49 protein-coding genes, 1 tRNA gene and 3 rRNA genes (2 of these 53 only partly in view) are annotated in these 57,671 nt (G+C 51.8%); 49 read left to right on the forward strand and 4 right to left on the reverse strand.

Translation table 11 applies throughout. From position 1 onward, the window contains the following. From argB to AURUGA1_RS03280, 13 genes are all read left to right on the forward strand, one after another. Positions 1 to 216: the 3' end of an acetylglutamate kinase gene (gene argB, locus AURUGA1_RS03215; RefSeq protein WP_114128850.1), read on the forward strand. The gene continues 681 nt to the left of window position 1, outside the view; 216 of the gene's 897 nt are visible here — the last part of the coding sequence; its start codon lies beyond the left edge, outside the window; its stop codon occupies positions 214 to 216. Continuing rightward, positions 213 to 1,136, forward strand: coding sequence for an ornithine carbamoyltransferase (argF, locus tag AURUGA1_RS03220; protein ID WP_114128851.1), 924 nt, complete (start codon positions 213 to 215; stop codon positions 1,134 to 1,136). Before argB ends, argF begins: the two co-directional genes overlap by 4 nt. Then, positions 1,115 to 1,657: a hypothetical protein gene (locus AURUGA1_RS03225; protein WP_162784045.1), complete on the forward strand. Its 543-nt coding sequence runs from the start codon at positions 1,115 to 1,117 to the stop codon at positions 1,655 to 1,657. Before argF ends, AURUGA1_RS03225 begins: the two co-directional genes overlap by 22 nt. 24 nt (positions 1,658 to 1,681) lie before the next feature. Continuing rightward, complete coding sequence (argH, locus tag AURUGA1_RS03230; protein ID WP_114128853.1) at positions 1,682 to 3,121, forward strand: argininosuccinate lyase; 1,440 nt, start codon at positions 1,682 to 1,684, stop codon at positions 3,119 to 3,121. Beyond that, entirely contained in the window at positions 3,122 to 4,411 is a 1,290-nt protein-coding gene (gene tyrS / locus AURUGA1_RS03235; protein WP_114128854.1) for a tyrosine--tRNA ligase, read from the forward strand. Positions 4,412 to 4,468: 57 nt separating this feature from the next. After that, entirely contained in the window at positions 4,469 to 6,334 is a 1,866-nt protein-coding gene (asnB, locus tag AURUGA1_RS03240; protein WP_114128855.1) for an asparagine synthase (glutamine-hydrolyzing), read from the forward strand. Between the two features lie 3 nt (positions 6,335 to 6,337). Continuing rightward, on the forward strand, positions 6,338 to 7,588 hold the full coding sequence (locus AURUGA1_RS03245) for a carboxylate--amine ligase (protein WP_114128856.1): 1,251 nt from the start codon (positions 6,338 to 6,340) through the stop codon (positions 7,586 to 7,588). Continuing rightward, positions 7,588 to 8,298, forward strand: a complete 711-nt coding sequence (locus AURUGA1_RS03250) for an aspartate/glutamate racemase family protein (RefSeq protein WP_114128857.1) — start codon at positions 7,588 to 7,590, stop codon at positions 8,296 to 8,298. Before AURUGA1_RS03245 ends, AURUGA1_RS03250 begins: the two co-directional genes overlap by 1 nt. Before the next feature lie 546 nt (positions 8,299 to 8,844). Then, positions 8,845 to 10,365 (forward strand): 16S ribosomal RNA (locus AURUGA1_RS03255). Between the two features lie 425 nt (positions 10,366 to 10,790). After that, positions 10,791 to 13,906, forward strand: a 23S ribosomal RNA gene (locus AURUGA1_RS03260). 134 nt (positions 13,907 to 14,040) lie between these two features. Next, a 5S ribosomal RNA gene (gene rrf, locus AURUGA1_RS03265) occupies positions 14,041 to 14,157 on the forward strand. Together the 16S, 23S and 5S rRNA genes form the textbook arrangement of a ribosomal RNA operon. A 113-nt stretch (positions 14,158 to 14,270) precedes the next feature. Next, a complete protein-coding gene (locus AURUGA1_RS08105) occupies positions 14,271 to 16,070 on the forward strand; it encodes a hypothetical protein (protein ID WP_205214673.1) in 1,800 nt (599 codons plus the stop codon). 2 nt (positions 16,071 to 16,072) lie between these two features. Further along, positions 16,073 to 17,149 carry an HAD-IIA family hydrolase gene (locus AURUGA1_RS03280; protein ID WP_114128859.1) on the forward strand — a complete coding sequence of 359 codons (1,077 nt, stop codon included), beginning with the start codon at positions 16,073 to 16,075 and terminating at the stop codon, positions 17,147 to 17,149. 53 nt (positions 17,150 to 17,202) lie between these two features. Here the strand turns inward: AURUGA1_RS03280 and AURUGA1_RS03285 are convergent, their stop codons facing one another. Genes AURUGA1_RS03285 through AURUGA1_RS03295 form a run of 3 tightly spaced genes read right to left on the reverse strand, consistent with a single transcriptional unit; the run spans position 17,203 to position 21,186 of the window. Then, positions 17,203 to 18,858 carry a cation acetate symporter gene (locus AURUGA1_RS03285; protein ID WP_114128860.1) on the reverse strand — a complete coding sequence of 552 codons (1,656 nt, stop codon included), beginning with the start codon at positions 18,856 to 18,858 and terminating at the stop codon, positions 17,203 to 17,205. Next, positions 18,855 to 19,208 (reverse strand): DUF485 domain-containing protein, encoded by a 354-nt coding sequence (locus tag AURUGA1_RS03290; protein WP_231951833.1) that lies wholly within the window; start codon positions 19,206 to 19,208, stop codon positions 18,855 to 18,857. Before AURUGA1_RS03290 ends, AURUGA1_RS03285 begins: the two co-directional genes overlap by 4 nt. A 49-nt stretch (positions 19,209 to 19,257) precedes the next feature. Next, positions 19,258 to 21,186: a propionyl-CoA synthetase gene (locus AURUGA1_RS03295; protein ID WP_114128861.1), complete on the reverse strand. Its 1,929-nt coding sequence runs from the start codon at positions 21,184 to 21,186 to the stop codon at positions 19,258 to 19,260. A 201-nt stretch (positions 21,187 to 21,387) separates the two neighbouring features. On the opposite strand from AURUGA1_RS03295, the gene AURUGA1_RS03300 reads away from it, so the two are divergent. From AURUGA1_RS03300 to AURUGA1_RS03455, 33 genes are all read left to right on the forward strand, one after another. Continuing rightward, a complete protein-coding gene (locus AURUGA1_RS03300) occupies positions 21,388 to 22,083 on the forward strand; it encodes a GntR family transcriptional regulator (protein WP_371412365.1) in 696 nt (231 codons plus the stop codon). A gap of 27 nt (positions 22,084 to 22,110) precedes the next feature. Continuing rightward, positions 22,111 to 23,634, forward strand: coding sequence for an MmgE/PrpD family protein (locus AURUGA1_RS03305; protein WP_114128862.1), 1,524 nt, complete (start codon positions 22,111 to 22,113; stop codon positions 23,632 to 23,634). Continuing rightward, entirely contained in the window at positions 23,634 to 24,545 is a 912-nt protein-coding gene (gene prpB / locus AURUGA1_RS03310) for a methylisocitrate lyase (RefSeq protein WP_114128863.1), read from the forward strand. The genes AURUGA1_RS03305 and prpB overlap by 1 nt, the downstream gene beginning before the upstream one ends. A gap of 39 nt (positions 24,546 to 24,584) precedes the next feature. Continuing rightward, complete coding sequence (locus tag AURUGA1_RS03315) at positions 24,585 to 25,709, forward strand: bifunctional 2-methylcitrate synthase/citrate synthase (protein WP_114128864.1); 1,125 nt, start codon at positions 24,585 to 24,587, stop codon at positions 25,707 to 25,709. Between the two features lie 85 nt (positions 25,710 to 25,794). Next, a complete protein-coding gene (locus tag AURUGA1_RS08110) occupies positions 25,795 to 25,956 on the forward strand; it encodes a hypothetical protein (protein ID WP_172418246.1) in 162 nt (53 codons plus the stop codon). Continuing rightward, the gene (locus AURUGA1_RS03320; protein WP_240187389.1) at positions 25,949 to 26,749 is read left to right on the forward strand and encodes a TlyA family RNA methyltransferase; all 801 of its coding nucleotides are present in this window, start codon (positions 25,949 to 25,951) and stop codon (positions 26,747 to 26,749) included. The genes AURUGA1_RS08110 and AURUGA1_RS03320 overlap by 8 nt, the downstream gene beginning before the upstream one ends. Positions 26,750 to 26,751: 2 nt before the next feature. Further along, positions 26,752 to 27,663, forward strand: coding sequence for an NAD kinase (locus AURUGA1_RS03325; protein WP_114128866.1), 912 nt, complete (start codon positions 26,752 to 26,754; stop codon positions 27,661 to 27,663). Then, positions 27,660 to 29,348 (forward strand): DNA repair protein RecN, encoded by a 1,689-nt coding sequence (gene recN, locus AURUGA1_RS03330; RefSeq protein WP_114128867.1) that lies wholly within the window; start codon positions 27,660 to 27,662, stop codon positions 29,346 to 29,348. Before AURUGA1_RS03325 ends, recN begins: the two co-directional genes overlap by 4 nt. 14 nt (positions 29,349 to 29,362) lie before the next feature. Next, a complete protein-coding gene (locus tag AURUGA1_RS03335; protein ID WP_205214674.1) occupies positions 29,363 to 31,039 on the forward strand; it encodes a CTP synthase in 1,677 nt (558 codons plus the stop codon). 8 nt (positions 31,040 to 31,047) lie between these two features. Continuing rightward, positions 31,048 to 31,713 (forward strand): NUDIX hydrolase, encoded by a 666-nt coding sequence (locus AURUGA1_RS03340; RefSeq protein ID WP_114128869.1) that lies wholly within the window; start codon positions 31,048 to 31,050, stop codon positions 31,711 to 31,713. A 2-nt stretch (positions 31,714 to 31,715) separates the two neighbouring features. Continuing rightward, on the forward strand, positions 31,716 to 32,645 hold the full coding sequence (gene xerD / locus AURUGA1_RS03345; protein ID WP_114128870.1) for a site-specific tyrosine recombinase XerD: 930 nt from the start codon (positions 31,716 to 31,718) through the stop codon (positions 32,643 to 32,645). A gap of 89 nt (positions 32,646 to 32,734) precedes the next feature. Next, the gene (locus tag AURUGA1_RS03350; RefSeq protein WP_240187390.1) at positions 32,735 to 33,595 is read left to right on the forward strand and encodes a ParA family protein; all 861 of its coding nucleotides are present in this window, start codon (positions 32,735 to 32,737) and stop codon (positions 33,593 to 33,595) included. After that, positions 33,582 to 34,421: a ScpA family protein gene (locus AURUGA1_RS03355; protein ID WP_114128871.1), complete on the forward strand. Its 840-nt coding sequence runs from the start codon at positions 33,582 to 33,584 to the stop codon at positions 34,419 to 34,421. Before AURUGA1_RS03350 ends, AURUGA1_RS03355 begins: the two co-directional genes overlap by 14 nt. Beyond that, the gene (gene scpB, locus AURUGA1_RS03360; RefSeq protein WP_114128872.1) at positions 34,411 to 35,040 is read left to right on the forward strand and encodes an SMC-Scp complex subunit ScpB; all 630 of its coding nucleotides are present in this window, start codon (positions 34,411 to 34,413) and stop codon (positions 35,038 to 35,040) included. Before AURUGA1_RS03355 ends, scpB begins: the two co-directional genes overlap by 11 nt. Further along, positions 35,024 to 35,911: a pseudouridine synthase gene (locus tag AURUGA1_RS03365; protein WP_114128873.1), complete on the forward strand. Its 888-nt coding sequence runs from the start codon at positions 35,024 to 35,026 to the stop codon at positions 35,909 to 35,911. Before scpB ends, AURUGA1_RS03365 begins: the two co-directional genes overlap by 17 nt. Next, positions 35,911 to 36,999, forward strand: coding sequence for a prephenate dehydrogenase (locus AURUGA1_RS03370; RefSeq protein WP_114128874.1), 1,089 nt, complete (start codon positions 35,911 to 35,913; stop codon positions 36,997 to 36,999). Before AURUGA1_RS03365 ends, AURUGA1_RS03370 begins: the two co-directional genes overlap by 1 nt. Further along, positions 36,999 to 37,667: a (d)CMP kinase gene (gene cmk, locus AURUGA1_RS03375; RefSeq protein WP_114128875.1), complete on the forward strand. Its 669-nt coding sequence runs from the start codon at positions 36,999 to 37,001 to the stop codon at positions 37,665 to 37,667. The genes AURUGA1_RS03370 and cmk overlap by 1 nt, the downstream gene beginning before the upstream one ends. A 21-nt stretch (positions 37,668 to 37,688) precedes the next feature. Then, entirely contained in the window at positions 37,689 to 39,218 is a 1,530-nt protein-coding gene (gene der / locus AURUGA1_RS03380) for a ribosome biogenesis GTPase Der (RefSeq protein WP_114128876.1), read from the forward strand. Positions 39,219 to 39,227: 9 nt separating this feature from the next. Further along, positions 39,228 to 39,728: an NUDIX domain-containing protein gene (locus AURUGA1_RS03385; protein WP_114128877.1), complete on the forward strand. Its 501-nt coding sequence runs from the start codon at positions 39,228 to 39,230 to the stop codon at positions 39,726 to 39,728. A gap of 9 nt (positions 39,729 to 39,737) precedes the next feature. After that, positions 39,738 to 40,343: a TMEM175 family protein gene (locus tag AURUGA1_RS03390; RefSeq protein ID WP_114128878.1), complete on the forward strand. Its 606-nt coding sequence runs from the start codon at positions 39,738 to 39,740 to the stop codon at positions 40,341 to 40,343. Between the two features lie 70 nt (positions 40,344 to 40,413). Next, a tRNA-Pro gene (locus AURUGA1_RS03395) sits at positions 40,414 to 40,490 on the forward strand. A gap of 331 nt (positions 40,491 to 40,821) precedes the next feature. Then, on the forward strand, positions 40,822 to 42,894 hold the full coding sequence (locus AURUGA1_RS03400) for a hypothetical protein (protein WP_162784046.1): 2,073 nt from the start codon (positions 40,822 to 40,824) through the stop codon (positions 42,892 to 42,894). Between the two features lie 104 nt (positions 42,895 to 42,998). Continuing rightward, on the forward strand, positions 42,999 to 43,844 hold the full coding sequence (locus tag AURUGA1_RS03405; RefSeq protein WP_114128880.1) for a UbiA family prenyltransferase: 846 nt from the start codon (positions 42,999 to 43,001) through the stop codon (positions 43,842 to 43,844). Positions 43,845 to 43,852: 8 nt separating this feature from the next. After that, positions 43,853 to 45,262 (forward strand): NAD(P)/FAD-dependent oxidoreductase, encoded by a 1,410-nt coding sequence (locus AURUGA1_RS03410; protein WP_240187391.1) that lies wholly within the window; start codon positions 43,853 to 43,855, stop codon positions 45,260 to 45,262. Positions 45,263 to 45,340: 78 nt separating this feature from the next. Continuing rightward, positions 45,341 to 46,669 (forward strand): MFS transporter, encoded by a 1,329-nt coding sequence (locus tag AURUGA1_RS03415; protein ID WP_114128882.1) that lies wholly within the window; start codon positions 45,341 to 45,343, stop codon positions 46,667 to 46,669. Positions 46,670 to 46,712: 43 nt separating this feature from the next. After that, the gene (locus tag AURUGA1_RS03420; RefSeq protein ID WP_114128883.1) at positions 46,713 to 47,726 is read left to right on the forward strand and encodes a linear amide C-N hydrolase; all 1,014 of its coding nucleotides are present in this window, start codon (positions 46,713 to 46,715) and stop codon (positions 47,724 to 47,726) included. A gap of 14 nt (positions 47,727 to 47,740) precedes the next feature. Next, positions 47,741 to 48,130 carry a DUF2200 domain-containing protein gene (locus tag AURUGA1_RS03425; protein ID WP_240187392.1) on the forward strand — a complete coding sequence of 130 codons (390 nt, stop codon included), beginning with the start codon at positions 47,741 to 47,743 and terminating at the stop codon, positions 48,128 to 48,130. Between the two features lie 139 nt (positions 48,131 to 48,269). Beyond that, complete coding sequence (locus AURUGA1_RS03430) at positions 48,270 to 50,000, forward strand: amidohydrolase (protein WP_114128884.1); 1,731 nt, start codon at positions 48,270 to 48,272, stop codon at positions 49,998 to 50,000. Positions 50,001 to 50,147: 147 nt separating this feature from the next. Beyond that, entirely contained in the window at positions 50,148 to 50,726 is a 579-nt protein-coding gene (locus AURUGA1_RS03435; RefSeq protein ID WP_114128885.1) for a carbonic anhydrase, read from the forward strand. A gap of 67 nt (positions 50,727 to 50,793) precedes the next feature. Then, positions 50,794 to 51,198: a RidA family protein gene (locus AURUGA1_RS03440; RefSeq protein WP_114128886.1), complete on the forward strand. Its 405-nt coding sequence runs from the start codon at positions 50,794 to 50,796 to the stop codon at positions 51,196 to 51,198. Between the two features lie 27 nt (positions 51,199 to 51,225). Further along, positions 51,226 to 51,702, forward strand: coding sequence for a heme-degrading domain-containing protein (locus tag AURUGA1_RS03445; RefSeq protein ID WP_114128887.1), 477 nt, complete (start codon positions 51,226 to 51,228; stop codon positions 51,700 to 51,702). Positions 51,703 to 51,705: 3 nt separating this feature from the next. Beyond that, positions 51,706 to 52,371 carry a LysE family translocator gene (locus AURUGA1_RS03450; protein WP_114128888.1) on the forward strand — a complete coding sequence of 222 codons (666 nt, stop codon included), beginning with the start codon at positions 51,706 to 51,708 and terminating at the stop codon, positions 52,369 to 52,371. A gap of 102 nt (positions 52,372 to 52,473) precedes the next feature. Beyond that, entirely contained in the window at positions 52,474 to 53,385 is a 912-nt protein-coding gene (locus AURUGA1_RS03455; protein WP_114128889.1) for a DMT family transporter, read from the forward strand. Positions 53,386 to 53,387: 2 nt separating this feature from the next. Here AURUGA1_RS03455 and AURUGA1_RS03460 read toward each other — a convergent pair whose 3' ends face one another. Next, complete coding sequence (locus AURUGA1_RS03460; RefSeq protein ID WP_114128890.1) at positions 53,388 to 54,395, reverse strand: LacI family DNA-binding transcriptional regulator; 1,008 nt, start codon at positions 54,393 to 54,395, stop codon at positions 53,388 to 53,390. 274 nt (positions 54,396 to 54,669) lie between these two features. Here AURUGA1_RS03460 and AURUGA1_RS03465 point away from each other — a divergent pair, with 274 nt between their 5' ends. The 3 genes in view from AURUGA1_RS03465 to AURUGA1_RS03475 are tightly spaced (at most 10 nt apart) and all read left to right on the forward strand, a layout consistent with a single transcriptional unit that may run on beyond the window. Next, on the forward strand, positions 54,670 to 56,100 hold the full coding sequence (locus tag AURUGA1_RS03465) for a glyceraldehyde-3-phosphate dehydrogenase (RefSeq protein ID WP_114128891.1): 1,431 nt from the start codon (positions 54,670 to 54,672) through the stop codon (positions 56,098 to 56,100). A 10-nt stretch (positions 56,101 to 56,110) separates the two neighbouring features. Beyond that, the gene (locus tag AURUGA1_RS03470; protein WP_114128892.1) at positions 56,111 to 57,055 is read left to right on the forward strand and encodes a DMT family transporter; all 945 of its coding nucleotides are present in this window, start codon (positions 56,111 to 56,113) and stop codon (positions 57,053 to 57,055) included. A gap of 8 nt (positions 57,056 to 57,063) precedes the next feature. After that, positions 57,064 to 57,671 carry the beginning of a cryptochrome/photolyase family protein gene (locus AURUGA1_RS03475; protein ID WP_240187393.1) on the forward strand. The gene runs 850 nt beyond the window's last position, so only the first 608 of its 1,458 coding nucleotides appear in the window; its start codon is at positions 57,064 to 57,066; the stop codon falls past the right edge of the window.

Genomic DNA, 57,671 nt, shown 5'->3' on the forward strand with positions numbered 1-57,671 from the left:
AACACTGATTCCTTGGTGTCAGAGATCACTGCAGATGAACTTCGAGCACTTCTGCCAACGCTTGAATCAGGCATGATTCCTAAGATGGCAGCTTGTTTAGAAGCCGTTGATGGGGGAGTCCCCAAAGCGGCAATAATTGACGGTCGAAACCCGCACTCGATCTTGCTTGAAATCTTTACCCAGACTGGTTCTGGAACGGAAGTAGTTGCCTCATGACCAAACATTTCCTTCGTGATGATGATGTGACACCGACACAGCAGGCAGAGATTCTTGATTTAGCTGCAGCCCTCAAGCGCAGTCCCTATAGTGAGCGCCCTCTTGAGGGACCGCAGACCGTGGCGGTGATATTTGATAAGACCTCGACGCGCACCAGGGTTTCTTTCGCTGTGGGTATTGCCGACTTGGGTGGTGTCCCTCTCATCATGGACTCAGGTTCGAGCCAGCTTGGTGCCAAAGAATCTATTTCTGATACTGCTCGTGTTCTCGAGCGCATGGTTTCTGCAATTGTGTGGCGCACCTTCTCTCAACAAGGTTTAGAGGAAATGTCTGCAGGAACTCTAGTTCCAGTTGTCAACGCGCTCAGCGATGAATTTCACCCCTGCCAGCTATTGGCAGATCTGCTCACTATTCGTGAGCACAAAGGGGCTTTACATGGTCTGACCGTTGCTTTCGTCGGTGATGGCAGTAGCAATATGGCCCACTCCTATTTGTTGGCATGTGCAACTGCAGGAATGCATGTTCGCATTGGCGCCCCAGCAGGTTACATGCCTGATGCTCAGGTTGTTGCAGATGCTGAAGCTATTGCTGCGAAAACCGGTGGGACTGTCCTGGTCACTGAAGATGCACAGGTTGCCGTTTCAGGAGCAGATGTTGTTGTGACCGATACGTGGGTGTCTATGGGGCAAGAGGATCAAAAAGCACAGCGCATAAATGATTTCGGCGCCTACCAAGTTGACACTGCTTTGATGGCGCAGGCTGATGCGTCCGCTATCTTCCTGCACTGCTTGCCTGCCTATCGAGGATACGAGGTTGCCCCAGAAGTAATTGATGGATCTCAGAGTGTTATTTGGGATGAGGCAGAAAACCGCCTGCATGCTCAAAAAGCGTTGCTGACGTGGTTGCTTCGACAGAGCTGATGTCCGAAACAACAACCACACCTCAAAGATTTAAACTTCCGGTTGTCCCGGGAGTGGCTGTTGCTTGGGTACTTATTGGCGCCTTGGTTCTTGTCTTTCCTGAATCGGTTGAGCCAGAAGGAATGTTCATAAGTGTCCTTGCGACAACGATAACTATTTTGATTGTTCACTTTCTGGCTGAACTGTTTTTGGGACAACATGTGCTCAGTGCGAAAGATCATTCCTTTAGGTATGTGCTTCGCTCAGAGCTCAAAGCGATGATGTGGATGGCGATGTGGGTTGTTCCTGCACTGATCCCTTCCCTGATTTACAGCTTCGAGGTCATCACGTATACCCAAGCGGTGGAGTGGACATCGCGTGCAATTCAGATTCTTGCTGGAGTGCTTGGTTATCTCGTTGCTTGGTCTCGTGGCCGCGTGTGGTGGTGGCGAGTGCTTATTGGTTTAGCTTTTGTCGTGGTTATTTCAATTGCGCTACTAATTGAAGCGCTTACCCACACTCTTGTCTCTGCAATGCACTAGTTTCGCTCCCATAGAATTGAGAACATGACTGCCTCACACAACGCCGCAAACCGAGCTGGTGAAGCCGGAGCGCTTTGGGGTGGTCGCTTCGCCTCTGGCCCCTCACCTGAACTTCAAAAGTTGAGCAAATCTACCCACTTTGACTGGGCCTTGGCTGATTACGACATCAGCGGTTCTGTGGCCCACGCGAAAGCGCTTAATGCTGCGGGTTACCTCACTTCTGATGAGCTTCGCATCATGATTGACTCCCTGGAACAACTTCGTGTAGAGGTTGCAGCTGGGGATTTTGTAGCGCTGGAAAGCGATGAGGATGTTCACTCGGCGCTTGAGCGTGGTCTCATTGACATCGCTGGAAATGAGGTCGGCGGCAAGCTTCGTGCGGGCCGAAGCCGCAACGACCAAATCGCAACCCTGGTTCGTTTGTATTTGCTCGACCACTCACGCATTATTGCCCACGAGCTGACACAGCTCATTGATGCCATTGCGGGGCAGGCCGCCGCGCATCCTGCGGCCATCATGCCGGGTCGAACTCACCTCCAGCATGCGCAGCCAGTTTTATTAGCTCACCAACTCCTGGCACACGCATGGCCTCTTGTGCGTGATCTTGAGCGTTTAGTCGACTGGAGTGCTCGTGCTTCGAAGTCGCCTTACGGGTCCGGTGCGCTTGCTGGGGGCTCGCTTGGGTTGGACCCTCAATTAGTCGCCGCCGAACTGGGGTTATCTGGTCCAACTGAGAACTCCATTGATGCTACGGCAAGCCGTGATGTTGTTGCTGAGTTTGCCTTCATCACCTCGTTGATTGGGATTAACCTTTCACGACTGTCCGAAGAGATCATCATCTGGAACACTCGAGAGTTTGATTTTGTGAAGCTGCACGATGCCTACTCAACCGGGTCGTCCATCATGCCTCAGAAGAAGAACCCGGACATTGCCGAATTGGCTCGAGGCAAATCAGGCCGACTAATCGGGAACCTCACCGGTTTGCTTGCCACGCTCAAAGGCTTGCCCTTGGCATACAACCGCGACTTGCAAGAAGACAAAGAACCAGTTTTTGATTCGGTCGAAACACTCGAAGTCTTGCTTCCTGCCTTCACAGGTATGGTTGCAACCCTCACTTTCAATACTGAGCGGATGGCAGAACTTGCACCGCAAGGTTTCTCGCTGGCGACAGATGTTGCAGAGTGGCTCGTGAAACAGGGTGTCGCCTTTCGTGACGCCCATGAAATCTCCGGCGAGCTGGTCCAATTTTGTGAAAGTCGAGGCCTCGAGCTTCACGAAGCCACTGATGCTGACTACCAGAGTGTGAGCCCACATCTGAATCCTGAAGTTCGTACAGTGCTGACCATCGAAGGTTCTGTGAACAGTCGGAACGGTGTCGGCGGTACTGCTCCAGCTCAAGTAGAAATTCAGCTGGGTGCGCTCACCGAGCGTGTGAAAGATCTCAACAAAGCGTTAGGCCTGTAATTGTCGCTCGAAACTCAAAAAAACGATTCCAGCTTCGATACCCTCTGGGATGAGCTTGTGTGGCGTGGACTGATTCACGTCTCTACCGATGCAGACGAACTGAAGAAACTTTTCCAAGGCCCTCCCATTACCTACTATTGCGGTTTTGATCCCACTGCGCCCTCACTGCACTTAGGTAACCTGGTGCAACTGTTGCTGCTTCGTCGCATTCAGCTGGCCGGGCATAAGCCTCTGGGCCTTGTTGGCGGTTCAACGGGATTAGTGGGAGATCCCCGCCCCACCGCAGAGCGCACACTCAACACCAAAGAAACAGTCAATGAATGGGTTGGTTATCTCACCTCGCAGATTTCTAAGTTCCTGAGTTTTGAGGGAGCTAATGCTGCTCGCATGGTGAACAACCTGGACTGGACGGCACCACTTTCTGCCATTGATTTCCTGCGTGATATCGGTAAGTACTACCGCGTGGGAACCATGCTCAAGAAGGATGCTGTATCTGCTCGCCTCAATTCTGAAGCGGGTATCAGCTACACCGAATTCAGTTACCAAATTTTGCAAGGAATGGACTTCCTTGAGCTTTACCGAAACTATGACTGTGTTCTGCAGACCGGTGGAAGTGACCAGTGGGGAAACCTCACCAGTGGTACTGACCTGATTCACCGTGCGGAAGGAAAAAGTGTCCACGCAATTGGCACGCCACTGATTACCAACAGTGATGGAACTAAGTTTGGCAAGAGCGAGGGCAACGCAGTCTGGCTCGACGCGTCGATGACATCGCCCTACGCGTTCTACCAGTTCTGGCTAAACACAGATGATGCGGATGTAATTGACCGCATCAAAGTCTTTACTTTTCTCACCCGAGCAGAAATTGAGGAGCTTGCCCAGCAAGTTGAGCAAGAGCCTTTCAAGCGCGCGGCTCAACGTCGACTTGCGTTAGAAGTAACCAGCCTCGTTCATGGCGAACAAGCTACTCAGGCAGCGATTGCTGCTGCTGCAGCTTTGTTTGGCCAAGGCGATTTAGCTGAACTTGATGCGCAAACCTTGGAAGCAGCCCTGCGGGAGCTTCCACACACCACCACACCAAAGAACACTCCCGTTGCGCAGTTATTAGTGGACACAGGTTTGTCGCAGAGCTTGGGTGCTGCTCGGCGCTCCATCGCTGAAGGTGGTGTTTACCTCAACAACAACAAAATCGAGGCAGAGGATGAACTTCTGCAAGGACACGTTCTTCCCAACGGAATGGCGGTATTGCGACGAGGAAAGAAGACCCTAGCTGGAGTCTTTGCCGAGTAATTTCATTCTCGGTTTGCCTAACGGTATCTGCCGGCGGTAGCTGGGTAGGGTTGAAGCATGTGTGGATTTAACGGCTTTGTGGTGACAAACACCACACGCGACAACGCGGCTGTAATCCGTGACATGTCTGATCAGATTGTGCACCGCGGCCCCGATGATGACGGCTACTTTGTCAACGACCGCATTGCACTTGGCTTCCGCCGACTGTCGATTATCGACCTTGAAGGCGGTCACCAGCCCATGACCAGGGCACAAGGAGACTACACCGTTGTCTTCAATGGAGAGATTTACAACTACCAAGAATTACGTTCTGAGCTTGAGGCTAAAGGCTACGTCTTTGCCACTAACTCCGATACCGAGACGTTACTGCACGGATACGTTGAATGGGGTAATGAACTTCCCACACACCTGCGTGGAATGTTTGCCTTTGTTATTTTTGACCACCTCACGGGTGAGCTTTTTGGGGCACGGGATATCTTCGGAATCAAACCCTTCTACTACTACAAAGAGGGGGCAACCTTCCTCTTTGGTAGTGAGATTAAGTCCTTCCTCAAACACCCAGAGTTCACCAAACGTTTCAACTCTGAGCTTCTTCCGGCCTATTTGAGCTTTGAATATATCCCTGATCACCGCACATTCTTTGACAACGTGTACAAACTGTTGCCGGGGCACTCATTCCGTTATGCAGACGGAGACCTCACCATACGCAGGTATCACGAGATCGATTTCAACATTGATCCCAGCATCACCCTCGAACAGGCAACGACGCGTATTCGTGAACAGTTCGTTGAATCAGTTCAGGCGCACATGATTGCTGACGTCGAGGTAGGAAGCTTTCTTTCCTCAGGTGTTGACTCCAGCTACGTGGCATATCAGGCCAACCTGTTGACGCCCTTGCGCACCTATTCGGTGGGGTATGACAACTCCCAGTGGAGTGAATTGCCCTATTCCACATCCTTCGCTGAGCAAACAGGAATCCAAAACAAAGCCTCCACGATGGGTCCTGAGGACTTCTTCGGTGCGGCTGCAGATATCCAGTGGTTTATGGATGAGCCTCTGTCGAACCCGAGTGCGGTGCCCCTGTATTTCGTCGCTAAAGAAGCCAGTAAGGATGTCAAGGTTGTTCTCTCTGGCGAAGGAGCGGATGAACTCTTTGGTGGCTACAACCACTACAACGAACCTGGCTCAATGCGCGCTTATCTCAAGTTGCCATTCTTTGTTCGCTCAGGCCTGTCAAAGTTCGCAGCAAAGTTCCCCAAGGTCAAAGGACGCCGTTTCCTCGTTCGCGGTGGGCAGCCACTTTATCAACGCTACTTCCGCATTGACTATGTCTTCAATGAAGTTGAGCGCTCGCAGTTACTACGCGATCCCAGCTTAAACTTTGATACCGCAACGCTGTCAAAGTCGCTTTTTGATCACGTCAGTGATCTCGACGAAGTGACCCAGATGCAATACGTGGATATGTACACCTGGTTGATTTACGACATTCTGCTCAAGGCAGACCGCATGTCGATGGCCAACTCGCTTGAATTGCGTGTTCCCTTCTTGGACAAAAAGATGCTGGATCTGGCCATGACGTTGCCGGAGAACACTCGAGTTGTTCCTCACCAGGGCAAAATTGCTTTGCGCAAAGCAGCAGCCTCTGTTTTGCCACCACAGGTTTCAAACCGTCCCAAGATAGGTTTCCCCTCGCCACTGTTCGAATGGATGCGGCAACCAGAATATGCGGCGAAGATTTCCGCTGTCTTTGACTCAGAGACGGCTCGTTATTTCTTCAACAATGATTATGTGCAGAAGATGCTTGCCGACCACGTCTCCGGCAAGGTTTCCAACATGCAAAAGATTTGGTCCATCTACTGCTTCGTGCTCTGGTTTGACCTGTACTTCACTGAAGGTGCACAAGCAGCTCAGAAGGCTGCCTAACTCATGGAAAAGCACGCCTTTCTGCCTGTTCTCCTCGGCAGCGATATCAATGCATACGGCATGGCTCGCTCTTTCCATGAGGAGTATGGCGTGACTTCTCTTGCCTTGGCCTCCTTCCCATTGGCGCCGACGCGCTACAGCAAGATTGTCACCGTGCAGGTACATGAATCACTAGTAGATCCAGAAGCCTTTTTAGCCATCGTGTTAGAGCAAGGAAGAGAACTCTCGGCACGATACGACAAGCTCGTTCTTGTTCCCTGCGGGGATAGTTATGCCGAATTGGTGTCCCGCTTCCAGAGAGAACTCAGCGAATTCTTTATTGTTGCTTCGCCACCACATGATCTCCTTGAGACACTGGTGAATAAAGCTCGCTTTTATGAGCTGTGCGCCGCACACGGCATTGCCCACCCAGCCACGCGCATCATTACTGCCCAGGACGCGCGAGATGTTGATGCCCTTGAGATTCCGTTTAGTTTCCCTGTAGCACTCAAGCCGTCAGATTCGGTGTCGTACCTTGATGTGAAGTTTGAGGGGCGAAAGAAGGCGTACATTCTCGATAGCGCAGATGAAGTACGTCATATTGTGGGAGAGATCTATGCGCACGGATACACAGACACATTAGTTCTCCAGGAATACATTCCCGGCGATGATTCTCAGATGCGCGTTCTCAACGCATATGTGGATGCAACCTCCACAGTGCGCATGATGTGTTTGGGAAATCCTCTGCTGGAAGATCACGCCCCAGACATGGTGGGCAACTACACCGTTATCCGCAGTAGTTCCAATCAGGAGGTTTACGCTCAGATTCAGAAGTTTTTGCAGGGTATCGGGTATGTCGGTTTTGCGAACTTTGACATGAAGTTAGACGCGCGTGATGGAAGCTACAAGCTTTTTGAGTTGAATCCTCGCCAAGGGCGCAGCAGCTTTTTTGTCACCCTGGCTGGCTATAACCTTGCTCGCTTCCTTGTCGAGGATCGAGTCTTTGGCCGTCAAACAAAGACTGTCTACGGGGATCATGAGAGTTTGTGGATGCAAATCCCTAAGCGTGTGTTTTTGAGGTACGTGCAATCTGCTAAAGAGAAAGAACGTGCGAAAGCGTTAATCCGCGCAGGCAAGTGGGGAACTACTCTGCGCTATGCCCAGGATATGAATCTCATGCGCTGGCTAATCCTGTTGCGGATGGACATGCGGTATTTTCAAAGTTACCGTCGTTACTTCTCGGCGCGCTCAGCTAATTCCGAAGGGGTTTTGTAATGGCCAACCTCATCGGTGTCCTTGGCGGCATGGGACCAGATGCCACAATTACATATTTATCAATGGTGGTCGAAAACACACAGGCCTCAACTGATCAAGAACACGTTGATCTTGATTGCGTAATGCATTGTTCGATTCCTGACCGCACCGCCTACATCCTGGACCGCTCCCAGCCCTCGCCTTTACCTGACCTTATTGAAGACATCCAGACTCTGGGGGAGCGTGGCGTCACAGCAATCGCTATTCCTTGCAACACAGCACACTACTTTTTTGAGGAATTACAGGCTGCCTCACCTGTTCCGGTGCTCAACATGCTGGAGTTGGCCGTTGATAGCCTGCGCGAACGCTATCCTGAGGCGCGAACTGTCTGTGTTCTGGGAACACGAGGAACCGCTCAAACTGGTGTTTATGCCCCCGCTGTCGACAAGGCGGGACTGAAACTGGTTGATGTAAGCGAGGAAGGCCAGAAGCTCGTGGATACCGTCATCTTTGACCGCGTCAAAGCAGGTATTCCCACTGAGCGCTCACTGTACACAGACATGCTTGCTGAGGGAATGGCCTCAGGTGCAGATGCCCTTATTTTGGCCTGCACAGAGCTTTCCGTTCCTGAACGGCAGATTCAGCATGACTTTGCCACTTTGGACGCTCTTGTTTCTCTTGCTCGTGCCACAGTCGTTGCGGCAGGAAAGCGTCTGAAACCTGCTCTGTAGCTCACTTGCGTTGCGACACGCCCGGGATGCCACAGAGATTTGCTGGGATCGTAATAAACCCGTAATGTTGTCACTTGTCACCCCAAAGGTGCGGAATGCCTCAGAGCTTCCACCCTCAAGCGGGACCATCTCAGTTACTTTGAGAAAACGCTACGGCGAACACTTGGTAACTATCTGGATGAAAATCCATCATGTATCGCGATGTTGCGAACGGCAGCCCAAGAGTCCATGACTCTCCGGTGATGAGTTTGACAAGATTGTTTTTGATGGTAAGTTAGGACAGTTGCCCTAAACCGATTCTGAAAAGTATTGGACTAGGAGCGCCCGATCCTTGAGAACTCAACAGCGTGCACAATGTCAAATGCCAAAACCCGGCATCAACTTTTTGTTGATGTACGGATTCCTTTGGAAAAAAATTAGACAACAAAACATGTCAGCAATGACTGTTCTGTTTTGTCAGTTTCAAACTCGTGACATTCGCCCTTATTCCGGGGAATGTCACATAAATAGATTTGCCACCAGCTATTAGCCGGTGGCTATCAATCTTTTACGGAGAGTTTGATCCTGGCTCAGGACGAACGCTGGCGGCGTGCTTAACACATGCAAGTCGAACGATGAACCCGGAGCTTGCTCCGGTGGATTAGTGGCGAACGGGTGAGTAACACGTGAGTAACCTGCCCTTGACTCTGGGATAACTGCGGGAAACTGTAGCTAATACCGGATACGACCCTCGGTGGCATCACCAGGGGGTGGAAAGAATTTCGGTCAAGGATGGACTCGCGGCCTATCAGCTAGTTGGTGAGGTAACGGCTCACCAAGGCGACGACGGGTAGCCGGCCTGAGAGGGTGACCGGCCACACTGGGACTGAGACACGGCCCAGACTCCTACGGGAGGCAGCAGTGGGGAATATTGCACAATGGGCGCAAGCCTGATGCAGCAACGCCGCGTGAGGGATGACGGCCTTCGGGTTGTAAACCTCTTTTAGTAGGGAAGAAGCGAAAGTGACGGTACCTGCAGAAAAAGCACCGGCTAACTACGTGCCAGCAGCCGCGGTAATACGTAGGGTGCAAGCGTTGTCCGGAATTATTGGGCGTAAAGAGCTCGTAGGCGGTTTGTCGCGTCTGCTGTGAAATCCCGAGGCTCAACCTCGGGCCTGCAGTGGGTACGGGCAAACTAGAGTGTGGTAGGGGAGATTGGAACTCCTGGTGTAGCGGTGGAATGCGCAGATATCAGGAAGAACACCGATGGCGAAGGCAGATCTCTGGGCCATTACTGACGCTGAGGAGCGAAAGCGTGGGGAGCGAACAGGATTAGATACCCTGGTAGTCCACGCCGTAAACGTTGGGAACTAGATGTAGGGTCCATTCCACGGATTCTGTGTCGCAGCTAACGCATTAAGTTCCCCGCCTGGGGAGTACGGCCGCAAGGCTAAAACTCAAAGGAATTGACGGGGGCCCGCACAAGCGGCGGAGCATGCGGATTAATTCGATGCAACGCGAAGAACCTTACCAAGGCTTGACATATACCGGAAAAGCGTAGAAATACGCTCCCCGTAAGGTCGGTATACAGGTGGTGCATGGTTGTCGTCAGCTCGTGTCGTGAGATGTTGGGTTAAGTCCCGCAACGAGCGCAACCCTCGTCCTATGTTGCCAGCACGTAATGGTGGGAACTCATGGGAGACTGCCGGGGTCAACTCGGAGGAAGGTGGGGATGACGTCAAATCATCATGCCCCTTATGTCTTGGGCTTCACGCATGCTACAATGGCCGATACAGAGGGCTGCAATACCGCAAGGTGGAGCGAATCCCAAAAAGTCGGTCTCAGTTCGGATTGAGGTCTGCAACTCGACCTCATGAAGTCGGAGTCGCTAGTAATCGCAGATCAGCAACGCTGCGGTGAATACGTTCCCGGGCCTTGTACACACCGCCCGTCAAGTCATGAAAGTCGGTAACACCCGAAGCCAGTGGCCTAACCGCAAGGAAGGAGCTGTCGAAGGTGGGATCGGTGATTAGGACTAAGTCGTAACAAGGTAGCCGTACCGGAAGGTGCGGCTGGATCACCTCCTTTCTAAGGAGCATTTGGAGACTATATGTCTTCCAGAGCCTCTACTCAGACGAATGTTCTGAGGAGGTTAGCTCATGGGTGGAACATTGACATTGATTCAGAACCACATGGTTCACAGTTAGTACGGTCTTCGGACTTGGAACGCAGTGCTCCAGGAGGGTCTGAATGCGCACGCTGTTGGGTCCTGAGGGACCGGGACACCAGGTTTTACTTGGTGAAACGAACCTCTGGACCTTTCTTCGTTTACATCACTCGTAAACAAGAGGGGTACCGCCCGTACTTTGAGAACTACACAGTGGACGCGAGCATCTTAGATTCAGAGATTTATCTCTGAATCACAAAGATCATATTGAGCGTAAATTTATTTACGTTCCGATAGATCATTGGTCAATTTTTCTATAACGAAAAATCGATTCAAACTCATGTGATTTCAAATTTCTAAGAGCAAACGGTGGATGCCTTGGCATCTGGAGCCGAAGAAGGACGTAGTAATCTGCGATAAGCCTCGGGGAGCTGATAAACGAGCTTTGATCCGAGGATTTCCGAATGGGGAAACCCCGCTGGGCCCGCAAGGTGACCCAGTGACTCCCGCCTGAATATATAGGGCGGGTAGAGGGAACGTGGGGAAGTGAAACATCTCAGTACCCACAGGAAGAGAAAACAAAAGTGATTCCGTAAGTAGTGGCGAGCGAACGCGGAAGAGGCTAAACCGATCATGTGTGATATCCGGTAGGAGTTGCATGGTCGGGGTTGCGGGACTTTTCATTCTGTTCTACCGAGCAGTAAGCGTTACAACGTTGTATAGACGAATGGTCTTGAAAGGCCAGTCATAGAGGGTGCCAACCCCGTAGTCGAAATGCAGCAATGGCGCGAGAAGTATCCCAAGTAGCACGGGGCCCGAGAAATCCCGTGTGAATCTGTCAGGACCACCTGATAAGCCTAAATACTCCCAGATGACCGATAGCGGACAAGTACCGTGAGGGAAAGGTGAAAAGTACCCCGGGAGGGGAGTGAAATAGTACCTGAAACCGTTTGCTTACAAACCGTTGGAGCACCCTTGTAGGTGTGACAGCGTGCCTTTTGAAGAATGAGCCTGCGAGTTAGTGATATGTGGCGAGGTTAACCCGCGAGGGGAAGCCGTAGCGAAAGCGAGTCTTAATAGGGCGTTTCAGTCGCATGTTCTAGACCCGAAGCGAAGTGATCTATCCATGGCCAGGTTGAAGCGGCGGTAAGACGCCGTGGAGGACCGAACCCACTTAGGTTGAAAACTGAGGGGATGAGCTGTGGATAGGGGTGAAAGGCCAATCAAACTTCGTGATAGCTGGTTCTCTCCGAAATGCATTTAGGTGCAGCGTTGCGTGTTTCTTGCCGGAGGTAGAGCTACTGGATGGCCGATGGGCCCCACCGGGTTACTGACGTCAGCCAAACTCCGAATGCCGGTAAGTGAGAGCGCAGCAGTGAGACAGTGGGGGATAAGCTTCATTGTCGAGAGGGAAACAACCCAGACCACCAACTAAGGTCCCAAAGCGCGTGCTAAGTGGAAAAGGATGTGGAGTTGCAGTGACAACCAGGAGGTTGGCTTAGAAGCAGCCACCCTTGAAAGAGTGCGTAATAGCTCACTGGTCAAGTGATTCCGCGCCGACAATGTAACGGGGCTCAAGCACGCCACCGAAGTTGTGGCATTGATATATATTGGTAGGCCTTCGTGGTCCAGCCGTATTGATGGGTAGGAGAGCGTCGTGTGGCCAGCGAAGCGGCGGTGGAAACCAGCCGTGGAGGCTACACGAGTGAGAATGCAGGCATGAGTAGCGAAAGGGGAGTGAGAAACTCCCCCTCCGGAAGACCAAGGGTTCCAGGGTCAAGCTAATCTTCCCTGGGTAAGTCGGGACCTAAGGCGAGGCCGACAGGCGTAGTCGATGGACAACGGGTTGATATTCCCGTACTGACGAAAAACCGCCCAAACTAATCCAGTAATGCTAAGTGTCTGAATCCACCTGATCTGAGACTTCGGTCGACGACGGGCTGGCCTAGCACACGACCCTATGCTGGTGCGGTTAGCGTATTAACAGGTGTGACGCAGGAAGGTAGTCAAGCCGGGCGATGGTTGTCCCGGTCTAAGGCCGTAGGGCGAGAGATAGGCAAATCCGTCTCTCATTAAGCCTGAGAACCGATGGGTAGCTCTCACGAGCGAAATTGATGATCCTATGCTGCCAAGAAAAGCATCGACGCGAGGTTTTAGTCACCCGTACCCCAAACCGACTCAGGTGGTCAGGTAGAGAATACTAAGGAGATCGAGAGAATCGTGGTTAAGGAACTCGGCAAAATGCCCCCGTAACTTCGGGAGAAGGGGGGCCTGAGGCGTGTAGGGATTTACTCCTGAAGCGTTTGAAGGCCGCAGAGACCAGTGGGAAGCGACTGTTTACTAAAAACACAGGTCCGTGCCAAGTCGCAAGACGATGTATACGGACTGACGCCTGCCCGGTGCTGGAAGGTTAAGAGGAGCGGTTAGCGTAAGCGAAGCTGCGAATTTAAGCCCCAGTAAACGGCGGTGGTAACTATAACCATCCTAAGGTAGCGAAATTCCTTGTCGGGTAAGTTCCGACCTGCACGAATGGCGTAACGACTTCCCAGCTGTCTCAACCGCGAACTCGGCGAAATTGCACTACGAGTAAAGATGCTCGTTACGCGCAGAAGGACGGAAAGACCCCGTGACCTTTACTACAGCTTGGTATTGGTGTTCGGTGTGACTTGTGTAGGATAGGTGGGAGACTTTGAAGCTGGCACGCTAGTGTCGGTGGAGTCATTGTTGAAATACCACTCTGGTCACTCTGGACATCTAACCATGAACCGTAATCCGGTTCTGGGACAGTGCCTGGTGGGTAGTTTAACTGGGGCGGTTGCCTCCCAAAAAGTAACGGAGGCGCCCAAAGGTTCCCTCAACCTGGTTGGCAATCAGGTGGCGAGTGTAAGTGCACAAGGGAGCTTGACTGTGAGACTGACAGGTCGAGCAGGGACGAAAGTCGGGACTAGTGATCCGGCAGTGGCTTGTGGAAGCGCTGTCGCTCAACGGATAAAAGGTACCTCGGGGATAACAGGCTGATCTTGCCCAAGAGTCCATATCGACGGCATGGTTTGGCACCTCGATGTCGGCTCGTCGCATCCTGGGGCTGGAGTAGGTCCCAAGGGTTGGGCTGTTCGCCCATTAAAGCGGTACGCGAGCTGGGTTTAGAACGTCGTGAGACAGTTCGGTCCCTATCCTCTGCGCGCGCAGGAAATTTGAGAGGATCTGTCCTTAGTACGAGAGGACCGGGACGGACCAACCTCTGGTGTGTCAGTTGTTCCGCCAGGAGCACCGCTGATTAGCTACGTTGGGAATGGATAACCGCTGAAAGCATCTAAGCGGGAAGCCGGCCTCAAGATGAGATTTCCATCCCTTCGGGGGAGAGGCTCGCAGCTAGACTACTGCGTTGATAGGCCGGATGTGGAAGTGGGGACTAAAGACCCATGGAGCTGACCGGTACTAATAAGCCAATAATTTGATAATCACTACACATAATCCGTTGTAAGGCTGGATTGTGTGGCCTGATGTTCGCGTCCACTGAGTGGTTCTCGATGTACGGTCGAGAACTGCGCATACATCGTATGTGCACGTTTCACTTTGATATACATCAATAGTGTTTCGGCGGCCATAGCGAGAGGGAAACGCCCGGTTACATTCCGAACCCGGAAGCTAAGACTCTCAGCGCCGATGGTACTGCAGGGGGGACCCTGTGGGAGAGTAGGACACCGCCGGACTTCTTTGTAAAAGAGCCACCCGTTTTTACGGGTGGCTCTTTTGCGTTAAGCTGGAATTCGTAGTTCTCAACGTTTCTTGCGAACTGCCTTCAAATTACACAGAGGACTCTTTGATGAGCGACGAAGATAAAGAATTCGGCACGCCTGAACGTGCTGATCGACCCCGCCGAGATGGCCACGGTCCCCGAAACAACCGCCCAGAGAGTTCTCGTGAGCAGCGACCTAACCGCTACGGTGTTCCACGCGATGGTTCACGTCCACAGCGTGACCGTCGCACAGGTCAGCCTCGAGGGGAACGACCCACATTTGGCGAACGTGCCTCGCGTCCAGATCGTGAAGATCGTCCCCGCTATGGAGATCGTCCCCAAAGAGGCGACCGTCCACGTTTTGATGACCGTCCTCAACGCACTGAGCGTCATGCTTATGGAGCACGCCCTGATCGAGGTGATCGTCCCCGGTATGGCGATCGTGATGGTGCTCAACGTGGTGACCGACCACAACGTCCTTCGGGGGAGCGTTCTTCCTATAGTGGACGCCCTGACCGTAATGACCGTCCTGAACGCGGCGGTTATAGCCGCGGTGGTTCACAAGGTGCACCCCGTGGCGAACGCACAGGTAATGATCGTGGTGGCCGCCCCTCTTACAGTGATCGTGGCTACCGGCCCGACCGCAAAGAGCGTTCTTATGGAGATAAACCACAACGGTCGAATGAGCGCAGCTATGGGGACAGGCCACAACGCAGTGAACGCCCCTACGGTGATCGCCCTCAGCGGTCTCAAGACCGCTCATATGGAGACCGTCCAGAGCGTCCTCGCTATGGAGACCGCGGTGGTCGCCCAGATCGTGCAGGTGCTCCACGCACTGGAGGGCGTCATTTTGGTGATCGTGACGAGCGTCGTCCACGTTTTGAGGAGCCTGAGCTCACTGAAGAACAGAGGATGGCGCGCGAGCTTCGTATGGTTCGCCCCCACCACGACGATCCTTGGATTGATGATGATGTCACTGATGACATGCTCGACAAGGCAGCACGCAATGAGCTGAAAACTCTCACCAAAGAGAATGCAGAGCGCGTTGCCAAGCATTTGGTGATGGCAGTGAGACTGATGGATGAGAATCCTGAGCTGGCGCACCAGCATGTTCTTTCTGCCGCTCGTCGTGCTGGACGTATTGCGATTGTTCGAGAAACACTGGGAATTACCGCGTATGCGATTGGGGATTTTGCACTGGCGCTGCGTGAATTGAGAACCTACCGGCGTATTTCGGGATCGAATGAACAGATTGCACTGATGGTGGATTCCGAGCGTGGTGTTGGACGCCCAGATAAGGCTTTAGAGTTAGGGCGTTCGGTAGATAAATCAACCCTGTCGGAACCAACACAGGTTGCCCTGGCTATTGCAATGTCTGGAGCACGACTTGATTTAGATCAGGTTGATCTGGCCTTAGCGGAATTAGAAATTCCTCAACTAGACCCTTCTAAAGCGTTCACATACAGCCCAGCATTGTTCCATGCATATGCCGAGGTATTAGAAGAGTTGGGCCGACACCAAGAAGCTGCCGAGTGGATTACGTGCGCTGAAGTTGCTGAAAAAGCACTCATCGATGCCCAGTTGATTGCATCCACAGATGAAGACGAACAAGATATCGTCGTATTTGAAGAGGAAATAGTAGAAGACCAATTTGATCTTGTTAGCGAAGGGCCTCTTGATGTGGAGACTCTCGCATTGGCTGATGTCATCAGTTCTGGTGCCTTTGAGGAGTCAGAAAGCGCTGAAGTTGAATTATTCGACACTGAATTGAATATTGCAGAGCAGGATGCTCTCATTGCTGAAGGTATTGGTCCAGATGATCTTCTTGAGGATGATGTTCGCCAAATCTTGATGGAGACAGCCCATCTGGATGAAGAGGGGAAATAGACGTGAGTCTGTTTTCAAAGAAGCAGCCCATTTTGGGGCCTAGCCCTGTAGAAGGTAAATCTGTCGTGCTGGCAGATCTCGATGGCGTCGTATATGCAGGTCCAGGTGCTATCGACTATGCGGTTGAGTCGCTGAATTCTGTCTCAGAACACACTCGGGTTGGTTACATTACAAACAATGCCTCACGCACAGCAGCAAGTGTCGCCTTTCATCTTCGTGAACTCGGTTTGGAATGTGCTGAAGAGGACGTCGTCACTTCGCCTCAAGCAGCAATGCACCTGCTGGCTGAGGTCGTGGAGCCAGGGGCGACCATTTTAGTTGTCGGCGGTGAAGGCTTGACTTACGAGCTCGAAAAAAATGGTTATACCGTCACTTTCTCCGCTGAAGATAACCCAGCTGCTGTCATCCAGGGTTTCTCTCCCGAGCTTGGTTGGAAGCATCTTGCAGAAGCAGCTTTTGCATTGAATACTCGACCCAGTGCTGACGCCTTTGGTGGAACTGTGTCGAATGCTCAGGGAGAGGGTATTCCATGGGTTGCCACAAACATGGACTGGACTATCCCCGTCGCCCGCGGTTTTGCACCAGGAAATGGGACTCTGGTTTCTGCAGTGCACACAGCAGTTGGCCGCCTACCACAGGTTGCAGGTAAGCCTGAACTTCCCATCTTCGAGGAGGCAGCCCGTCGCTTCGGCACTGCCGAAGCTCCAGAGACTGCGTTGTTTATCGGTGATCGTCTCGACACCGATGTCATGGGTGGTAATCGTGCGGGGATGGAAACAGTTCTTGTGCTCACTGGGATTGATCAACCCAAGCAATTACTTGCAGCTCCTGCAGGGTCACGGCCGACCTATATCCTTGGGGACCTCCGCGAGCTTCAGTTGCCTTATCCCACCCCAGTAACAAACAAAGACGGGTCAGTTACGGTTCGTGGAGCCACGGTGCGTAAAGAGGGCATGGATTTGGTGATCGTGAGCAGAGGAGAGGACAAGTTGGATCTTCTTCGAGCTGCGTGCCAAGTGATCTGGGATAGCGGACTTGCAATTTTTGGGTTTTCTGTTCCCGAAGAGTTGTATTGCTAATCAATAAACGAACGCCCCTGGATAACCAGGGGCGTTCGTTTATTGTGGAGTGCTTAGTGGTGAACTTCCTTCTCTGCACCGTGACCGGTGAGTGAACGAACTTCCATCTCTGCTGCAAGCCAGGAGTTTTCCTTACGACCACCTGCATAGGTTCCGAGGATACCGAGCAGGAATGCCAGAGGAATCGAAACGATACCTGGGTTGTCCAGTGGGAACCAGTGGAAGTCAACACCCTTGATCATGGAAGCGGTGAGCTCTCCAGTCTTGGGGTCAAGCTTTCCGGAAACCACAGGGGAGAAAGCAATCAGAACTACGGAGGAAATCAGACCACCGTACATCGACCACAGTGCACCACGAGTGTTGAAGCGGCGCCAGTAAAGCGAGTAGATGATGGTGGGCAGGTTTGCGGAAGCTGCAACTGCGAATGCCAGAGCAACCAAGAACGCAATGTTCTGACCTTGTACACCGATACCACCAAGGATTGCGAGAGCACCAATTACCACGATGGTAATGCGAGCAATCTTGACCTCTGCGTTAGGGCGAACCTCACCACGCTTGATGACGTTGGCGTAGATGTCGTGTGCGAACGAGGTAGCAGCGGTGATGGTCAAACCAGCAACCACGGCCAAAATCGTCGCGAATGCGATAGCTGAAACGATACCAAGCAGAACTGGGCCACCGAGTGCTGCAGCAAGCAGCGGAGCAGCCGAGTTAGCAGCACCTGGTGCTGCAGCAATCGTTGCGGGTCCAACAAGGACCATAGCGCCGAAGCCGAGAACCAGAGTGAAGAGGTAGAACGCACCGATGAGCCAAATAGCCCACACAACGGACTTACGAGCTTCTTTCGCGGTAGGAACCGTGTAGAAACGCATGAGTACGTGTGGCAGACCTGCGGTACCGAGTACGAGAGCCATTGACAATGAGATGAAGTCAATAGGGTTCTTGCCGTACTTCAGACCAGGCTGAAGTGGGTCGAAGGGAGCCTCAAGTGCCTGAGAAACCTCAACACCCTTTTCCAGCAAGGTTGACAGATTGAAACCATTGAGTGCAAGAACCCAGATGGTCATGATTCCTGCCCCAGCAATAAGCAAAGCTGCCTTGATGATCTGAACCCAAGTCGTACCCTTCATGCCACCAACGAGTACGTAGATAACCATGAGGATACCCACGACTGCGACCACGAGGGCCTGACCGAGCTGGTCGTTGACTCCGAGAAGCAGTGAAACCAGACCACCGGCACCAGCCATCTGTGCGAGAAGGTAGAAGAAGCAAACAACCAAAGTGGAGATTGCTGCTGCCAGACGCACTGGACGCTGGTGGAGGCGGAATGAAAGTACGTCCGCCATGGTGAACTTACCTGTGTTACGCATAAGTTCTGCAACCAGGAGCAGGGCTACGAGCCATGCAACAAGGAAGCCGATGGAGTACAAGAATCCGTCGTATCCAGCAAGTGCGATTGCACCAGTAATTCCGAGGAAGGATGCGGCTGAAAGGTAGTCACCTGCGATAGCCATACCGTTTTGGGTACCACTGAAGGAGCGACCACCTGCGTAGAACTCGTTTGCAGACTTGTTGTTCCGTCCTGCGCGAATAACGATGATCATCGTCACGATAACAAAAGCACCAAAGATGCTCATGTTGAGGATTGGATTGTTATCTGCCGAGGTTGTGGTGACAGCCTCTGCAGCGTGAATCAGAACGTTGCTCATGCGACACCTGCCTTCTGCTTAGCTTCGAGCTCTTGACGAAGTTCAGATGCAAGTGGGTCAAGTCGCTTGTTAGCAAAGTTGACGTACCACATCGTAATTCCGAATGTCGTGACGAACTGAAGGAGTCCAAAAATTAGACCAATGTTGATAACACCAAATACAGGTGTTGCCATCCAGTTAGATGCAAAAACGGCGAGTACAACGTATAGGAAGTACCACGCCATTGCTGCGATAAGTACAGGGATTACGAATCCACGCTGACGTTTGCGTAGCTCCTTGTACTTGGGTGTTTCTTCGAAGGCAGGATAATCAATCCTGTGATGACCCTTCTCTGTCTCTTCGTTACTCACGCGGCCTCCTTGCCTCATGTGTTGGGGTAGTGCAGTGAATCTGCCGGATTTAGGCCGGCTTCATCGGTTCAGGGTTGCCCACGAGGGCAACCGTGAGATCTTCAAGGACACTGATGTCCTCTATCGTTGGTGGGACGACGAAATCTTCGCCATCCACTATCTGACGCATTGTTTTGCGCAGAATCTTTCCTGAACGGGTTTTGGGGAGGCGCTCGAGCACGAGCACGTCACGGAAGGCAGCAACGGGGCCTACCTTCTCGCGGACCAATTTCACCAGTTCGGAACAAATCTCGTCATGGTTACGGTCAACCCCGGCTTTGAGGGTGACAAAACCACTAGCACGCTGGCCCTTAAGTTCATCTTTCACGCCGATAACAGCACATTCAGCCACGTCGGGGTGGTGGGCCAATGCTTCTTCTAACTGACCGGTTGAGAGGCGATGTCCGGCAACATTGATAACGTCATCGGTGCGACCCATGACGAAGACGTAGCCATCTTCATCAATGTAGCCGGAGTCTCCGGTTGCGTAATATCCATCAAACGCATCAAGGTATGCCTTCTGGTAGCCGTCAGGTCTACCCCATAATCCGGCAAGAGTTCCTGGAGGCATAGGGAGCTTGATGACGATGTTTCCTTCTTCGCCGGGAGCAACGTGGTTGCCTTTGCCGTCGACAACTTCAACTTTGTAGCCAGGAACTGGAACAGTCGAGGACCCAGGCTTGATGGGTAATGTTTCAATACCGCGAGGGTTTGCTGTAATTGCCCAGCCTGTTTCGGTCTGCCACCAATGATCAACTACAGGAATGCCCAAACCTTCACTTGCCCATTCCAATGTTTCTGTGTCGAGGCGTTCGCCCGCCATGAAGAGGGTGTGCATGGAGCTCACGTCATAACGTGCCAGTTCCTTAAGCTCAGGATCTACGCGGCGGATGGCGCGAAGCGCGGTTGGTGCAGTGAACAGAGCACGAACCTTGTACTCATCCACGATGCGCCAGAATGCTCCCGCATCAGGTGTTCCAACTGGTTTGCCTTCATAAATGACAGTGGTTGCGCCAGCGAGAAGAGGAGCGTAGACAATATACGAGTGGCCGACCACCCAGCCCACATCGGATGCTGCCCACATCACTTCACCGGGCTTGATGTTGTAAATGTTGGCCATGGACCATGTCAGTGCAACAGCGTGACCACCGTTGTCACGCATAATTCCTTTGGGGTTACCAGTAGTACCAGACGTGTAGAGAACGTACAGCGGGTCGGTTGCGAGAACAGGGACGCAGTCAGCGGGTGTTGCCTTCGCCGCGGCGTCGTCCCAGTCCAACCATGTCACGCCGTTGACGCCGTTGTATGTTTTGATAGTGCCTGGAACGTTGCGTCGTTCTTTCACAATTACGGTGTGAATGGAGCCTTGTGAAAGCTTGAGAGCCTCAGCAGCCATGGGCAGGTATTCGACAGTTCGCCCAGGCTCAAGACCACCTGATGCAGTAACCAGTACTTTAGGCTTCGCATCGTCGATGCGAACAGCTAACTCATTTGCAGCAAATCCACCAAACACGACTGAGTGGACAGCGCCAATTCGAGCGCAGGCCAGCATCGCAATAATGGCTTGAGGAATCATGGGTAAATAAATAATGACCCGATCACCCTTGGTGACTCCCTGGTCAATCAATACTCCAGCAAATGCTTTGATTTCCTCAAGAAGTTCGGAGTAAGTAAAGCGATCTTTGACCCCAGTCATGGCTGAGTCATAGATGACGGCGGTTTGATCACCACGACCGGCAAGAACGTGTCGATCTATGGCGTTGTAACAGGTGTTGAGCTCAGCTCCAGGAAACCAGCGGTAGACAGGAGCACCTGAGTCATCAAGAGCTTCGGTGGGGGGAGTAATCCAGTCGATGGCGCTTGCAGCATCTAACCAGAACTGCTCAGGGTTTTCGGCGCTTGATTCGTACACCGATAGGTAGTTCTGTCCTGCAGTCATCTCTCGCCTCCCCTTTGAGTCTGGGGTTCTCCTCGTTGAGAACTCCGTGAGTTGTGCTGCTATTTCTTTGACACGAAAACATCTCAGAAATAAACGCTAGGGATGACTGTATACACAAAATGACTAATTGTGCAATATTTTCGCAACTATTGCGTGTTGCAGGCCCTGTGTGTATACATAGAGGGAGTAAGTCTGTATACAATGAAGCTGTTGGAACAGGTCAAGGGAGACAACATGAGGGCTAGCGACAAGGCATATCGCAGGCTTCTCCATGAAATTGTTGACGGGGATTTAGCCCCGGGGACCGTCTTGGCGGAGGTTGAACAATCCACCCGCCTCGGAGTTTCGCGCACCCCACTTCGCGAAGCACTCTCCAGGCTCATGGCAGATGGATTGGTTGAATCTGCTCCGGGCAGAGGTGTTGTCGTCACAGAAGTTTCACTAGAAAACATCGCTGAGCTCTACGAAGTTCGAGAAGCGCTTGAGGAACAGGCAGCTCGTCTAGCAGCCCAAAGACGTGACCCCCAAGTCTTTATCAAGATTGCCCAAGAATTTGCCCGCGCTTCTGAACTGATTGAGTCGGGAGCTGAAGGTGTTCGCCACTACTACGAGCTCAACGAAAAATTTGATGAAGCTGTGGACGAGGCCGTCCAGAATGCATATTTAGTTTCAGCTTTGCAAAATGCACGAGTTCATCTTTCTCGAATTCGCCGAATGGCAAAAGATAATCCTGCGCGTCTACATGAAAGTGTTTCAGAAACAATCTTGATTATCCAAGCCATCATCGACGGCGACGCAGCTTTAGCAGCTCACGCTACTCACGTTCACCTGCACAAGTCTTTGACTAACATCCGCGCCTCTGTCAAGGGGCATCTCACTACCGTTGATGCGGCATAACCACATCAACATTCCGAAGGGAAGCTCATGAAGCTGCACAAAGTCCGCGTATATAAGAGTGAAGAAACTCTTGAACGTAAAGACCAACTTGCCTGGAAAATCGCGGAGGTAGCTTCAGATCCTGTAGAAGTTACTGCAGAGGTGACAGACATGGTCATCAACCGCATTATCGATAACGCCTCTGTAGCAGTCGCTTCTCTTACTCGTAAGCCTGTAGTTTCTGCACGTTCACAAGCACTCGCACATCCTGTTTCCACTGGGGGTAATGGCGCCAACCTGTTTGGAGAACCACAGGATGTGCGTGTATCTCCTGAGTGGGCTGCCTGGGCAAACGGCGTCGCAGTTCGCGAACTCGATTACCACGACACCTTCCTCGCAGCTGAATACTCCCACCCTGGCGACAACATTCCACCCATCCTTGCTGTTGCCCAGCACGTTGGTGTTTCTGGCGCGGATTTAATTCGCGGAATTGCTACCGGTTATGAAATTCAGGTTGACCTAGTAAATGCCATTTGCCTGCACAAGCACAAGATTGATCACGTAGCTCACCTCGGCCCCTCTGCTGCTGCCGGTATCGGAACAATGCTTAAGCTACCTACCGAAACCATCTACCAGGCCATCGGTCAAGCACTTCACACAACCACGGCGACGCGTCAGTCACGTAAGGGAGAAATTTCCTCGTGGAAGGCGCACGCTCCCGCATTCGCCGGGAAGATGGCTGTTGAAGCAGTTGACCGTGCCATGCGTGGAGAGACCAGCCCCACACCAATCTATGAAGGTGAAGATGGAGTCATTGCTTGGATGCTCGATGGCCCGACTGCAGCATATGAGGTGCCCCTTCCAGAAAAGGGTGAAGCAAAGCTCGGAATTCTTGACACATACACCAAGGAACACTCGGCGGAATATCAGGCACAGGCCCTGATTGACCTTGCTCGCAAGCTCCACAACGAGCACCCCGAGGCAACAAACCCCGAGAATGTGAAGTCTGTGGTCATTCACACCTCCCACCACACGCACTATGTGATCGGCTCGGGAGCGAACGACCCCCAGAAGTATGACCCCACGGCTAGCCGTGAGACTCTGGATCACTCGATTCCTTACATCTTTACGGTTGCACTGCAGGATGGTGCCTGGCACCACGTTGACAGCTATGCTCCTGCTCGGGCCTCTCGCGCAGACACCGTCGCACTGTGGAACAAGACCACCACACTCGAAGATGCCGAGTGGACGCGTCGCTACCACTCTGAAGACCCTGCGGTGAAGGCATTCGGTGGTCGCGTTGAGATCACGCTCAACGATGGAACGGTCATCGTGGATGAACTCGCTGTGGCAGATGCTCACCCCCTCGGTGCACGTCCTTTCGCTCGTGAGCAGTACATCAACAAGTTCCGCATCCTCGCTGACGGTGTTATCGAAGATTCAGAAGTTGAGCGCTTCCTTGCTCTCGTTCAGCGCCTGCCAGAACTTACTGCAGAAGAAATCGGCGGCCTGACCGTTACTGCCAAGGCTGGCGTTCTGGCTTCTGTGCCATTGCCCAAGGGTCTGTTCTAATGCTGTATGCCAAGACAACTCCAGCTCAGAAGCGTCGTCATTTACGCGAGCGTTTAGCGTCGGGGGAACTCCTGCAGTTCCCCGGTGCGTTCAACCCGCTCTCGGCCAAGCTCATTCAGAGCAAGGGCTTTGATGGTGTCTATATCTCTGGAGCTGTCTTGGCAGCAGACCTTGGTCTGCCTGACATCGGTCTGACCACCTTGACTGAGGTCGCAGGCCGCGGTCAGCAGATCGCCCGCATGACAGATCTGCCTGCACTGATTGATGCAGACACTGGTTTTGGTGAACCCCTCAACCTTGCCCGTACTGTGCAAACACTCGAAGATGCGGGTGTTGCTGGACTTCACATTGAAGATCAGGTCAACCCCAAACGCTGTGGGCACCTGGACGGCAAAGCAGTCGTGGATAACGACACTGCCATCAAGCGCATCAAGTCTGCAGTAGATGCTCGTCGTGATGAGAACCTTCTCATCATGGCGCGCACAGATATTCGAGCAGCTGAAGGACTTGACGCGGCAATAGACCGGGCCAAGATGCTCATTGACGCTGGCGCTGATGCCATCTTCCCTGAGGCGATGAAAGACCTTGGCGAATTTGAAGCTATGCGTGCAGCTATTGACGTGCCGATGCTTGCCAACATGACAGAGTTTGGTAAGAGTGAGCTCTTTACCAAGCAGCAGTTGGCAGATATTGGCATCAACATTGTGATTTACCCAGTCTCTCTCTTGCGTCTGGCTATGGGTTCTGCTGTTCGAGGACTTGATTCACTCAACGAAACTGGATCCTTCCAGGCATCTGTGCCTGAGATGCAGACCCGTGCAGATCTTTACGAAACTCTCGACTACGAGGAATACAACCACTTTGATTCAGGCATCTTCAACTTTGACCTGAGCACACACACCAAGCACTAACTCGAACGACACGTTCGTCTCTACCTGTGAGGACAAGCTATGACGGAACAACCACAGATATTTAAGGGCTTAGCTGGCGTTGTGGTCGATGCCACTGCAATATCTAAAGTCAACCCTGAAACAAACTCACTGCTGTACCGGGGATACCCAGTGCAAGAACTGGCTGCCAGCAAGAGCTTCGAAGAGGTCGCCTGGCTGCTGTGGCACGGTGAGCTCCCTACCGCAGCTGAGTTGGCAGGCTTCCAGAAGTCTGAGCGGGCACAGCGCGAACTGGATGCCAACGTCAAGCGCGTCATTGACGAACTCCCCTTGAGCGCACACCCCATGGATGTTGTCCGCACAGCCGTTAGTGTCATTGGTGCCTCAGATCCCAACACTGACGACTCTTCTCCAGAAGGTAACTTGGCAAAAAGCATCACCCTCTTTGCCAAGCTTCCCGCGATCGTTTCGTATGACCAGCGTCGCCGCCGTGGAGAGGGTGTCATTGAACCTCGCGAGGACCTGGACTACTCGGCGAACTTCCTCTGGATGAGCTTTGGCGAAATTCCTGATGATGTGGTCGTAGATGCTTTCCGCGTCTCCTTGATTTTGTATGCGGAGCACTCCTTCAACGCCTCCACATTCACCGCCCGGGTGATTACTTCGACCTTGTCGGACCTATACTCGGCAGTGACTGGTGCTATTGGTGCACTTAAGGGACCCCTTCACGGTGGTGCAAATGAAGCTGTTTTGCACATCTTCAATGAAATTGGTTTCGGTCCTGACGCAGCTGCTCGTTCAGAGGCGTGGCTGGAACAAGCATTGTCTGAAAAGCGCAAAATCATGGGCTTTGGTCACCGTGTCTACAAACAAGGTGATTCTCGCGTTCCCACCATGCGCAAATCAATGGTTGAACTTATTGAGTACTACAACCGTCCAGACGTGTTGGACCTTTATGAAGGTCTTGAAGCAGCAATGACCGATCGCAAGGGTATTCTCCCCAACCTGGATTACCCATCCGGTCCTGCCTATCACTTAATGGGCTTTGACACCCTGACCTTCACCCCGATTTTCGTGGCAGCACGAATCACCGGTTGGACGGCTCACATCATGGAGCAGCTCCAAGCAAACGCACTCATTCGCCCGTTGTCGGCCTACAACGGTGTGGATGAGCGTCACCTCTGAACACATAGGGGATATGAGCAAAGCCTTGCGGGATCGTCTCTCCCGCAAGGCTTTGTTCTTGGTTTCCTTCCGATAACCTTGAATCATGAGCACCTCAGAAAACATCACTCAGTCAGACGGCGAACTCGTCTCTGCGCTGTCCGTCGTTGAGGACCAACCGCTCGAAAACCGTGCAGAAGGCTATGCAAAGCTCTACGACGACCTCCGAGCACAGCTCGAAGGTGGCGACATTCCTTCTCGTGACTAGTCAACGCCTCGATGCCGCCCTCGCAGCCAGATCTCTGGCTCGTTCACGCAGTCATGCCGCCACGCTGATCGCAGATGGCTTTGTTCGAGTTGGAGGCAAGGTGGTCAACAAACCTGCCTTCAAAGTTGAGGACAGTGACGACATCAGCGTGGATGGAGCAGATCACTACGTTTCTCGTGCTGCACATAAGTTGATAGCCGGTCTTGACGGCTTTGGTATCGATGTCTCTGGCCGCGCTTCCTTTGATGTGGGAGCAAGTACAGGCGGTTTTACTCAAGTGTTGCTCGAGCGCGGTGCGCAATCGGTTGTTGCTCTAGACGTCGGTCACAGTCAGCTCTCTCCCCGAATTCGCTCTGATGAGCGTGTCTTAGTTGTTGAGGGTGTGAACGCTAAAGGCCTTGATCGAGACAAGCTCTCTGCCTTGGTCAAGCAGGATTTTGTGGCAGATGTCGTTGTTGCGGATGTGTCCTTTATTTCTCTCACTCACATCATGTCGGCGCTGAAAGCCTGCGCAACCGAGACCGCTGACTTTGTTTTGCTCGTCAAACCACAGTTTGAGGTTGGTCGAACCGGAGTCAAAGAAGGCATCGTAACCAACCCCGCCCTGCGCGAAGACGCAGTTATGACGGTGTTGTGGTCTGCCTTTGATCACGGCCTGGGAGTGTGTGGGATCCTGTCCTCCCCAATCCTGGGCGGGGCTGGTAATCAAGAGTTTGTCCTCTGGCTCCGTGCGGACAGCGGGTCTAATCCATCAGAATGGACTCAACAGGTTCACAAACTGGCAGGAGCATAGGCATGAGCGCACTAGAACGCTATATCCTCGTGGTCTCCCATGCCACCCAGCAGGCCACCTTGGAAGCCGCAGTGGAGGTCTGCCAACAGATACAGGCGCAGGGGGCTGTTCCTGTTATTCGCGAACTAGAACTTTCTGCTGTTCTAGAACTTGCTCCCGAGCTCACCTCACTCCAAGTCCTAGAAAAACAAGTTCCTGTCTCTGACATTGAGTGCGCCATAGTTGTTGGGGGAGATGGGACCATCCTCCGAGCAGCTGAGTTATTGCGGGGAACAAGTGTTCCCATGTTGGGTGTGAACACGGGACACGTGGGATTCCTTGCCGAAACTGAACGAGACTCCATCACCGATACTGTTTCTCGCGTTTTAGCACAAGATTTTGTCGTGGAAGAGCGCTCAACGCTCTCCGTTCGCGTCAAAGTAGGAAACGAAGTAGTTTTTGAAACCTGGGCACTCAACGAGGCCACTGTTGAGAAGGCAAGCAGGGAACGCATGCTCGAGGTGGTTATTGAGGTGGATCGTCGACCTCTGTCTTCCTTTGGCTGTGATGGGGTCGTGATGAGCACCCCGACAGGATCAACTGCCTACTCCTTCTCAGCAGGTGGACCTATTGTGTGGCCTAGCGTTGATGCCATGATTTTGGTTCCGCTTTCAGCCCATGCCCTGTTTGCTCGTCCCCTTGTTGTTGGCCCAGAATCTGTCCTCGCTGTTGAAATTCTTGAACGCCGCAGTGGTCATGGTGTGCTGTGGTGTGATGGCCGCAGAACACGCAACCTCCCACCCGGAGCGCGCGTTGTCGTCAAAAAGTCACCCGTGCCTGTGCTGCTTGCCCGAATGCACGACGAAACCTTCACCGATCGCCTCGTCGAGAAGTTTGATTTACCCGTCACCGGCTGGCGAGGTCCTGGCGCGTGATAGAAGAGATTCGAATCAGAGATCTTGGCGTTATCTCTGAAGCAGTACTTCCGCTAGGCCCTGGATTCACTGCCATCACGGGTGAAACCGGTGCTGGAAAGACTATGGTTGTCACAGCTCTGGGGCTTTTGCGGGGAGAACGATCGGATTCCACAGCTGTGCGTTCTGGCTCCGATGCAGCTTGGGTTGAAGGGCGCTGGATTATTCAGCCCTCAGGGGCCATTTCTGACACGGTGAGGGATGCCGGCGGCCTCATCGAAGGTGATGAGCTCCTGTTGGGCAGATCAGTTTCAGTAGAGGGCCGATCACGTGCAGTAGTGGGCGGGCGAAGCACTCCGGTTGCCGTATTGGGTGAACTTGGTGAGCTTCTTGTTGCCGTTCACGGTCAATCTGACCAGGTGCGATTGCGCTCCACATCAGCTCAACGTGAGGCATTAGATCGTTTTGCTGGACCACATTTTGCTGAAGTCCTGGGTGAGCACGCTCATGCTTTCCGCCGCTGGAAAGCCAACTCCGCCGAGCTCGCTGAGCTCACAGCAGCACGTGATGCCCGGCAAAAAGAGGCAGAAGAATTACGTCTGTCCATCTCTGAGATTGAAGCTGTTGCACCACAACCTGGTGAAGATGAAGAGCTCACAGCACTTGCACAGCGCCTCATGCACACCGAAGACCTGCGTTTGGCCACAGCCCAGGCTCGGGAAGCGCTGTCCTCTGATGCGTCGGATGAGTTTGATGCACTTGCCCGAGTTGATCTTGCCAAGAGGGCACTTGAAAAGGTTGCAGATGTGGATTCAACATTGGCATCCCTCCTGGAAAACCTCACTCAGTTGTCCTTCCAGGTCCACGATGTTGCCGGGGCACTCTCCTCGCATTTGGCGAACCTTGAGGGGGAAAGCGAACAGAATATCGACTCTATTCAGGAACGTCGCGCAGAACTGAACACCCTGATGCGCAAATACGGCCCCACCCTCGATGACGTTCTCGCGCTGGTGAATTCAGGTAGTGCTCGTTTATTTGAACTCGATAACGACAGTGAGCGCATTTCTGAGCTATCTGAAGAGGTTAACGCAGATCACGAACTTGTTATTCGAGGCGCAGAAGCATTGCATACTCTCCGAGAAGAAGCGGCACTGAGAATCTCTGCTCTGGTCACAGAAGAACTTGCTGCACTGGCAATGCCGGATGCGCAATTGCTGGTGAAGGTAACCAAGGGGGAAGAACTAGCTGTGCACGGTCTCGACACAGTTGAGCTACTTCTTCGACCCCACCCAGGCTCTGAGCCTCGACCAATATCCAAGAGCGCTTCTGGCGGTGAGCTCTCACGAATCATGCTGGCGCTCGAAGTTGTGATTGCTGGTCAAGACTCTGTTCCCACCTATGTTTTCGACGAAGTCGATTCTGGTGTTGGTGGGGCATCTGCGATTGAGATTGGTCGTCGCCTTGCCCGCTTGGCAGAAAAGTCACAAGTTATCGTGGTGACTCACCTGGCTCAAGTTGCCGCTTTTGCGACCAACCATTTGCGTGTAGTTAAGGACACTTCCGGAGAAGTGACGGCAAGTAGTGTGCACAAGCTCACCGGATCCGAACGCGAAGCAGAGATGGCCCGATTACTTTCGGGACTACCTGATTCAGAAAATGCTTTGGCTCACGCCCGCGAGTTGATTGAGCTGGCCACCTCCCGCTGATAGGCTCTAATTCCGTGGTGAATACTTCGGGATCTAACGTAACCAAGCACATTTTTGTCACCGGGGGCGTTGTCTCGTCACTCGGAAAAGGCCTGACGGCAGCTAGCCTCGGCAATCTTCTCACCGCTCGCGGACTGCGAGTGGTCATGCAAAAGCTTGACCCCTATCTCAACGTTGACCCTGGAACGATGAACCCATTCCAGCATGGTGAAGTCTTTGTCACGGACGACGGAGCTGAAACCGACCTCGACATCGGTCACTACGAGCGCTTCCTCGACATCAACTTGTCTCAGGCAGCTAATGTCACCACCGGCCAGATTTACTCTCAGGTCATCGCTAAGGAACGTCGCGGTGAGTACTTGGGTGACACTGTTCAGGTCATTCCTCACATCACTGATGAAATTAAGCGCCGTATGCGCCTGCAGGCAGAAGACATTCCTCAGCCGGATGTCATTATCACCGAAATCGGCGGAACGGTCGGCGACATCGAATCTCAGCCATTCATTGAGTCTGCACGTCAGGTTCGCCACGAACTTGGTCGCAAGAACGTGTTCTTTGTTCACGTCTCTCTCGTTCCCTTCATGGGCGCTTCAGGTGAGCAGAAGACCAAGCCAACTCAGCACTCTGTTGCTGCCCTCCGTTCTATTGGTATTCAGCCAGATGCTCTCGTTTTGCGCTCAGATCGCCCCGTCACCGAAAGCAACAAGCGCAAGATTGCTCTCATGTGTGACGTTGACGAGGACGCGGTTGTTAATGCCATAGACGTTCCTTCGATCTATGACATTCCCACCATGCTCAACAGCCAAGGCCTTGATGCCTACATCGTGGAGCAACTGGGATTGGACTGCGGCGAGGTCGACTGGTCTCACTGGACTCCACTGCTGGAAGCAGTGCATGATCCTGCACACGAGGTTACGATCGGTCTGGTCGGAAAGTACATAGACCTGCCAGATGCGTATCTCTCAGTTTCTGAAGCATTGCGTGCCGGGGGGTTTGCCCACCGCACCAAAGTGAAACTGCGCTGGATTCCCTCCGATGATTGTGAAACTCCCGAGGGTGCTGCAGAGAACCTGTCCGACCTTGATGGCATTTGTGTTCCCGGTGGTTTCGGTATTCGTGGAATTGAAGGCAAGCTCGGTGCGCTGAAGTTCGCTCGCGAAAATGGCATCCCGACTTTGGGTCTGTGCTTAGGTCTGCAGTGCATGGTGATCGAATATGCCCGCAACATGGCAGGTTTGACCGACGCATCCTCTTCAGAGTTTGACCCTGATACCAAGACTCCTGTGATTGCCACCATGGCTGAGCAGGTGGACATCATCAACGATGGTGACCTCGGTGGAACCATGCGTTTGGGCCTCTACAAAGCAGCTCTTGCAAAGGATTCTTTGGCAGCACAGGTATACGGTTCTGAGCTCATTGAAGAGCGTCACCGTCACCGTTATGAAGTGAACAACACCTACCGCCAGCAGATTGCTGACGCAGGCCTGTCCTTCTCAGGAACCTCACCTGATGGTCAACTAGTCGAGTTCGTGGAATTGCCCACCAGTGTTCACCCGTATTACATCGCAACCCAGGCTCACCCTGAACTGCGTTCACGCCCGAACAACGCTCACCCCCTGTTCTCTGGGCTCGTTGAGGCCTCACTCGAGCGTCAGAAGGCTACTCGCCTGTTCGATATCGAACAGGTCTAATCCTTCTCATGTCCAATTCATCGCAGGAAGTTTTTCGCGATCTTCCTGTTGACGTATCGATTACAGGTCGGGACACGGTCTTTACCGGCCGTGTGTGGAATGTAGAACACGAACGTTTTCTCTACAACGATCACGTCATCGCCAGAGACTATATCGACCACACCGGCGCTGTAGCGGTTTTGGCCCTGGACGACAACGACCGTTTGCTGGCTATCCAGCAGTACCGTCACCCCATTCGCATGCGCGAATGGGAGATTCCGGCAGGACTGCTGGATATTCCCGGAGAAAGTGCACTTCTCGCAGCACAACGAGAGCTTGCCGAAGAAGTGGATCTGCAAGCAGATTCGTGGACTGTGCTGACTGACTACTGGACGTCACCCGGCGGATCCAACGAATTTGTTCGGATCTTTCTAGCTCGAGACCTTCACAACACTCCTGTTCCTTTTGAGCGCAGTGAAGAAGAAGCAGATATGGAATTGCTTTGGGTAAGTCTGGATGATGCCCACGATGCGGTCTTGGAAGGCCGGGTCTCTAACTCCATCTTCCAAATCGCCATCTTGCAAGCACATGCCTCCAGGGCGAGAGGCTGGGACACCTTGCAACCGGGGGATGCCCCCTTCGTGATGCGGGAGCGCCGTGACCGACTCGGCAGTGGCGCACCCTGGCAGGGGTAACAGTGAACCTGCAGCAAGCCAGAGATATCTATCTGCGCTATGTCCAGATAGAACGCGGGCTTTCCGTCAACACCGTTGCGGCCTACACCCGAGATATTGATGCATACCTGCTGTGGCTCTGTGAACGCGATATCACCGAAGCGCAACAGATCACGTTGCAACTGGTCAGTGATTATGTTCAATGGCTCGCAACGAGGACAGAACGCCCGTTGACGGCTTCGAGCCAGTCAAGAACTCTCAGCTCGATCAAAGGCTTCCACAAGTTCTTGGTCGAAGAAGGACTCCTCGAACACAACGTCACGGCAGATCTCAATCCGCCCAAGCTTCCCAAGCGCTTGCCCAAAGCAATCAGCGTTGAACAAATGTCAGCACTGTTGGCCGCTACAGATGGTGAGGACGAGATTCGCGTTCGCGATAAAGCACTCCTGGAGCTTCTTTATGCCACCGGGGCACGCATTTCTGAAGCAGTCAACCTCAATGTTGACGATGTCACTATGAACGAGGGCATGATTCGTCTCCGCGGTAAGGGGGGCAAACAGCGGATTGTTCCCGTTGGTTCCTATGCGCAAGCGGCATTAGATGCCTATTTAGTGCGAGTTCGACCCGTATTCTCGGCCAGGGGAAAGTCCACTCCGGCGCTGTTTCTGGGTCCTCGGGGTGCTCGTGTGAGCCGGCAGATGGCCTGGCTCATCATTCGTGAAGCAGGTGAGCGTGCTCAGCTAGACATCGAACTCTCACCACACACCTTTAGGCACTCTTTTGCAACACATCTGCTGTCAGGCGGAGCAGATGTGCGCGTAGTCCAAGAGCTACTTGGACATGCTTCTGTCTCCACAACACAGATTTATACTCTGGTGACCGCAGATACGCTACGTGAGACATACATCACGGCGCACCCACGGGCACGCTCAACAGGCTCATCTTCGGCCTAATATCTCGTTAGACTAAACAGCACGAGACAACGTGAGAAAACTCACTCTGTTTCGTGATTTTTGCTCAATCTCACAGTGGGGACACTCGAGTGGTTACGTACAAGAACGGCGTGAAGGTCGGCCCAACTGGACGTCCGTTGAAAGACTTCCCCGTTCCGGCGCCACTCACATCTCACGGTCCTGCTCGCATCATTTCGATGTCAAACCAAAAAGGTGGGGTTGGCAAGACCACCACGAGCATCAATTTAGCTGCTGCACTCGCCGAGTACGGCCGTAAAGTCCTGGCAGTTGATTTTGACCCTCAGGGTGCACTATCTGCTGGTTTGGCCATACAAACCCACGATGTGCCCACTATTTATGACCTCATGCGTGGATCTATTAAAGACACGAAGTCGGCAATTCAACACTCGAAGGTTCCTAATCTCGATGTTATTCCTGCCAACATTGATCTTTCTGCTGCAGAAGTCCATCTCATCAACGAGGTTGCCCGCGAGCAGATTCTTGCCGGTGTGCTTCGTCAAGTGAAGAACGACTACGACGTGATCTTCATTGACTGCCAGCCTTCATTGGGTCTTCTCACAGTCAATGCACTCACTGCGGCACACGGTGTGATTATTCCTTTGGCTACCGAGTTCTTCGCCTTGCGAGGGGTTGCGTTGCTGATTGAGACCATTGACAAAGTTAAAGAGCGGCTCAACCCCGCTATTGAGCTCGATGCCATCATTCCGACCATGTATGACCCTCGCACCTTGCACTCGCAAGAGGTCATGGAGCGCGTGGTGGAGACCTTCGGTGACAAAGTCACTGACACCGTTATTGGTCGTACCGTGAAGTTCCCTGATGCATCCGTTGCGGGGGTTCCCATTACTGAGTTTGCGCCTGAGCATGCCTCAGCTAAGGCCTACCGTCAACTTGCTCGTGAATTGATCGAACGCGGTGTCGTCGCTTAGCGAGCCCACCACTGACGCTGTTGACACTCATGTTGAGGGTGCCGACGGCGGTTTCCGTGTTGCTGTAGGGGAGTTTGAAGGTCCATTTGACCTGTTATTGAACCTCATCTCTAAGCACGAACTTGATATCACTGAGATTTCTCTCAGTGTCGTCACAGATGAGTTCATCCAGTACCTCAACACCCTTGATTTGGAAAAAGAACTCGACGCCGCAACAGAATTCCTCGTTATCGCTGCGACACTACTTGATCTCAAAGTTGCTGGTTTGCTCCCACAGGGCGAGGTTGTTGATGCTGAAGATGCGGCACTGTTTGAAGCTCGTGATCTGCTGTTTGCGCGACTGCTGCAATACCGTGCTTTCAAAGATGTGGCTCAGTGGTTTTCAGAACGGTTGGACACTGAGTCAACACGTCATGTGCGCACAGTTCGCCTTGAAGATCGATTCCGTAAGCAGGTTCCTGAACTTATTTGGAACACCAGTAAGGAGGATTTTGCGGCGTTGGCCATGTTGGCCATGGCGCCGCGGGAGATTCCCGTGGTTGGTCTTGACCACCTCCACGCACCATTAGTGAGTATCCGTGAACAGGCTGCCACCGTCGTGACCAAACTGCGCTCAGGCAAACCCATGACGTTCCGTGAGTTAGTCGCAGATGCAGTCGTTGCTGGTGTGATCGTAGCCAGGTTTCTTGCCGTGCTCGAGCTCTACCGCCACGCAGCTATTTCTTTTGCCCAGGATGAGCCCCTGGGTGATCTCACCATTGAATGGACCGCCACCAACTGGTCCGATGACAACCTCGCCAATTTGGGGGCAGATTATGACCGATAACGCAGAAACTGCCGCCGAGGTCACCGTAGATGACGTAGTGGATGCAACTGTGGCAGAACATGCCCCTGTTGATGTTGAGCGCGCTATAGAAGCCATCTTGATGGTTGCCGACGAGCCCCAATCAGTCGTCGCCATTGCCTCTGCTATGAGTGTGCCCGTTAAAGCAGTGAAGCAAGCCATTGAGAACTTGGTGAACGATTACAACGGCACCAATGGCACTATTGAACGCGGTTTTGAATTGCGCGAAGTTGGCGGAGGATGGCGCATCTACGTTCGCGAAACCTACGACCACGTTGTAGCGGACTTTGTTCTCACCCAAAACCCCACCAAGCTCTCCCAAGCAGCCTTGGAAACACTGGCAGTAATTGCTTACAAGCAACCCATCAGCCGTGGACAGATCGCTCAGATTCGTGCTGTAAACGTAGATTCTGTCGTTCGCACACTGCTGAGTCGAGGCCTCATCAGTGAGGTTTCCAGTGACGCAGAGACTGGCGCCATCCTTTATGGCACCAGTGACCTATTGCTGCAACAGTTGGGAATCAACTCTTTAGATGAACTCCCGCTCATTTCTCCACTGCTGCCAGATGGCCAGGAAGGCTTCGATGTCGACGCTTCGTAGTGGTGATCCTTTGCCCGAGGGGTTCAAAAATGCTGACCGTCCACCTATTGAAGACTGGAATGCTGAAGCAACACCACAAGGGGTGAGAATTCAGAAGGTCATGGCTGCAGCAGGCGTAGCTTCTCGCCGGGTTGCCGAGAACATGATTGCCCAAGGCCGCGTAGCGGTCAACGGCAAGCTCGTAACTGAACCCGGATTACGAGTTGACCCTGAAGTTGATGAAGTGACCGTGGACGGTATTCCTGTCCAAGTAGACACCTCCAAGCGTTACCTCATCTTGAACAAACCCGTCGGTGTCGTCAGCTCTATGGCAGATGACAGGGGAAGACCAGACCTGTCAGATTTCACCAAGCACTACGAAGAACGACTCTTTTATGTCGGGCGCTTAGATCAAGACACCAGCGGTCTACTCATCCTCACCAATGACGGAGATCTCGCACATGTGCTGGCACACCCCTCCTTCGGAGTGCACAAGACCTATATCGCCAAAGTTAGAGGGAAAGTCACGGCACAAACACTTTCCAAGCTCACAACAGGTTTCGAACTTAGCGATGGATTCATCCAAGCCGATAAGGCACGATTACTCTCTGTTTCGAATAACGCCGACACCTCACTGGTTGAAATCACCCTTCACTCAGGTCGTAATCGAATAGTTCGGCGCATGCTCAAAGAGGTAGGCCACCCCGTACTCGAGTTGGTTCGCCGTGCATTTGGCCCTCTTCATCTGGGCACGCTGCCGGTAGGACAAATGAGAGACCTCACTAAAGTTGAATTAGGGGCAGTACTTGCGCTTTCACGCTCCAACACGGAAGAACTGCCCGAGTACACCGAAATCGACAACGACGATTTGAGCGAAGGAGAAGACAACTAATGTCGGATACCAACGCTGTACGTCTCAATGCCCAAGTCCGTATCGTCGGAACAGGCCTACTTGGAGCCAGTATCGGTCTTGCGCTGCGCTCGCAAGGCATTGATGTCGCGCTCGCCGACGCCTCACCCAGTTCAGTGCACCTCGCCACAGACTTAGGAGCTGGGCGCCCAGCGCACGCAGAAGACCAGCCGAAAATAATCGTGGTGTGCGTTCCCCCGGATGTCACTGCCGATGTCATTGAGGCAGAACTCAAGGCCTTCCCTGACGCGGTAGTCACTGATGTGGCCAGTGTGAAGCTGGCTCCACTACACCAGCTTCAGGCCAGGGGAGTGGACATCACCCACTACGTAGGTGGACACCCGCTTGCCGGCCGAGAACGCGGCGGAGCCATATCTGCCCGTGGTGATCTCTTCTTAGGGCGCCCTTGGGTGGTCTGCCGTGATGAGGACACTCCTGCGTGGGCTCTCTCCCTTGTTGAAGACTTAGTTTTAGACCTAGGTGCTGTGCCCATCGAAATGACCCCAGATGCCCATGACGAAGCTGTGGGCTTGGTTTCCCATGTTCCTCAGATTGTCTCGAGTCTGATGGCGAAGCAACTTGAAGGCGCGTCAGACGAAGCAGTTCGTTTGGCCGGGCAGGGCGTGCGTGATGTGACGCGCATCGCGGCCAGCTCACCTGAGCTGTGGATTCAAATCTTAGGAGCAAATAAGGATTCCATAGTCGGTGTGCTAGAAAACCTGCAAAAAGACCTTCAGATCGTAACTAACGCACTCAAAGACATTGATGCACCGGGAGCACGCAAGGTCATTGCCGAAGAAATGGCTGCCGGTAATACCGGAGTCGCACGGCTTCCCGGTAAGCACGGACAAAACCGTCGCTTTACCCAGATTGTGGTTCTTATTGATGACCGCCCTGGTCAGTTGGCACAGTTGCTCACAGAACTGGGAGAGCTCAACATCAACGTGGAAGATCTCCGTCTTGAGCATGCTGAAGGTGCACTGATGGGCATGGTCGAATTTTCTGTTGTTCCCGAGGTGAGGGAGACCCTCATCATGGAATTGACCAAACGTGACTGGAGAGTGGCCTAATGAGCACACCTATCGTTGTTGCTATAGATGGTCCTGCCGGTAGTGGTAAATCCTCTGTTTCGAAAGCAGCGGCGCGCACACTGGGCTTTGCCTATCTCGACACCGGTGCTGCCTATCGTGCTGTGGCATGGCATGTCCTCAACGAAACAGTCGATCCAGCGGATGAAGCTGCTGTAATTGAATCTTTGAACGATTTCGGTTACGTCATCAGCACAAACCCTGATGAATACTTCGTTCGCGTCAATGAAGAAGACATCACAGAAGCTATTCGAGAGCCCCGCATCACAGATGTGGTGAGCAAAGTGGCCAAGATTCCTGTGGTTCGCCAATACCTTGGTGATCTTTTTCGTCACCTCATGGCAATTACCGATAAGCCCGGAATTATTGCCGAAGGTCGGGACATCACCACAGTGGTTGCCCCGGATGCGCCCGTACGAATCCTGTTGACAGCCAGTGAAGAAGCTAGAATGGCTAGGCGCTCTGCGGAACTTCCGCAGCAATCGCAAGATCAAACGGCGTCTGCACTGCGTGCCAGAGATGCAGCCGACTCGCGAGTATCTGACTTCATGACCGCCGCTGATGGCGTTGTGACTGTTGATTCAACCGACTTCTCGTATGAGCAGACGATTGATGCGGTCGTTGAAGTTATTCGCTCGCGTACGGCGTAGGCGCAGGCGAAGGAGAAAACCATGGCTGAGAACCTCACCCCCGGCGACGAGGATGTGTTCGACGAAGAAAACGAACTTGAGCAGCTTACCGAGCGCCTAGATGATCTCGACGAAGAACTTGCCATTGCCCGCGCAGCTTCACTGCGCGCTGGTCTCGACGAGTATGACCTCGACGAGGAGGACTTCGAGCTACTCGATGCAGCAACCGAAGATCCTGACCAGATTACATATCTGCCCGCGCTTCCGGTGCTGGCAGTAGTGGGTCGCCCTAATGTGGGAAAGTCTGCCTTAGTCAACAGAATCATTGGACGCCGTGAAGCAGTTGTTGAAGACACTCCTGGTGTAACACGTGACCGTGTCTCCTACAAAGCCGAGTGGATGGATCGCCAGTTCACACTGGTGGACACCGGCGGTTGGGAACCAGATGCCAAGGGCATCAATGCGTCTGTTGCTGCACAGGCAGAAGTCGCCATTGACCTCTCTGATGCAGTCTTGTTTGTTGTTGACGGAAATGTTGGTGCAACAGCTACTGACGAGCAAGTCGTGAAGCTCCTTCGGAAGACCAAGAAGCCTGTTTACCTGTTGGCCAACAAGGTTGATGACGCACGTCAAGAGCCCAACATTGCCAACCTGTGGTCTCTCGGCTTGGGGGAGCCGCACCCTGTTTCTGCGCTACACGGAAGAGGTGTTGCCGACCTACTCGATCTGGTCATCCCCAAGCTTCCCGAAGTTTCTGCGGTTGCTAAGCAGGAGGTCGGTGGTCCGCGTCGCGTTGCCATTTTAGGCCGTCCCAACGTGGGGAAGTCGTCACTCCTGAACAAAGCAGCTGGCGAAGAGCGTGTGGTCGTCAATGACCTCGCGGGAACCACACGCGATCCAGTTGACGAGCAGGTAGAAATTGCCGGGAAGGTGTGGCGTTTCGTCGACACCGCTGGTATTCGTCGCCGCGTCCACCTTCAACAGGGTGCTGATTTCTATGCAACCTTGCGCACCAGCGCAGCTTTGGAAAAAGCCGAAGTTGCCGTTGTCATGATTGACGTTACTGAGCCCATTTCGGAGCAGGACGTGCGCATCATTGACTTGGTGCTCGAGTCAGGTCGTGCACTGGTTCTCGCTTTCAACAAGTGGGACATGCTCGATGATGACCGTCGCCGCTATCTCGAGCGTGAAATTGAACAGGACCTGGCGCACGTTGCCTGGGCGCCTCGGGTCAACATCTCTGCACGCACCGGTCGCCATATGGAAAAACTTGTTCCCGCATTAGAACGCGCGCTTGAGTCATGGGATACCCGCATTCCTACAGGTAAATTCAACGCCTTCCTGGCAGAGCTCACCGCGGCGCATCCACACCCGCTACGTGGTGGAAAGCAACCACGAATTCTTTTCGGAACGCAGTCCTCGACTCGTCCGCCCACCTTCGTGCTCTTCACCACTGGCTTCTTGGACCCCGGCTATCGCCGCTACATTCAGCGCCGTCTGCGTGAGATTTACGGCTTTGAAGGTTCCCCCATCAACATCAACATGCGTGTGCGCGAAAAGCGGAAACGATAGCCTTCACACATGGGCAAAATACCGCCACACCTCCCACCGCCGCATTTACGCGATCCTGGTGATGCGTGGGCGGTGGGACCAGATGGCACCAAGTATTGGGGCGCATTTGGGGCAGCAGGCCTACTGGTCTTTCATCCGGAAGCAGGAGTCCTCTTACAACACCGTGCGGAATGGTCTCACCACGGGGGTACGTGGGGAATTCCAGGCGGAGCAATACGCCAGGGCGAAGAGGCCGTCGCGGGCGCGTTGCGCGAAGCTGATGAAGAAGCTGGAGTCCCTGCGGATAAAGTTGTCGTCATCTTCACCCACATCAAAGATCTAGGTTTCTGGAGCTACACCACCGTTGTCGTCGAGGCCTCTGAAGTCTTTGAACCGGTGATGGGGGATTCCGAAAGTGAAGCTCTGGCGTGGGTAGGACTTGACCTTGTCGATTCTTTTGACTTACACCCTGGATTTGCCGCATCGTGGCCGACGTTGAGAGAACGCATCGACGCCCATTTGGAAAGCTAAAGTACCTGTATGGCAACATCTCGTGGTTTTGATAGAGTCGTCAACTTCTCTGACGCTGTAGTAGCCATTGCCATCACCATTTTGGTGTTGCCACTAGTGGATGAGGCAAGCAGTATCGGCCACGGAGATGTGAATCAATTCCTCTCCGGAATTGGTGCACAGGTCTACGTCTTTGTCCTTAGTTTTGCAATCATTGCTTACTACTGGTTTTTACATCACACCTTTTTTGAACAGCTTCAGCAAGTTGACCGTCGCATCATGCTGTTGAATACCTTGTGGCTTTTTGGAATTGTGTTTATTCCTTTTCCTACAGCATTGATTGTGGATTCAAACGGGCCAGCGGGCTGGGCGACAACCATCTACATCGGAACGATGCTCTATCTGGCAATAATTCAATTAGCAATGAAAATTTATGTTCACAAACATAAAGAACTCTTGGTTCCAGGGACTGAATACATCCGAGGGTTTATTGGTTCCCAAATCATTGTGGTGCTGTTGATTGTCGTACTCGTCATCGCCACGATCTTTCGTGACATTGGGCTTTGGGCCCTGATGTTGCTGTGGACAACACCACTGTGGGTCAAGCCGGTTCAGAAGTTGCAACGTTCTCAATAGACCGTGCACATCCACCTCACTAGAACCGGTAGGATTATCAAGTTGTCTTCGAGAGAAATCAAAAAGACTGCGGGCTGTGGCGCAGCTTGGTAGCGCACTTGACTGGGGGTCAAGGGGTCGCAGGTTCAAATCCTGTCAGCCCGACCACGCAACAATAGGGTCGCTCAATAGAGCGGCCCTTTTGATGCTTCTTCGGTGTTGACTTTGAATTGTGGTGATTTATTTATTCCTTAATTTGAGTACAAAACATATTTGGAATACTGAGTGAGTTCGAAGTGGACATTGGTTCAAGAGCGGCGAGATATATTGAAATCGATGGGAATTTTCAGTTGTATGTTTTTTTATTGGGTTCTAAATCCATAGCTCAAATCTGGTTTTCAGCTTTCAGTATTAGTCTTGTCTTTATAACTTTTGTTTAAATTTAACGATGAGGAATTTCACGATGAAAAACGGGCGTTTAGCATTATTCGCTTTTTTCATGAGTGTTTTTGTTGTCGTTCCTCTTGCAGCAACTTCTGCCTCAGCAAGTACTGATGTTTCTTTCAACTTTGACACGGCCGGTCAATTGACAAGTGAGTTCAATAGTTATGTTGCTTCTGGTTCTGTTTCCCAGACACTAACTGGCGGAATTTCAAACAGTGGCGCAATCAATGCACCAAGTAGTGCAAATGCTGTGTACACGACAAAGTCCAGTTATAGTATCGGCCCAGTAGGAAGTTCTTATACTTTCACCTCTTTCATCCAAAGTGTAGGAAATAACGGCTATAGCGGCATGGGATTTACCTCTTTGGCGCCAGGGGCTTTATCCGCTTCTGGTGTGCCATATCGCCCCAACGATGCACTTGGTATTTCGGTCCATGGGGGTGGCTTTGTCTTCCATAATGGCGTGACAAATTACAATGGAGCCTGGCAGTCTGGAGGAAGCGGAATAACTTCAGTACGTACCGCCACAATAAGTGACTTACTCAATAGTGGTTCTGTTGATATGTGGTACAAAATTGTTCTAAAGATTGAAAGAGCAACACAATCAACCTTCAATATGCATGTTGAAGTTTGGCCAAGTAGTTCAGCTGGTGTTCTCTATAACGCCCAAGCCTCTGCCATCTTCGAACTCAACGGCGTCACAAATTCCACTTTGATGAACTCACCAGTAATTTACAGTTACATCAACTTCTCTGGTGACCGTGTCCGTTACTTTGACGGTTTCAGCGTTAGTCTTGCGGGTGGAGCTTCAGTTGTAACTGCTGGCAATCCGGTTGTCCTCACATCAAGCACTTCTCAATTAAATAACATTATTTCAGCTTCAGGAAATGTTACTTCCGAGAATGGAAGCACTGTAACTGACCGCGGTTTTGTCTACGGAACTACAGCCTCGCCAACGGTAAACGATGGCAAAATAAGCGTCGGCAACGGCCTGGGAGCTTTTTCAGGAACAACCGGAACTTTACCCGGAGGAACCTACTATGTCAGGGCATTCGCAACCAACTCGAACGGCACTACATACGGTTCAGAAAACACTGTCATTTTGCCAGTTGTTGCTTCAAGCCAAACTGTGACATGGAACCCCTCAAACACAACTGCAACCACTAACTCCAGCTATTTGATTCCCAACACTTCCGCAAGTTCCACTGGCACTGGAACAATTAGTTATTCCGTTGTAAACGCTGGAACGACCGGCTGTTCAATCAATAACCAATTACCACCAGTTATTTCCTTCATAGGTGAAGGTAATTGTGTAGTCAGAGCTAATGCGGCAAGCAATGCTTCTTTCACCGCTGCTTTTCAAGATGTAACTTTTACTATCACTGCTCCTGCCACCCAAACAGTAACTTGGGCACCGAGCAACAATGAAGCTTTAGAAACTGCAGCCACCATCACACCAAACGTTCTAGCTACTTCTTCAGGATCTGGAGCGATTTCGTACAGTATTCACTCTGCTGGGACAACCGGCTGCGCAGTGAACTCCTCTACAGGAGTTCTGACGTTTAGTTCCCAAGGAATATGTGTTGTAAGAGCAACTGCCTCATCAAATACTCAATTTTCCTCAGCAACAAAGGATGTTTCTTTCATAATTGGAAGCACTACAACCTCACTGACACTTGAACTTGATGCGCAAATAGGTAGTTCTGTTGCCAACGCGCCAGTTGAATATTCATCAAGTGGTTTGCAACCGGGAACTAGCTGGGAGTTGGTAATCCGTTCAACACCACAAACTCTTGCATCTGGATTAATTTCACAGAGTGGGTTGGCAAGTGGAAACGCCATAATCCCTTCCAATCTTGAAGCAGGTTGGCACTCCATCACGTTGACAGGGACGAAACTAGGTGGGGGAATTATTTCCAAAACTATTTGGTTCAAAGTAGATGGATTAACAACCTTGTTGTGGTCTCAAGCAACTCAACCTGCCGACCTTGCACAGCAAACAAGCCTTGCGAACACAGGTTTCGCCGTTACCAATATTTTCCTTATCGGTTTGGGGCTACTCATTCTTGGGCTATTGGTGGTTGCCAGCAGTTACCGTTTGAAGTACAAGACATATCCCTTGCCCTAGAGATTGTTTTGCACTCAAGTTTTCAACCTTGTTATATTAATGGATCTATCTTGGCTTCTTAGTTTGAGCAGATGACTCCTCAGGCTGAGGGCTAGAGTGGGAAAGTGCTCTCACGCCTATTGACAATCTCCCGTCCCGTGTTGTGGGTCAACACGATAGGAACGACTGTTGTCGCCTTGTGGCTCACGGGACAGCTCTGGACGTGGGACATCATTTGGCTTCTTCTGTGGGTCACGCTTCCGTTTAATCTCTTGATTTACGGAATTAACGACATCTTTGATCAAGAGACCGACAACATCAATATCCGTAAAGGAGGATACGGGGGAGCAAAGATATACCCCAAGGAAGTTCCTTGGATTTTTTGGGGAGTTATCCTCACGAATGTTCCGTTCCTCATTTTCTTTGGGTTGAATTATTCATGGCAAGCCAATGCTTGGATCTGGGCATACACACTGTTTTTCTATTTCTATTCTTCGCCACCTCTACGGTTTAAGGGGCGCCCGTTTCTCGATTCGATTAGTAACGCCGACTACGCATTCCCGCTTGCGTTTGTGCCTCTTGCTCTCGGGTTTGAGCCAATCTGGATGGCTGTTTTTGGCTTAATGGCATGGTCATTGGCCAAGCACACCTACGACGCAATTCAAGACATTGAAGAAGATAGCTACGTGGGAATTCAAACCACGGCAGTGTTCTTGGGGGCTCGAGGCTCACTGTGGTGGGTTTCGTTCTGGTGGGCCATGTCGACAATTTTCTTTGTTTTTATCAATATTCCTGTGGCTGTTGCCAACGCGGTTTACGCGACGTGGCTGGTGTGGCTTATTTCGCAGAATGATTCACCTGAAAACGCTAAGCGGGTGTACAAATACTCTGTTGCCTACCCCTACATTGTCGGAGCCGTAGCCGGAGTGCAGCTTGTCCTGTTCAACTTTTTCACTCTCTATCTCTCATGAGTAACTTTGTGCCGAAGAATATTGTCATTGTGGGCGCAGGCCTTGGTGGACTTAGTGCTGCAGCGCTGTTGGCTAAAGCGGGACATCAGGTCACTGTTCTGGAGAGAAACTCTTGGATTGGTGGCAAATCCCGTCGTATAGAGGTAGCTGGTCAGCGTATCGATACTGGGCCTTCGTTAGTCACCTTCCCTGCTGTACTAGATGAGCTCTTCTCTCGTTATGACGCCCTTGGTCCTGGCAGACCAGCAGCAGAGATTGCACACCTCGAATTAGAGCGATTGCCCGAACTGGGAAAATACTTCTTCAAAGACCATGTTGTTGATTTACCTGTTCAACAGGGTCATTCTTGGTTTTCTGCATGGGAAAAGTTTGATGAGATTCACGGCGGGCTGAGCCCAGAGATGGTCAAACTTCTTGTCTCTGACCCATTCGATCTCAGCACACTTCCGGCAGTAAACACGATGCTTAAACACTATGGTGGGCGAATCTCTACACGTTCGTATCTCAACAGCTTGACGTGGATGCCCGATGACCTCAAAGAGGTCATCGCCATCCACACACTCAATGCAGGGATTTCCCCCGAAAGAACGTTGGCTCTGTATGCAACGATGCCTGCGGTCATGGCTCGAGAAGGTATTTTCGTGCCGCGCGGTGGAGTATATGAAATTGCTTTAGCTCTCTCACGAATGGTTACAGAAGCAGGAGCAAAAATACTTACAGATGTGCCTGTGACGGCAATTTCTCGAGGACGCGTTACTACTGAGCACGGTTTATATAACGCGGATGTCATTATTGGCGCTGCTGATGCCCAAGTCATCGATTCATTGCTGGGAAAAAAGATTCCTGCAAACCAGAGAGTTTCCTGCTCGGGAATTGCTGTATTTGCCGTGTTAGATCTGCCGCTACCTGAGTCAACCGTGACTCATTCTGTGATCATGCCCAGTAACCCAGCACAACTACATGGGGCATTAGACAGGCGTGAGTTGCCAGAAGAAACAATGGCCTTTGTGAACTATTACAAACCTGGCCATATCTATCCCAATACCAAGGCAACTGCTGCTCTCTTGCTCACAGCTCCCTCCGATGGAAAAGAATATGACCTCTCGAGTGGGTTCGTTCAACGTGAGCTCAGTCGCATTTCACAATTGATGGGGCTTCCACGCAATTTAGCTGAATGTATTGAGGACTACACCGTCCTCCATCCCAACTACTTCTCCAGTTTTGGTGCTGACGGGGGAGCACTTTACGGTGCCACCAGAAAACTGTGGCAGGGCGGTCCCTTTCACCGGCCGGCATATTCCTCCCCCAGACGTCCATGGCTGTGGAGAGTTGGAGCATCCGTCCACCCAGGGGGAGGAATACCTGCTGTTCTTGGTGGTTCCATGAATTCTGTTGCACGCTTGCTCAAGAAAATCTGACCCATTTGGGTGGGTGGGGCCATATCCATCACTATCTCCAGCCTGTGAGTGCTGTGAGCCATAGCTAGACTCTCCTTCGTGACCGAAACCAAACGCCGCTTTGTCGATCTGACGCCGCTCAAGGTTTCACCCGCTTTTGCCAGATTGTGGATTGGTGCCGGACTGTCCGGCATCGGTGCGCAAATGACGATTATGGCCGTGGGTCTCCAGATTTTTGAGATCACCCAGAACACTTTCATGGTCGGCCTTGTCGGAGGAATAGCACTCATTCCAATGCTGTTTGCTGGACCGTGGGGAGGAATGCTTGCTGATAGCCAAGATCGCAGGACAGTCATTCTGGGAGCAATTACGGTCTCCTTTATTTCAACCATTGGTCTTGTTGTTCTCTCTATTGCAGATGCAAACCTCGAAGCCAACGGTGACAGTGTTGCGGTGTGGCCGTTCTATGTCTTCACCACTATCAGCGCCATGGCATATATCATTTCCGGCGCTGCACGTATGGCGGTCTATCCCCGAATCCTCAGGCTTGAAGATGTTCCTAAAGCAAATGCGCTCAGTGGCATCTCTATGGGAATTCAATACACGGTTGGACCAGCACTTGCCGGTGTCCTTGTCGCGACATCGGGCTTCACTGTCACCTTTTTAGTCGACATGGTGCTCATGCTGGCTGGTTTTTTTGGCGTATTTACCCTTCCAAAGATTCCACCTTTACATGATGCAGTTGTGAAGGGATGGGAAGGCATTAAGCAAGGTTTGTCGTTCTTGCGTTCAGCGCCGAATATCCGAACAAGTTTCCTCTTCGACATTATTGCTATGGGACTGGGGCGCCCCTATGCAGTGCTTCCCGCTGTTGCGGCTACGGTCATTGGGGGAGGACCGACAACAGTAGGTATTCTCACGGCAGCAGCTGCTGTGGGCACATTCTCGACTAGTTTGCTCAGTGGCCCTGTGGCTCGAATTAATCGTTTTGGGCTTGCAATTGGCCGCGCCATCATGCTTTATGGCGCATTTATTGCTCTATTTGGTGTTGTGGTTCTTCTCGGGATGCTTGGAGCATTCGGCACGGTGAGCAACACGTGGTCTGGGGTCAGTGTCGTGGGGCTGGTGCTTGCGGCTCTGTGTTTTGTGGGAATGGGGGCCTCTGACGAAGTTTCCGCAATATTCCGTTCCACCATTTTGATGACAGCTGCACCTGATGACATGCGTGGTCGGCTTCAAGGTGTGTTCTACTCTGTTGTAGCAGGTGGACCCCGTCTGGGAGATTTGTTTACAGGTGTGATGGCGGTTTCGATAGCGTTGTGGGCTCCGGGAATCATCGGTGGTCTGGGCATCGTTGTGATCATCAGTATTCTGCTCAGCACGAACTCACGATTTAGGGAATACGACAATCGGAATCCTGAACTGTAGAAAAGGTTCTTCGACGACGGATTCATCTGTTTAGACTGGCCATATGTGTACAAACTTTAGGCTTACTGCTCAAGATGGCAGCGTCGTCGTAGCTCGTTCTATGGAATTCCCCGACATGTTGGGTGCTCAGGTAACTGCAATTCCTCGCGGGGTGACATACACCTCAGCTTCTCCCGAGGGTGAGGGCGCCAGCTGGACCACTATTCACGGCGTGGTGGGGATGGACGCTATTGGAGATACTCAATATCTCACTGACGGAATGAATGAAGCGGGCCTTTACGCCGGAGTGCTGTACATGCCTGGTTTTGCTGATTATGAGGACCCAACCGGCATTGAACCATCTCGTGTGATCTCGAATATGGATATTTGCAACTATGTGTTAACGATGTGTTCTTCCGTTAGTGAAGCATTTGAAGTACTTGGAAAGCTAACAATTTGGGCTCAGCCTCAACCTGCAATTGGTGGAGTGCCTCCCATTCACCTGGTATTACATGACAAATCAGGTGCCTCAGGAGTCGTTGAGTTCAATAATGGAAAACAACAACACATTGATAACCCCGTAGGTGTTGCAACTAATGCCCCCTATCTTGACTGGCATTACAACAACTTGCGGGTTCACCTACCTACGTTGCATGCTCTCAACCCTGCCCCTGCAGAAGTTAACGGAGTGACATTTGCTCCTGTTTCTCAAGGCCAAGGGTTTATGGGAATACCGGGGGATGGCGGTTCGCCTTCACGATTCCTTCGTGCAACAGGCTACGTCTGGACGATGACCGCCCAAAAGGATGCTGCAACACAAGAAATGGCTGCCTTCCACGCTCTCAACAATTTCGATATTCCCGATGGTGTCATGGCAGGAACAGGCGCGACGGGTCTTCCCCAAAATGACCGCACCACATGGTCTTCGATTTCCTCCCTCAGCGCAGGGCGTTACATTATTCGTGTTGAAAATAATCCTTCGCCCTATGTTGTCGATTTAGCATCCACTGACTTTTCTGGCGGTTCACCCAGGCAAGTTTCGGTGCCTTCAGGAACCTTCATTGAGCTAAAGGTCTAATCGATAGTTTTGCCATGAAAACAGAAAACATGACCGAAAGACAGCAAGCAAATATGCAGCGAGTTTTTGACATGCCGTTTTCAGATCTTTACCCCCTCTATGTGACCAAGGTAGTGAAGAAGAACCGTTCAGAGGCGGAGTTGAGAGAAGTTATTTCTTGGCTGACCGGGTTCTCGAAAAATGAACTCCACGATTCACTCACATCAGGACAGAGCCTGAGTTCATTCTTTGCATCTGCACGAATGAACTCAGCGGCAGAGCTGATAACCGGCACTGTGTGTGGTGTGAAAGTGCAGGAGATTGAGAATCCTTTGATGCGGAAAATTCGTTACATGGACAAGCTTGTAGATGAATTAGCACAGGGGAAATCTCTAGAGAAAATTATGCGCAAACCACTTTCTTAATTGAACTCTCTTTATTGGGGACACTTTTCTTGGTTTTTTCATTCAGATCTAGGGCTTTGAAGATAAGTGGCATAGTCTGAGATAACTGCGTTTAGACACTTAGTCCAAAATCTTCTGCAGAAATCAAAGGAGTTCCCCCGTGGCTGTTGACCTCATCATTCATGCGTCGTCCATCATCACGATGGATCCAAACAATCCACGTGCTCAAGCGGTAGCTGTGGACAGCTCTGAAGGCACAATTGCGGCTGTGGGAACACTTGCAGATGTCCAAGCAGCTCACCCAGGTGTCAGTGTCACTGACCTCGGTGACACTGTTTTATTGCCTGGTTTGATTGACCCGCACAACCACCCTGCGCTCAGTGGTCTATCAACTCAATTGCCTGCACACTGGATTGCTCCCTACGTTGGTTTCCCTACCTACGCTGATGTGACCGCCCAGTTCCAGAAACTCAATGAGGAGACTCCTGCTGGAGTGCCACTGTTATTCAACGGTTTAGACAGGATTTTGCATGGCGCTCCCGAACTCACCAATGCTGACCTTGATGTCTTTTTTCCTGACCGTCCCGTCGTTGTTCTCGATAACTCTGGCCACGAAGCATACTTCAACACGGCAAACATCAAAGCTTTGGGGTGGGTCGATAACAAGCCACCTGCTGATCCTGTTGGATCAAGTTTCGGTCGCAACGAGGACGGCACCTCCAATGGTCGCGCTTACGAGATTGGCGCCCAGCTGATTGCCGGCGCTCCTGTGCTCTCCGCATTGGCACAACACCCTCTCAAACCAGTCGCTGAGTGGTACAAACTCATGGCCTCGAATGGAATCACAGCAACCTCTGAACACACCTATCAAAGCAATCAACTCAAGGCCTATATTGCGATGGCAATGGCAGCAGATAATCCACTGCGTATTTCTCTGTACCACATGAGTTTTGAAGCGGATTGCGACCAGCCGATTCATACTCCTATCCCTGAAAATAAACTTAAGAAACAGGGCATCAAGTTATGGGCTGATGGTTCTCCCTGGGTTGGAACAATCGCAGCATCGTTCCCTTATCTCGACAATGAGACAACACGCGCTGCAAACATCAAAATTGGTCCAGGTGGCGAAGGCGAGATGAATTACACTCGCGCACAACTAGACCAAATCCTCGACAAGCTCACTCCCGGTGGATACCAGATGGCGTTCCACTGCAACGGCGACGTAGGAATGGATGTCGTTCTTGACGCCTATGAGCATGCCTTAAGTAAGCACAACCTCATGGGCACTGATCATCGTTGGCGTATAGAGCACATGGGTGCTTGCCGTGCTGACCAGTTTGAGCGTGCTGCACGTATGGGCGTCGGCTTATCGATGAGTCCATTCCAATTTATTTACTGGGGCGATAAGCTCGACGGCGAAATGTTCCCCTCAGAAATCGGATCACAATGGCAAGCCGTAGGCGACGCTTTCCGTTCAGGCGCTGTGGTTTCTTTCCACAATGACGGGGCTGTCAGCCCTCCCATTCCATTGCTTAACTGGCAGGCAACAACAACTCGTCAGGTTCCTTCGGGAAATGTTCACGGTGCTAACCAGGCCATCAGCTTAGATGATGCGATTAAGGCTCATACAGTGAACGCGGCGCATATGCTGGGGCGGGACAACGAAATTGGTTCGATCGAAGTGGGCAAACTTGCTGACTTCGCGGAGCTTTCTTCTGATCCCTACAAAGCAGATCTTCACAAACTCACCGAACAGGTCAAAGTTTTAGGCACTTGGGTTGGGGGAAAGAAGATTGATCTGGATGCCTTCATGGCGCAGGTTGAAGCTATGGATCCCACTGAGCACAAGGACCTCCCTCAACAGGTTCATTCAAGCAAGAAATGCTGCTAGTGCCTGTAGTTTGTTGAGCTTTAGATCTCCTTTTCTGACTTATTTCGTCAAATTTCGACACAAAGCGACGTAACAATTCATTAATCAATACCTTAGAAATACCGGAAGAAAACTTCCGTTTTCCCCTCTTTCAAAAGGTAAAGATTAATGTCTGTACTCAACGAAGTTCTTGCTGCAAACGAGGCTTATGTCGCCGATTTCGGTGTCAAAGGTGAACTCGCTCTTCCTCCTGCACGTGGAATTGCCATCCTTACCTGCATGGATGCACGTCTTGACCCTGCAAAGTATGCCGGGTTAAGTGAAGGTGATGCGCACGTCATTCGCAATGCCGGTGGGCGCGCCTCCGACGACGCCATCCGTTCACTTGTGATTTCCTACAAACTATTGGGAACCAAGGAATGGTTTGTCATTCACCACAGCGACTGCGGTATGGAGTTCTTTACCGACGAGGTCATGCGCGGCCTGTTGGCAAACAGTCTCGAAACTGCTGCCCTCGGCGCTGAAGGTTTCTACGACGTAGGAACTGGTCCGGGATCTGCTGAGGCAAAATACATCGACTGGCTTACCATTTCTGACAATGCTCAGAGCGTGGTGGATGATGTTCAACGCATCAAGTCCCACCCACTCGTTCCTGCAGGAATTCCTGTTTACGGTTACATCTATGACGTCAAGACCGGTCGTTTAGTCGAAGTTCCTGCAGCCACCGCTGCTGGCGCAGCAAAGTAACAATTCATCTGAACTTCCCCTGTGCTTACAAGCGCAGGGGAAGTTTTCTTGCAGGTATCGTTGAGCCATGACTTATAAAAGAACCTTGATTTCTTCCGGATCTGTCTATGAACCTGTTGTGGGATACTCCCGTGCGGTTCGCGCAGGAGACTTTGTCTTTATTGCCGGCACAACCGCTGGTACACCTGAAGGTGCTATTGGCGGTAATGATCCTGCCGCTCAAACACGAGAAATTTTCAAACGCTTGGCTGTAGCTCTCGAACAGGCGGGAGCAACTTTTGGTGATGTTGTCCGCACGAGGATTTATCTGACCAACATCGCTGATTTTGATGCCGTAGGTAAAGTTCACGGTGAATTCTTTGGTGAAATTCGACCCGCAGCAACAGCTGTTGAAGTCAGCGCCTTAGCTGCTCCAGACATGCTCGTTGAAATCGATGTAGACGCAATTATTGGATCAGCAACCGTTCGATAGTTCCTCCTTATTCAATAAGCTGAACTCATGGTTGAACAGCCCGCACTCATTGCCGATGTCGCTGAATTGGAAGAACAATTTGCACAATTGCAATTCACTTCGTTGAGCCACGAAGATGCACTTGCTCTCGGAATGGATTTGGCGGCTAGGGCAGAAGAAAGAAACTGGCCCATGGCAGTTTCGGTTTATCTAGGTGATCAACACGTATTTCGATATGCCTGCCCCGGAACCTCTGCAGAAAATGATGAGTGGCTGGAAAGGAAACGGCGTACTGTATACAAGTTTCACGAACCAACGTTTTTGATTGGCCAAAGATTTGCCGCAGCGGGACAAGATTTCTACGTGGAAACTGGTTTACCCAACCCCGACTTTGTTCCCTATGGGGGAGGCTTCCCATTGATTGTCAACGGAGAATTTGTGGGAGCAATTCTTTCCAGTGGTGTTCCTCACCAAGATGATCACGCCATTATTGTTGAAACGTTGCGTGCTGCACTAGAAAACTAATTCATGATTCTTGACCTGTCGGTTTTACCGACATTCCTTGTTTCCGCCCTGGTGATAATTCTCTCTCCGGGGGCAGATACCTTCTTGTTGTTGCGCTCAACAGTGCGTGGGGGGAAGAAAGATGGTTTCCTCACCATGCTGGGAATATATGCCGGCATTACAACACTTTCACTGCTGTTGATTTCAGGAGTGGGCTTAGTCGTTGCCAAAGCACCTGGAGCTTTGTTCTGGCTGAAAATACTGGGTGCACTGTATTTGCTTTTTCTTGCCATTCAGAGCATGCGTGCGGGAATAAACCTCATCAAGCGCAACTCTGCTGGTGAATCCATAACGGTCGATCAGGACCAGACTGTCAGGCGTCCAAAAGCAGGCCCATTTGCAATGGGTTTCTTGACTAATGTCACAAACCCCAAAGTTCTCATATTCTTCCTTGCTTTCTTCCCACAGTTTCTCGGTGACAGCTCACATGCTGCGGTTCAGCTAGTCATGCTCTGCCTTATTTTTGTAGTGGTCTCAGCGGTGTGGCTGGTTACGTTAGTTATTGCTGCATCCGCAATGAGAAAAGTGATGACCACCCCGGGCTTCACCATTGCCATGGAATTTGTGGTTGCAACAGTGTTCGCCGTGCTGGCCATCACATTGTTGTTTTCAGGATTGAGCCTGCACTAACCCCACTTTGCAATAGGCCGCTTTGTTATTGGTCTGTGCACTTGCTTCGTCATATTGTTCTGCGTGCACACAGATCGCGCCGAAGACACCTAGTCTGAATAAATGAACTTCCTCGCCCGCAATAAAGCAGACATCTTGCTCTTAGGTGTTGCAGCGGTCTGGGGAAGTAGCTATCTGGCGACCAAAGTACTGACAGAACGAGGCAGCGTTTTTGCCATCTTGTCCGCACGCTTCCTGATTGCTGCGGTGATCATGCTTGCCGTGTGGTCTCTGTCAACTAACCGCCGACTTGATCGACGAGGTTTCCTTATCGGTGTGGTGTTTGGCTTCACCCAGGCAGGTATTTTGAGCCTGGAAACCTGGGGTGTGAAGCTCACCAGTGCAACAAATGCTGGGTTGATTATCAGCATGACTATTGTTTTTACTCCAATTCTTGAATCCCTGTGGATGAAGAAATGGTTGCCAAGAGCGTATTTCATTGCCGCTACCGTAGCAATTGTAGGAGTTTTGCTCTTAGTCTCAGGCAATGGTTTTCACACTCCCAACTGGGGGGATGCACTCATGCTAGGTGCGGCAATCGTTCGCAGTATTCACGTCACAGCACTCGGCAGACTTACATCGGGATATAGCTATAGCTCAGTCAGCGTGACATTTGTTCAGACAGTTGTATGTGCTGTGGTCTTTACATTCGCAGATGTCCCAGGTGTCATCGCGAGTTATTCAAGTTTTACGCTGATGGACTGGCTCGATCTGTTCTATCTGGCAGCTGCCTGCACCGTATTTGCCTTCTTGGTGCAATTGTGGGCTGTGCGCCAAACATCTGCTGCTCGAGTGAGTTTGCTTCTCGGGACTGAGCCCATTTGGGCTGTTTTGATAGGGGTGAGCTTAGGTTCTGACGTTCTCGGCTGGTTGGGAGTTCTCGGTGCGCTACTGATTATCGGTGGAAGCTATCGAGCCCAAGCCATTGAGCTTGAACATCGGAGTGTTCCGGTACTTCCTCTTGGTCCTGGGTAATCTCAGTTAGCTCGTGCGGAAGAATTCTGTTCAACCAATTCCCACGGTAACTGAACTGTGAGTGGAGCTAAGTCAGGGTTTTTCGACAATTCGATGATGGAGTTGAATGCTGCGCTGGCAGTATGTTCGGGGTGAAAAACTGTCGACGAGACTCCGATTGAGGAATTTTCACGCGGGTCTGTTGCCGCTGCAATAAGCAAGACGTCTTGTGGAACCCGGATTCCTTGCGATGTGAGATATTCGAGGATTTGTGGCCCTTCTTCATAGAAGGAGTAAATGCCATCACACCCAGTGGAGAGCAAATCAGCGAGTCTTTCATTTAGATCAGTGCGACCGTAATTGCCTCTGACAACTCTAGGCGTCAAACCCTTCTCACTGCACCAAGAACGATATATGTGTTCTGCGACCTCGTCGGAGGCAATGCCTTGTAGTTCAGTAAATAAAGCTGGTTGAGTCGATCCATTTCTGAGGAGTAGATCAAACGCAGCTCTAGTCATTGCTTCAAATTGTGTATCGATGTTGATAGAGATGCGCGGATCATCAAAACGATCGTTGGAGAGTACCGGGATACCCAGTCGTACAGCTTCATCAATGAGTACTTCATCATCGAATGGGTCAAGGTAATACAGCAGGTCAATTCGTGAAGAGATGAGTTGTTCTGGCCTATCTGCAGCAATGATGCTGACGGAATAGCCGTGACGTGTGGCTTCTGCAACAAGGGTGTAGAGCAAGTGGGCGCTGTAGCCGGCCCAGCGTTGTTCCGAAGCGGGATCGGGGTCGGAGTAAATGACAAAGCCAATATTTTTGGTCAAACCTGTGCGCAAAGACGCTGCAGTCGGATTGGGCTTGTATCCGAGTTGTTTTGCTAACTCAACGATGCGTTGACGTGTTTCATCGGACAATCTTCCCTTGCCACTCAGAGCATTCGACGCCGCCGCCGTCGATACACCTGCTACGGATGCGAACTCTTTGAGGGTGATTGAGGTTGATATGTTTCGCCTGGGATTCATAAATACCTTTATTGCTTAACCGTTAAGCATGAAACTCCACTCTATTGCTTCTAAACATGAGTGGATATGCACGGAGGGATTTACCTCTGTCTCCTACAGGGTGGAAATGAACCCTTTTCCTCTACACCAAGTAGTTGAAACCACTATTGAGCAGGTTAGGCTTGTTTTACTCCCTCCCCGCAACGAAGTCTTTCATGCGGTACAAATAGAACAGTTCACAGCCACACGCCCGAGACGGCAACTGGTTACATGTTTCAAGGGAGAACCATAGGTTATGGCACCACACGACGCCACCTGGACCGACCGTCAAGCAGTTGCTGAAGAGCTCATTCCACTTATCGGCGGGCTCTATCGAGACAACGGAGTTGTTACATCGATTCATGGTCGCCGACTTATTAACTCATCACCGCTTCAAATCGTTAAAGCACATCGTTATGCCCGTCATGTTGACGGTCAAGAACTTGACATTAATCGCACTCTCGAATTGGTCAGGGCCATCGTTGCCCTCAACCCTGGTCCTGCATCGATCAACGTCGCAGGAATTTTGGCCGAGCAAGCTGCCTCGGGTAAGTCCATCTCTGAGTATGCAGCTGAAGTGCTCGCTCCCGTTGCTGGTCAGGGGCGTCCCGCTACCGTAGAGGACTCAAAAGATGTTGTCCTGTATGGTTTTGGCCGAATCGGCCGTCTTGTGGCTCGTATTCTGCTCGGAAATGCTGAGAACGGTCGCGGACCGGTTCTCAAAGCCATTGTCGTGCGCAAAGGTGGGGACCAAGATCTGGTCAAACGTGCAAGCCTGCTTCGTCGCGATTCTGTTCACGGACCCTTTAACGGAACCATCACCATCGATGAAGAAAAGAACCTCATCATTGCAAATGGCAAGCCAATTCAGGTCATTTACTCGAACGATCCAACCGCTGTGGACTACACAGCCTTTGGAATCAAAGATGCGATCCTGGTGGATAACACTGGCCGTTGGCGCGATGAGCCAGGCCTGTCTCAACACTTAGAGGCCAAGGGCATTTCGCGGGTTGTGCTCACAGCACCTGGTAAGAGCCCACTTAAGAATGTTGTCTACGGAATCAACCACGACACCATTACTGATTCGGACAAGATCATCACTGCTGCATCCTGTACAACCAATGCCATCACGCCCGTCTTGAAAGTCATCAATGACGCATACGGCGTTGAATATGGTCACGTCGAAACAGTGCACTCTTACACCAATGACCAAAACCTTATTGATAACTTCCACAAGGGAGATCGCCGAGGACGCTCTGCGGCAATGAATATGGTCATTACTGAGACGGGTGCTGCCAAGGCTGTTGCCAAAGCCCTACCTGAGTTAGAAGGCAAGCTGTCGGGTAATGCTATTCGCGTCCCCACCCCAGATGTCTCGATGGCAATCTTGAACCTGACTCTCCACACAGCTGTCGATCGTGACACCCTTAACAAAATGCTGCGCGAGGCGTCATTGAAGTCAGGTTTACGAAACCAGATTGATTACATCGAGTCTCCAGAGGTTGTCTCAACTGACTTTGTCGGGTCAAACCGTGCAGGAATTGTGGACGGCCTGGCCACCATTGCCAATGGCAAGAACATCATTCTCTACGTTTGGTACGACAACGAGTATGGCTACAGCCACCAAGTTGTTCGGGTGATTCAAGAACTTGCCGGATTACACCCACCCAAGTTCCCAGCTCTGTAGTCTGAAGACTATGAAAACAACACCCCACGCCAGTTATGGCGGGGGTGTTGTTGCTTTACTACTGGCGTGCACCTTCTGGGGAACCACTGGAATGGCCGCGAGCTTCATTCCAGAAATCAATCCCGTCATCATTGGTGCCAGCACCATGGGCATTGGTGGTCTGATTCTGGGACTAACTGCCCTTCCCGGGGTCTGGATGGTGTGGCACAACATTGGCGCAAAATCTTTGGTTATTGCTGGTGCTTGTGGACTCGCGCTGTACAGCACGGTCTTCTATATCGGAATGAGTTGGGCTGGAGTTGCACTAGGGAATGTGATTGCTCTGGGGTCTGCTCCATTATTTGCTGGACTCATCGAATGGGTGGTGGACAAGCAGCGCCCCACAGCGATGTGGTTAGGTGCAACGGCAATCACTGTTGTTGGCGGTGTGCTTTTGGTTTCCGGCCGAAACTTTGGCGAGGACAGTAGGGGAGTAGTTCGCGATTCAGCAATGGTAGTTGCAGGAATTGTATTGGCCTTGCTTGCTGGTTTTGCTTACGCGCTTTACACCTACATGGCGAACAAGCTCATGAAGCCTCATGCAGATAGGCCTCAAGGATTAGGTAATCGGCCTGTGATCTCGACGATTCAGCTTGTTTCAGCGCTTCCACTTATTGTTCTGTTGGTAGCTCTCATCATTGTGAATCCGGGACAGTTTTCGAATGTTCCTTTAGCTATTCCAGTTATGGCATATCTAGCTATATTCCCCACTGCAGTGGGCCATCTGCTTCTTGCCGTTGGCTTGGGAGCTATGCCTGCATCGCGCGCTGCGGTTTACACCCTGTTTGAGCCAGTGGTCGCCGTCATTCTGGCTGTCATTGTTGTGGGAGAAGTGATTACTCCACTGGGTTGGATTGGGCTTCTCATAGTTCTTGCCGGTCTTGCACTTTTATCTCAGGAAAAGCGGTCACGATGAGATGGCTCATGGCCGATCAACTTGGTCCGCATTTTGATGATGGCGAAGATGTCTTACTCATTGAGGCGCAAGCAGTACTTGCCCGCAGGCCATATCACTGGGCAAAAGCTCATCTGATTCTCAGTGCTTTACGTCATCGCGCAGCTGAATTAGGTGATCGTGCTCGATATGTCACTGCAGAGCACTATCGAGATGTCTTAATTCCTTTGCGGGATTCTGGGGAATCACTGAGCGTAGTGAACCCGACAAGCTGGGGAAGTAGGGCGCTTGTCCAAGAGCTGGGTCTCAAGATTCTCCCCAGTAGAGGGTTTGTTAGCTCTGAAGAATTCTTCTCTTCCTGGGTTCAGGGGAAAAAGCCGGGATCTCTCAAACTGGAAAACTACTACCGGCACTGGCGAGACGCCTCAGGTGTTCTGATGGAGGGTCCTCAGCCTGCAGGTGGTCAATATAACTTCGACCACGACAACAGACAACCACCACCTAAAGGTGCCGCCAATTTGGGCCTGCCTGTGCCGTGGAAACCTGTTGAAGACGAGATTGATGCTCAGGTTCGGGAGGATCTCAGAACATGGTCACGTGAAGGAAAGATCACACTCTTGGGTCGTGAAGGACCACG

This window comes from Aurantimicrobium sp. MWH-Uga1 (genome assembly GCF_003325955.1).
Classification (GTDB): Bacteria; Actinomycetota; Actinomycetes; order Actinomycetales; family Microbacteriaceae; genus Aurantimicrobium.

What these genes read in the sequence shown, in the direction of transcription:
- argF (WP_114128851.1), top strand. Translation starts at nt 213, where the DNA reads ATGACCAAACATTTCCTTCGTGATGATGATGTGACACCGACACAGCAG.
- argH (WP_114128853.1), top strand. Translation starts at nt 1,682, where the DNA reads ATGACTGCCTCACACAACGCCGCAAACCGAGCTGGTGAAGCCGGAGCG.
- asnB (WP_114128855.1), top strand. Translation starts at nt 4,469, where the DNA reads ATGTGTGGATTTAACGGCTTTGTGGTGACAAACACCACACGCGACAAC.
- AURUGA1_RS03245 (WP_114128856.1), top strand. Translation starts at nt 6,338, where the DNA reads ATGGAAAAGCACGCCTTTCTGCCTGTTCTCCTCGGCAGCGATATCAAT.
- AURUGA1_RS03250 (WP_114128857.1), top strand. Translation starts at nt 7,588, where the DNA reads ATGGCCAACCTCATCGGTGTCCTTGGCGGCATGGGACCAGATGCCACA.
- AURUGA1_RS08105 (WP_205214673.1), top strand. Translation starts at nt 14,271, where the DNA reads ATGAGCGACGAAGATAAAGAATTCGGCACGCCTGAACGTGCTGATCGA.
- AURUGA1_RS03285 (WP_114128860.1), bottom strand. Translation starts at nt 18,858, where the DNA reads ATGAGCAACGTTCTGATTCACGCTGCAGAGGCTGTCACCACAACCTCG.
- AURUGA1_RS03295 (WP_114128861.1), bottom strand. Translation starts at nt 21,186, where the DNA reads ATGACTGCAGGACAGAACTACCTATCGGTGTACGAATCAAGCGCCGAA.
- AURUGA1_RS03300 (WP_371412365.1), top strand. Translation starts at nt 21,388, where the DNA reads ATGAAGCTGTTGGAACAGGTCAAGGGAGACAACATGAGGGCTAGCGAC.
- AURUGA1_RS03305 (WP_114128862.1), top strand. Translation starts at nt 22,111, where the DNA reads ATGAAGCTGCACAAAGTCCGCGTATATAAGAGTGAAGAAACTCTTGAA.
- prpB (WP_114128863.1), top strand. Translation starts at nt 23,634, where the DNA reads ATGCTGTATGCCAAGACAACTCCAGCTCAGAAGCGTCGTCATTTACGC.
- AURUGA1_RS03315 (WP_114128864.1), top strand. Translation starts at nt 24,585, where the DNA reads ATGACGGAACAACCACAGATATTTAAGGGCTTAGCTGGCGTTGTGGTC.
- AURUGA1_RS08110 (WP_172418246.1), top strand. Translation starts at nt 25,795, where the DNA reads ATGAGCACCTCAGAAAACATCACTCAGTCAGACGGCGAACTCGTCTCT.
- AURUGA1_RS03325 (WP_114128866.1), top strand. Translation starts at nt 26,752, where the DNA reads ATGAGCGCACTAGAACGCTATATCCTCGTGGTCTCCCATGCCACCCAG.
- AURUGA1_RS03340 (WP_114128869.1), top strand. Translation starts at nt 31,048, where the DNA reads ATGTCCAATTCATCGCAGGAAGTTTTTCGCGATCTTCCTGTTGACGTA.
- scpB (WP_114128872.1), top strand. Translation starts at nt 34,411, where the DNA reads ATGACCGATAACGCAGAAACTGCCGCCGAGGTCACCGTAGATGACGTA.
- AURUGA1_RS03365 (WP_114128873.1), top strand. Translation starts at nt 35,024, where the DNA reads ATGTCGACGCTTCGTAGTGGTGATCCTTTGCCCGAGGGGTTCAAAAAT.
- AURUGA1_RS03370 (WP_114128874.1), top strand. Translation starts at nt 35,911, where the DNA reads ATGTCGGATACCAACGCTGTACGTCTCAATGCCCAAGTCCGTATCGTC.
- cmk (WP_114128875.1), top strand. Translation starts at nt 36,999, where the DNA reads ATGAGCACACCTATCGTTGTTGCTATAGATGGTCCTGCCGGTAGTGGT.
- der (WP_114128876.1), top strand. Translation starts at nt 37,689, where the DNA reads ATGGCTGAGAACCTCACCCCCGGCGACGAGGATGTGTTCGACGAAGAA.
- AURUGA1_RS03385 (WP_114128877.1), top strand. Translation starts at nt 39,228, where the DNA reads ATGGGCAAAATACCGCCACACCTCCCACCGCCGCATTTACGCGATCCT.
- AURUGA1_RS03390 (WP_114128878.1), top strand. Translation starts at nt 39,738, where the DNA reads ATGGCAACATCTCGTGGTTTTGATAGAGTCGTCAACTTCTCTGACGCT.
- AURUGA1_RS03400 (WP_162784046.1), top strand. Translation starts at nt 40,822, where the DNA reads ATGAGTGTTTTTGTTGTCGTTCCTCTTGCAGCAACTTCTGCCTCAGCA.
- AURUGA1_RS03420 (WP_114128883.1), top strand. Translation starts at nt 46,713, where the DNA reads ATGTGTACAAACTTTAGGCTTACTGCTCAAGATGGCAGCGTCGTCGTA.
- AURUGA1_RS03425 (WP_240187392.1), top strand. Translation starts at nt 47,741, where the DNA reads ATGAAAACAGAAAACATGACCGAAAGACAGCAAGCAAATATGCAGCGA.
- AURUGA1_RS03435 (WP_114128885.1), top strand. Translation starts at nt 50,148, where the DNA reads ATGTCTGTACTCAACGAAGTTCTTGCTGCAAACGAGGCTTATGTCGCC.
- AURUGA1_RS03440 (WP_114128886.1), top strand. Translation starts at nt 50,794, where the DNA reads ATGACTTATAAAAGAACCTTGATTTCTTCCGGATCTGTCTATGAACCT.
- AURUGA1_RS03445 (WP_114128887.1), top strand. Translation starts at nt 51,226, where the DNA reads ATGGTTGAACAGCCCGCACTCATTGCCGATGTCGCTGAATTGGAAGAA.
- AURUGA1_RS03450 (WP_114128888.1), top strand. Translation starts at nt 51,706, where the DNA reads ATGATTCTTGACCTGTCGGTTTTACCGACATTCCTTGTTTCCGCCCTG.
- AURUGA1_RS03455 (WP_114128889.1), top strand. Translation starts at nt 52,474, where the DNA reads ATGAACTTCCTCGCCCGCAATAAAGCAGACATCTTGCTCTTAGGTGTT.
- AURUGA1_RS03460 (WP_114128890.1), bottom strand. Translation starts at nt 54,395, where the DNA reads ATGAATCCCAGGCGAAACATATCAACCTCAATCACCCTCAAAGAGTTC.
- AURUGA1_RS03465 (WP_114128891.1), top strand. Translation starts at nt 54,670, where the DNA reads ATGGCACCACACGACGCCACCTGGACCGACCGTCAAGCAGTTGCTGAA.
- AURUGA1_RS03470 (WP_114128892.1), top strand. Translation starts at nt 56,111, where the DNA reads ATGAAAACAACACCCCACGCCAGTTATGGCGGGGGTGTTGTTGCTTTA.